At 45.2% G+C, this 56861-nt stretch carries 63 protein-coding genes (2 of these 63 cut by a window edge); 53 read left to right on the top strand and 10 right to left on the bottom strand.

The window, feature by feature from the left end; all coding sequences use genetic code 11:
- On the bottom strand, window positions 1-184 hold the beginning of the coding sequence (locus AXI57_RS10245; RefSeq protein WP_061670011.1) for a DUF1385 domain-containing protein. Its footprint begins 773 nt before the window's first position; 184 of the gene's 957 nt are visible here — the first part of the coding sequence; it begins with the start codon at window positions 182-184; the stop codon falls past the left edge of the window.
- Window positions 185-414: 230 nt separating this feature from the next.
- On the opposite strand from AXI57_RS10245, the gene AXI57_RS10250 reads away from it, so the two are divergent.
- From AXI57_RS10250 to spo0A, 27 genes are all read left to right on the top strand, one after another.
- Window positions 415-942, top strand: a complete 528-nt coding sequence (locus AXI57_RS10250) for a YqhR family membrane protein (RefSeq protein ID WP_061670012.1) — start codon at window positions 415-417, stop codon at window positions 940-942.
- An 87-nt stretch (window positions 943-1029) separates the two neighbouring features.
- Window positions 1030-1470: a type II 3-dehydroquinate dehydratase gene (aroQ, locus tag AXI57_RS10255; RefSeq protein WP_003325456.1), complete on the top strand. Its 441-nt coding sequence runs from the start codon at window positions 1030-1032 to the stop codon at window positions 1468-1470.
- Window positions 1471-1473: 3 nt separating this feature from the next.
- On the top strand, window positions 1474-2535 hold the full coding sequence (locus AXI57_RS10260) for a M24 family metallopeptidase (protein ID WP_061670013.1): 1062 nt from the start codon (window positions 1474-1476) through the stop codon (window positions 2533-2535).
- Between the two features lie 24 nt (window positions 2536-2559).
- The gene (efp, locus tag AXI57_RS10265; protein WP_003325458.1) at window positions 2560-3117 is read left to right on the top strand and encodes an elongation factor P; all 558 of its coding nucleotides are present in this window, start codon (window positions 2560-2562) and stop codon (window positions 3115-3117) included.
- 195 nt (window positions 3118-3312) lie between these two features.
- A complete protein-coding gene (locus AXI57_RS10270; RefSeq protein WP_003325459.1) occupies window positions 3313-3594 on the top strand; it encodes a YqhV family protein in 282 nt (93 codons plus the stop codon).
- A 78-nt stretch (window positions 3595-3672) separates the two neighbouring features.
- Window positions 3673-4596: a stage III sporulation protein AA gene (gene spoIIIAA / locus AXI57_RS10275; protein WP_003325460.1), complete on the top strand. Its 924-nt coding sequence runs from the start codon at window positions 3673-3675 to the stop codon at window positions 4594-4596.
- On the top strand, window positions 4590-5105 hold the full coding sequence (gene spoIIIAB, locus AXI57_RS10280; RefSeq protein ID WP_061670014.1) for a stage III sporulation protein SpoIIIAB: 516 nt from the start codon (window positions 4590-4592) through the stop codon (window positions 5103-5105). Before spoIIIAA ends, spoIIIAB begins: the two co-directional genes overlap by 7 nt.
- Window positions 5106-5127: 22 nt before the next feature.
- Window positions 5128-5334, top strand: coding sequence for a stage III sporulation protein AC (spoIIIAC, locus tag AXI57_RS10285; RefSeq protein ID WP_003153142.1), 207 nt, complete (start codon window positions 5128-5130; stop codon window positions 5332-5334).
- A gap of 12 nt (window positions 5335-5346) precedes the next feature.
- Window positions 5347-5742 carry a stage III sporulation protein AD gene (spoIIIAD, locus tag AXI57_RS10290; protein ID WP_080288967.1) on the top strand — a complete coding sequence of 132 codons (396 nt, stop codon included), beginning with the start codon at window positions 5347-5349 and terminating at the stop codon, window positions 5740-5742.
- Window positions 5743-5765: 23 nt separating this feature from the next.
- A complete protein-coding gene (spoIIIAE, locus tag AXI57_RS10295) occupies window positions 5766-6974 on the top strand; it encodes a stage III sporulation protein AE (protein ID WP_061670015.1) in 1209 nt (402 codons plus the stop codon).
- 14 nt (window positions 6975-6988) lie between these two features.
- Window positions 6989-7609 carry a stage III sporulation protein AF gene (gene spoIIIAF / locus AXI57_RS10300; RefSeq protein WP_013390598.1) on the top strand — a complete coding sequence of 207 codons (621 nt, stop codon included), beginning with the start codon at window positions 6989-6991 and terminating at the stop codon, window positions 7607-7609.
- A complete protein-coding gene (spoIIIAG, locus tag AXI57_RS10305) occupies window positions 7602-8297 on the top strand; it encodes a stage III sporulation protein AG (RefSeq protein WP_061670016.1) in 696 nt (231 codons plus the stop codon). The genes spoIIIAF and spoIIIAG overlap by 8 nt, the downstream gene beginning before the upstream one ends.
- 3 nt (window positions 8298-8300) lie before the next feature.
- Window positions 8301-8942, top strand: coding sequence for a SpoIIIAH-like family protein (locus tag AXI57_RS10310; RefSeq protein ID WP_003325467.1), 642 nt, complete (start codon window positions 8301-8303; stop codon window positions 8940-8942).
- Between the two features lie 154 nt (window positions 8943-9096).
- Window positions 9097-9570, top strand: coding sequence for an acetyl-CoA carboxylase biotin carboxyl carrier protein (gene accB / locus AXI57_RS10315; RefSeq protein WP_003325468.1), 474 nt, complete (start codon window positions 9097-9099; stop codon window positions 9568-9570).
- 13 nt (window positions 9571-9583) lie between these two features.
- On the top strand, window positions 9584-10936 hold the full coding sequence (gene accC / locus AXI57_RS10320; RefSeq protein WP_003325469.1) for an acetyl-CoA carboxylase biotin carboxylase subunit: 1353 nt from the start codon (window positions 9584-9586) through the stop codon (window positions 10934-10936).
- A 20-nt stretch (window positions 10937-10956) separates the two neighbouring features.
- Complete coding sequence (gene yqhY / locus AXI57_RS10325; protein WP_003325471.1) at window positions 10957-11364, top strand: fatty acid biosynthesis protein YqhY; 408 nt, start codon at window positions 10957-10959, stop codon at window positions 11362-11364.
- Between the two features lie 263 nt (window positions 11365-11627).
- The gene (gene nusB, locus AXI57_RS10330) at window positions 11628-12023 is read left to right on the top strand and encodes a transcription antitermination factor NusB (RefSeq protein WP_003325473.1); all 396 of its coding nucleotides are present in this window, start codon (window positions 11628-11630) and stop codon (window positions 12021-12023) included.
- Window positions 12024-12034: 11 nt separating this feature from the next.
- Window positions 12035-12886 (top strand): bifunctional methylenetetrahydrofolate dehydrogenase/methenyltetrahydrofolate cyclohydrolase FolD, encoded by an 852-nt coding sequence (gene folD / locus AXI57_RS10335; protein WP_010789179.1) that lies wholly within the window; start codon window positions 12035-12037, stop codon window positions 12884-12886.
- 154 nt (window positions 12887-13040) lie between these two features.
- Window positions 13041-14387: an exodeoxyribonuclease VII large subunit gene (gene xseA, locus AXI57_RS10340; RefSeq protein ID WP_003325475.1), complete on the top strand. Its 1347-nt coding sequence runs from the start codon at window positions 13041-13043 to the stop codon at window positions 14385-14387.
- Entirely contained in the window at window positions 14384-14638 is a 255-nt protein-coding gene (locus AXI57_RS10345; protein WP_061670017.1) for an exodeoxyribonuclease VII small subunit, read from the top strand. The genes xseA and AXI57_RS10345 overlap by 4 nt, the downstream gene beginning before the upstream one ends.
- Window positions 14586-15518, top strand: a complete 933-nt coding sequence (locus tag AXI57_RS10350; protein ID WP_253294984.1) for a polyprenyl synthetase family protein — start codon at window positions 14586-14588, stop codon at window positions 15516-15518. The genes AXI57_RS10345 and AXI57_RS10350 overlap by 53 nt, the downstream gene beginning before the upstream one ends.
- 207 nt (window positions 15519-15725) lie before the next feature.
- Window positions 15726-17627, top strand: coding sequence for a 1-deoxy-D-xylulose-5-phosphate synthase (gene dxs / locus AXI57_RS10355; protein WP_061670018.1), 1902 nt, complete (start codon window positions 15726-15728; stop codon window positions 17625-17627).
- Entirely contained in the window at window positions 17624-18469 is an 846-nt protein-coding gene (locus AXI57_RS10360; RefSeq protein ID WP_061670019.1) for a TlyA family RNA methyltransferase, read from the top strand. The genes dxs and AXI57_RS10360 overlap by 4 nt, the downstream gene beginning before the upstream one ends.
- A gap of 98 nt (window positions 18470-18567) precedes the next feature.
- Entirely contained in the window at window positions 18568-19017 is a 450-nt protein-coding gene (gene argR / locus AXI57_RS10365; protein ID WP_003325480.1) for an arginine repressor ArgR, read from the top strand.
- A gap of 34 nt (window positions 19018-19051) precedes the next feature.
- Window positions 19052-20782 (top strand): DNA repair protein RecN, encoded by a 1731-nt coding sequence (gene recN / locus AXI57_RS10370; RefSeq protein ID WP_010789175.1) that lies wholly within the window; start codon window positions 19052-19054, stop codon window positions 20780-20782.
- Between the two features lie 195 nt (window positions 20783-20977).
- On the top strand, window positions 20978-22258 hold the full coding sequence (gene spoIVB / locus AXI57_RS10375; protein WP_003325483.1) for a SpoIVB peptidase: 1281 nt from the start codon (window positions 20978-20980) through the stop codon (window positions 22256-22258).
- Between the two features lie 282 nt (window positions 22259-22540).
- Window positions 22541-23338 carry a sporulation transcription factor Spo0A gene (gene spo0A, locus AXI57_RS10380; RefSeq protein WP_010789174.1) on the top strand — a complete coding sequence of 266 codons (798 nt, stop codon included), beginning with the start codon at window positions 22541-22543 and terminating at the stop codon, window positions 23336-23338.
- A gap of 171 nt (window positions 23339-23509) precedes the next feature.
- Here the strand turns inward: spo0A and AXI57_RS10385 are convergent, their stop codons facing one another.
- Both AXI57_RS10385 and AXI57_RS10390 read right to left on the bottom strand, forming a co-directional pair.
- Window positions 23510-24367, bottom strand: a complete 858-nt coding sequence (locus tag AXI57_RS10385) for a manganese catalase family protein (protein ID WP_003325485.1) — start codon at window positions 24365-24367, stop codon at window positions 23510-23512.
- 165 nt (window positions 24368-24532) lie between these two features.
- Window positions 24533-25651, bottom strand: coding sequence for an NADH-dependent flavin oxidoreductase (locus AXI57_RS10390; RefSeq protein ID WP_106046734.1), 1119 nt, complete (start codon window positions 25649-25651; stop codon window positions 24533-24535).
- A 455-nt stretch (window positions 25652-26106) separates the two neighbouring features.
- On the opposite strand from AXI57_RS10390, the gene AXI57_RS10395 reads away from it, so the two are divergent.
- The 9 genes from AXI57_RS10395 to prpB all read left to right on the top strand — a co-directional run bounded on the left by AXI57_RS10395 (window position 26107) and on the right by prpB (window position 34996).
- On the top strand, window positions 26107-26409 hold the full coding sequence (locus AXI57_RS10395) for a hypothetical protein (RefSeq protein WP_061670021.1): 303 nt from the start codon (window positions 26107-26109) through the stop codon (window positions 26407-26409).
- Between the two features lie 22 nt (window positions 26410-26431).
- Window positions 26432-27055, top strand: a complete 624-nt coding sequence (locus tag AXI57_RS10400; protein ID WP_003325488.1) for an N-acetylmuramoyl-L-alanine amidase family protein — start codon at window positions 26432-26434, stop codon at window positions 27053-27055.
- Window positions 27056-27166: 111 nt separating this feature from the next.
- A complete protein-coding gene (locus AXI57_RS10405; protein WP_061670022.1) occupies window positions 27167-27910 on the top strand; it encodes a glycerophosphodiester phosphodiesterase in 744 nt (247 codons plus the stop codon).
- 244 nt (window positions 27911-28154) lie between these two features.
- Entirely contained in the window at window positions 28155-29336 is a 1182-nt protein-coding gene (locus tag AXI57_RS10410) for an acetyl-CoA C-acetyltransferase (protein WP_003325490.1), read from the top strand.
- A gap of 28 nt (window positions 29337-29364) precedes the next feature.
- On the top strand, window positions 29365-30216 hold the full coding sequence (locus AXI57_RS10415; protein ID WP_061670023.1) for a 3-hydroxybutyryl-CoA dehydrogenase: 852 nt from the start codon (window positions 29365-29367) through the stop codon (window positions 30214-30216).
- 37 nt (window positions 30217-30253) lie between these two features.
- Window positions 30254-31387 carry an acyl-CoA dehydrogenase gene (locus AXI57_RS10420; protein ID WP_061670024.1) on the top strand — a complete coding sequence of 378 codons (1134 nt, stop codon included), beginning with the start codon at window positions 30254-30256 and terminating at the stop codon, window positions 31385-31387.
- A gap of 88 nt (window positions 31388-31475) precedes the next feature.
- A complete protein-coding gene (mmgD, locus tag AXI57_RS10425; protein ID WP_061670025.1) occupies window positions 31476-32594 on the top strand; it encodes a citrate synthase in 1119 nt (372 codons plus the stop codon).
- A gap of 43 nt (window positions 32595-32637) precedes the next feature.
- Window positions 32638-34071: a bifunctional 2-methylcitrate dehydratase/aconitate hydratase gene (locus AXI57_RS10430; protein ID WP_061670026.1), complete on the top strand. Its 1434-nt coding sequence runs from the start codon at window positions 32638-32640 to the stop codon at window positions 34069-34071.
- A 19-nt stretch (window positions 34072-34090) separates the two neighbouring features.
- Window positions 34091-34996 (top strand): methylisocitrate lyase, encoded by a 906-nt coding sequence (gene prpB, locus AXI57_RS10435; RefSeq protein ID WP_061670027.1) that lies wholly within the window; start codon window positions 34091-34093, stop codon window positions 34994-34996.
- A gap of 72 nt (window positions 34997-35068) precedes the next feature.
- On the opposite strand, the gene AXI57_RS10440 is transcribed toward prpB, so the two are convergent.
- Complete coding sequence (locus AXI57_RS10440; protein ID WP_003325497.1) at window positions 35069-35311, bottom strand: DUF2627 domain-containing protein; 243 nt, start codon at window positions 35309-35311, stop codon at window positions 35069-35071.
- 151 nt (window positions 35312-35462) lie between these two features.
- Between AXI57_RS10440 and AXI57_RS10445 the strand changes: the two genes are divergently transcribed.
- From AXI57_RS10445 to AXI57_RS10480, 8 genes are all read left to right on the top strand, one after another.
- The gene (locus AXI57_RS10445) at window positions 35463-37541 is read left to right on the top strand and encodes a sigma-54-dependent Fis family transcriptional regulator (RefSeq protein ID WP_003325498.1); all 2079 of its coding nucleotides are present in this window, start codon (window positions 35463-35465) and stop codon (window positions 37539-37541) included.
- A 124-nt stretch (window positions 37542-37665) separates the two neighbouring features.
- Window positions 37666-38571 (top strand): phosphate butyryltransferase, encoded by a 906-nt coding sequence (gene yqiS, locus AXI57_RS10450; protein WP_061670028.1) that lies wholly within the window; start codon window positions 37666-37668, stop codon window positions 38569-38571.
- An 11-nt stretch (window positions 38572-38582) separates the two neighbouring features.
- Complete coding sequence (gene bcd / locus AXI57_RS10455) at window positions 38583-39677, top strand: branched-chain amino acid dehydrogenase (RefSeq protein ID WP_003325501.1); 1095 nt, start codon at window positions 38583-38585, stop codon at window positions 39675-39677.
- Window positions 39678-39695: 18 nt separating this feature from the next.
- Window positions 39696-40787, top strand: coding sequence for a butyrate kinase (gene buk / locus AXI57_RS10460; RefSeq protein WP_080288968.1), 1092 nt, complete (start codon window positions 39696-39698; stop codon window positions 40785-40787).
- A 25-nt stretch (window positions 40788-40812) separates the two neighbouring features.
- Window positions 40813-42234: a dihydrolipoyl dehydrogenase gene (gene lpdA, locus AXI57_RS10465; RefSeq protein ID WP_061670029.1), complete on the top strand. Its 1422-nt coding sequence runs from the start codon at window positions 40813-40815 to the stop codon at window positions 42232-42234.
- Window positions 42235-42248: 14 nt separating this feature from the next.
- Complete coding sequence (locus tag AXI57_RS10470) at window positions 42249-43241, top strand: thiamine pyrophosphate-dependent dehydrogenase E1 component subunit alpha (protein WP_003325504.1); 993 nt, start codon at window positions 42249-42251, stop codon at window positions 43239-43241.
- Window positions 43242-43253: 12 nt separating this feature from the next.
- Window positions 43254-44237 (top strand): 3-methyl-2-oxobutanoate dehydrogenase subunit beta, encoded by a 984-nt coding sequence (bfmBAB, locus tag AXI57_RS10475; RefSeq protein WP_061670030.1) that lies wholly within the window; start codon window positions 43254-43256, stop codon window positions 44235-44237.
- Between the two features lie 29 nt (window positions 44238-44266).
- Window positions 44267-45529 carry a dihydrolipoamide acetyltransferase family protein gene (locus AXI57_RS10480; RefSeq protein ID WP_061670031.1) on the top strand — a complete coding sequence of 421 codons (1263 nt, stop codon included), beginning with the start codon at window positions 44267-44269 and terminating at the stop codon, window positions 45527-45529.
- An 84-nt stretch (window positions 45530-45613) separates the two neighbouring features.
- Here the strand turns inward: AXI57_RS10480 and AXI57_RS10485 are convergent, their stop codons facing one another.
- Complete coding sequence (locus AXI57_RS10485) at window positions 45614-45991, bottom strand: hypothetical protein (RefSeq protein WP_003325507.1); 378 nt, start codon at window positions 45989-45991, stop codon at window positions 45614-45616.
- Between the two features lie 118 nt (window positions 45992-46109).
- Window positions 46110-47012: a YegS/Rv2252/BmrU family lipid kinase gene (locus AXI57_RS10490; RefSeq protein ID WP_003325508.1), complete on the bottom strand. Its 903-nt coding sequence runs from the start codon at window positions 47010-47012 to the stop codon at window positions 46110-46112.
- A gap of 164 nt (window positions 47013-47176) precedes the next feature.
- Here AXI57_RS10490 and brxB point away from each other — a divergent pair, with 164 nt between their 5' ends.
- The 6 genes from brxB (at window position 47177) to AXI57_RS10520 (ending at window position 51701) form a co-directional block, all read left to right on the top strand.
- A complete protein-coding gene (gene brxB / locus AXI57_RS10495) occupies window positions 47177-47614 on the top strand; it encodes a bacilliredoxin BrxB (protein WP_003325509.1) in 438 nt (145 codons plus the stop codon).
- Between the two features lie 257 nt (window positions 47615-47871).
- Window positions 47872-48639, top strand: a complete 768-nt coding sequence (locus AXI57_RS10500) for an arginine ABC transporter substrate-binding protein ArtP (protein WP_061670032.1) — start codon at window positions 47872-47874, stop codon at window positions 48637-48639.
- A gap of 63 nt (window positions 48640-48702) precedes the next feature.
- Window positions 48703-49362: an arginine ABC transporter permease ArtQ gene (gene artQ, locus AXI57_RS10505; RefSeq protein ID WP_003325511.1), complete on the top strand. Its 660-nt coding sequence runs from the start codon at window positions 48703-48705 to the stop codon at window positions 49360-49362.
- Complete coding sequence (gene artR, locus AXI57_RS10510) at window positions 49355-50077, top strand: arginine ABC transporter ATP-binding protein ArtM (RefSeq protein ID WP_061670033.1); 723 nt, start codon at window positions 49355-49357, stop codon at window positions 50075-50077. The genes artQ and artR overlap by 8 nt, the downstream gene beginning before the upstream one ends.
- Before the next feature lie 73 nt (window positions 50078-50150).
- Window positions 50151-51119, top strand: coding sequence for an aromatic acid exporter family protein (locus AXI57_RS10515; protein ID WP_061670034.1), 969 nt, complete (start codon window positions 50151-50153; stop codon window positions 51117-51119).
- A gap of 51 nt (window positions 51120-51170) precedes the next feature.
- Entirely contained in the window at window positions 51171-51701 is a 531-nt protein-coding gene (locus tag AXI57_RS10520) for a L,D-transpeptidase (protein WP_003325515.1), read from the top strand.
- Between the two features lie 21 nt (window positions 51702-51722).
- Here AXI57_RS10520 and prli42 read toward each other — a convergent pair whose 3' ends face one another.
- Complete coding sequence (gene prli42 / locus AXI57_RS21345; protein ID WP_149917137.1) at window positions 51723-51815, bottom strand: stressosome-associated protein Prli42; 93 nt, start codon at window positions 51813-51815, stop codon at window positions 51723-51725.
- Window positions 51816-51918: 103 nt separating this feature from the next.
- Here prli42 and mce point away from each other — a divergent pair, with 103 nt between their 5' ends.
- Genes mce through AXI57_RS10535 form a run of 3 tightly spaced genes read left to right on the top strand, consistent with a single transcriptional unit; the run spans window position 51919 to window position 54993 of the window.
- Window positions 51919-52347, top strand: a complete 429-nt coding sequence (gene mce, locus AXI57_RS10525; protein WP_061670035.1) for a methylmalonyl-CoA epimerase — start codon at window positions 51919-51921, stop codon at window positions 52345-52347.
- Entirely contained in the window at window positions 52334-53860 is a 1527-nt protein-coding gene (locus AXI57_RS10530) for an acyl-CoA carboxylase subunit beta (RefSeq protein WP_061670036.1), read from the top strand. The genes mce and AXI57_RS10530 overlap by 14 nt, the downstream gene beginning before the upstream one ends.
- A gap of 17 nt (window positions 53861-53877) precedes the next feature.
- Entirely contained in the window at window positions 53878-54993 is a 1116-nt protein-coding gene (locus tag AXI57_RS10535; RefSeq protein WP_061572882.1) for a M20/M25/M40 family metallo-hydrolase, read from the top strand.
- A gap of 54 nt (window positions 54994-55047) precedes the next feature.
- Here the strand turns inward: AXI57_RS10535 and AXI57_RS10540 are convergent, their stop codons facing one another.
- From AXI57_RS10540 to AXI57_RS10550, 3 genes are all read right to left on the bottom strand, one after another.
- On the bottom strand, window positions 55048-55779 hold the full coding sequence (locus tag AXI57_RS10540; RefSeq protein ID WP_061670037.1) for a YqjF family protein: 732 nt from the start codon (window positions 55777-55779) through the stop codon (window positions 55048-55050).
- 164 nt (window positions 55780-55943) lie between these two features.
- Window positions 55944-56777: a membrane protein insertase YidC gene (locus tag AXI57_RS10545; protein ID WP_013390595.1), complete on the bottom strand. Its 834-nt coding sequence runs from the start codon at window positions 56775-56777 to the stop codon at window positions 55944-55946.
- A gap of 29 nt (window positions 56778-56806) precedes the next feature.
- On the bottom strand, window positions 56807-56861 hold the 3' end of the coding sequence (locus tag AXI57_RS10550; RefSeq protein ID WP_003325522.1) for a hypothetical protein. Its footprint extends 227 nt past the window's final position; 55 of the gene's 282 nt are visible here — the last part of the coding sequence; its start codon lies off the right edge, out of view; the stop codon is at window positions 56807-56809.

Here is a 56861-nt window from a genome sequence, read left to right on the forward strand (position 1 = left end):
CTCTTAAAAAAGGAATCTTTTTAAACGCAGCGAGCTTTGTATCGGCTTTTCTGGGAAGCTTAAAAAAATCAATGCTTCCGTCATTTCTTCTGATGGCTGTTACGTAATTTCGTTTTCCGCCAAACATCACGCCTTCTACAACTGCCTGCCCTCCATATGCGGGGGGATTCTTTTGTTTTGACATATCATCAACCTGCCTATTTCTTTAGGATTACTAACCATTTCCTTTCACTCTATTGTACAGGAAACAGCTGTAAACCTCTAGATTGACAAGCTTAAAATTTGTCATAGTGAAAAGCTAATTCTACAGACAGTATACCCAAAATCAGACGATTTACTCTTTCATTTTAAAATATGTAAGCTTTTTTAATTGACATTTTATTTTTGGGGCACACTGTAAGTGGAGGTGCCGTTATGACGAAAACAGAACATCATGAAGAAGCAGAGCAAAATCAGCAGGACCTTCCTGTTTCCATCACCGGGCGGATTGTCGGAACAGGTTTTACAGGCGGAATTTTATGGAGTTTAGTCGGTTATCTTTTTTATCTGTTTCATTTTTCGGAAATCAGTCCAAATATGCTGCTGCAGCCGTTTGTGCTTGGAGAATGGAAAAAGCAGGCTTTAGGCACATGGATCAGCATTATTTTGATTGGCGTGATATCAATCGGCGCGGCGTTTCTTTATTTTGTTTGCTTTAAACGTTTTAAAACGATGTGGCCTGGTTTAATTTATGGGGCGCTTTTGTGGCTGCTTGTCTTTTTCGTTTTTAATCCGATTTTTCCCGATGTCCGCGGTGTAACCGAACTGAAGTCGGATACGGTGGTGACTACGTTTTGTCTGTATTTGCTTTACGGCATGTTTGTCGGATATTCTATTTCGTTTGAGTACAATGAACTGAATTCCGATAAGCTGGCGCGTGCGCTCGGCTCACCGAGAGAATAGTGTATAATCCCTTTCCGGTATGGTAAAATGTTCACGAGAAGTGAACATTTTCATCGCTTTTAGAACATAACGGAAGGAGAGGTACATGTGGCTCATTATTTAATATTGAACGGGCCGAATGTGAATCGGCTGGGAAAACGCGAGCCGGCTGTATTCGGAAATGACACATTAACGGATTTGGAGACGGGTCTGTTTCAATTTGCTGAAGCTGTACAGATTCAGCTTACGTTTTTTCAATCGAATCATGAAGGTGATTTGATTGATGCCATTCACGAAGCAGAAGGCCAATATGACGGTATAGTGCTGAATCCGGGTGCTCTCAGCCATTACAGCTACGCGATCAGAGATGCTGTTTCGAGCATCAGCCTTCCTGTTATTGAAGTGCACTTATCTAATTTATACGCCAGAGAGGAATTCAGACATCAATCAGTTATCGCTCCTGCAGTGAAAGGCCGGATTATCGGCCTTGGATTTGAAGGCTATAAGCTTGCCGTTCGTTATCTATTGAATCAGCAAGGGGGAGAATGAGATATGAAACTGGAGAAATTACGCAATCTTTTCAAACAGCTGGGGATTGACGGACTGCTTATAACCAGCGGAACGAATTTACAGTATATGACGGGCTTTACGGGATCAGCCGGGCTTGCCGTCATATCGGAAGAACGCGCGGCGTTTATTACCGATTTTCGGTATACGGAACAGGCTAAAGCCCAAGTAAAGGGATTTGAAATCATTGAACACGGCGGAAGTTTGATTCAGACTGCTGCTGATACGATTAACGATTTTGGCATTGCAAAGCTTGGTTTTGAACAAAACAGCATGACGTACGGGACATACGCGTCATACCATGCGGTTGTGAACGGCGCGGAATTAGTGCCGGTTGCGGAATCGGTGGAAAAGTTGCGCTTGATTAAGTCTGATGAAGAGATTAAGATATTAGAGGAAGCTGCGAAGATTGCAGATGATGCTTTTCATCATATCTTAACGTTTATCAAACCCGGCATATCCGAAATATCTGTTGCCAATGAGCTTGAATTCTTTATGAGAAGCCAGGGGGCTGACAGCTCTTCTTTTGATATGATTGTCGCGTCGGGCCTTCGGTCAAGCCTTCCTCACGGAGTGGCGAGTGAAAAATTGATCGAAAGCGGAGATTTTGTCACGCTTGATTTCGGCGCTTATTATAAAGGATACTGTTCTGATATTACACGCACCATTGCGGTAGGCGAGCCGAGCGATAAACTGAAAGACATCTACCAGATTGTATTCGACGCCCAGGCGCTTGGCGTTCAGCACATCAAGCCGGGCATGACGGGCAAAGAGGCAGATGCATTGACAAGGGATCATATTACTGCAAAAGGCTACGGCCAGTATTTTGGCCATTCGACAGGGCATGGGCTCGGCATGGAAGTTCACGAGTCACCGGGTTTATCTGCAAGGTCTTCGGCTGTTCTTGAGCCTGGCATGATTGTCACGGTTGAGCCGGGCATTTACATACCGGAAACGGGCGGCGTCAGAATCGAAGATGACATTGTCATTACAGAGAACGGATGCCGGACGATCACCCATTCCCCTAAAGAATTAATTATTTTGTGATTGGATATATAGGAGGACTTGAACATGATTTCAGTTAACGATTTTCGTACAGGATTAACAATCGAAGTGGACGGCGGCATTTGGCGCGTTGTTGATTTCCAGCACGTGAAACCGGGAAAAGGCGCGGCATTTGTCCGTTCTAAACTGCGCAACCTGCGTACCGGCGCTATTCAGGAAAAAACATTCCGCGCAGGTGAAAAAGTAGCCAAGGCGCAAATTGAAACGAAAACAATGCAATACTTATACGCAAATGGAGACCAGCACGTATTTATGGACACAAGTTCATACGAACAGCTTGAGCTGAGCGCTTCTCAAATTGAATATGAATTAAAATATTTACTCGAAAACATGTCTGTACATATCATGATGTATGAAACTGAAACACTCGGAATTGAGCTTCCGAACACGGTTGAGCTGAAAGTTGTGGAAACAGAACCCGGAATTAAGGGCGATACAGCTTCAGGCGGAACAAAGCCTGCCAAAACAGAGACAGGACTTGTTGTAAACGTACCGTTCTTTGTGAACGAAGGCGATACGCTTGTTGTCAACACAACAGACGGATCTTACGTGTCAAGAGCGTAGGACGAAAGCAGAAAGCCTGCTCCTGATTAAGGGGCAGGCTTTTTTGTCATAAAGAACTCTTTAAGACCGGCTCCCTTTAAGGAACCGGCTTTTTTTATGCGCAAAACCGAATCTTTCTTTTATACGAAGATACCAAGACTACTTCCTTCAGATAGAGCATATAGTATAAAAAAAGCGGGAGGTTAAGAGATTGCTATGAGATTCTTTCTTGGTCAAATCAATTCTACTGTTTTAACAATGGCTGGTTTAAGAGTTTTATCTTCATTAATTGAACTGACGGCGGCCATTGTGATGCTGGTGACAAACGATGTCAGAAAGGCGGTTGTGGTCAATAGTATCCTTGCGATTGTCGGGCCATTAATCTTTATCATTACAATGACCGTCGGAATCTACCAAATTGCGGGGCAGCTTTCGTATGCCAAGCTGATTTTCATCTTTATCGGCGTTGTGTTCATTTTGGCTGGTGTCCATAAATAGCATGAGGACTTGTCATAAAGTCTGCCTCTTGTCATACATTTTTAAAGAAGCCAATCGGTGAAAAAGGAGGAGGCTCTTTTGAATGAAATTGCAGAGGTTCTCCCTGAATCCATGAGAAATGCCCTTTCCGGCATTCCGGAACATGAACGGCTGCAAATAGAGGAAATCAGAATCCGGACAGAACGTCCAGTAGAACTGATCAGAAGCGGACAACCTCTCTTTCTGTCCTATATATGCACCGCAGAAGACGCGCATCTTATCTTAAGCCGGTTGAGCAATTACAGCATGTATACGCTGGAAGAAGAGCTTAAGAAAGGATATGTAACCATCAGAGGCGGCCACAGAGTCGGATTGGCAGGAAGAGTTATCGTAGAAAACGGCAGTGTAAAGGGGCTTCGTGACATCGCGTCCTTTAACATACGGATTGCCCGGCAAAAGCTTCATATCGCGAATGAATTAGTGCCGTTTCTTTTTAAAGAGAATTGGCTGAACACGCTGATCATCGGTCCCCCGCAAACAGGAAAAACGACGCTTCTGCGGGATCTTGCCAGACTTTCAAGCAGCGGCATAAATAAAATTCCGGCAAAAAAGACCGGCATTGTTGATGAACGTTCAGAAATTGCCGGCTGTCTGCGCGGCATACCCCAGCATCAATTCGGTCAGCGAATCGACGTATTGGACGCGTGTCCGAAAGCGGAAGGACTTATGATGATGATTCGTTCGATGAGTCCCGAGGTTATCATTGTTGATGAAATCGGCAGAATGGAAGATTCAGAGGCCATCTTGGAAGCGCTCCATGCCGGTGTTTCCGTTATCGTGTCCGCACATGGCTGGACGATATCAGACTTAATGAAAAGGCCGTCGCTAAAGCTGTTATGGGAGGAAAAGGCGTTCGACCGTTATGTTGAACTATCAAGACGCAAGGGGCCAGGCACGGTAAACCAGATGTACGACAGAGACGGAAAGGCGCTTTCGCCAAGCCGGGGTGTAAAGTCATGCTGAAGCTGTTAGGTGCTGTTTTGATACTGGCGGCGACGACATGGACAGGTTTTGAAGCAGCGAAGGTTTATACGGAAAGACCGCGGCAAATCCGCCAGCTCCGGGCAGCCCTGCAATCACTCGAGGCTGAAATCATGTACGGGCACACACCGCTTCATACAGCCTCCCAGCAAATCGCAAAGCAGCTTGCCAAGCCCGTTTCATGTTTATTCGACTCCTTCAGCAAACAGCTGGATAGAGGAAGTGATTCAGCAAAAACCGCTTGGGAGCAAAGTTTAAAGAAAGTCTGGAACACCATGTCTATGAAAAAAAGCGAATATGATGTCCTGAAGCAATTTGGGGAGACGCTCGGGCTGCACGACAGAGTCTCCCAGCAAAAGCATATCAAGCTGGCGCTCAACCACTTGGAAGCGGCAGAAACAGACGCCGAACGGGCGCAAGCGAAAAATGAAAAAATGCTGAAAAGCTTAGGATTTTTAGCGGGATTATTACTCATTCTTCTATTGATGTAAACATGAGGGGAGCAAAAATAAAATGGGAGTAGACGTAAATGTGATTTTCCAAATCGCCGGAGTCGGAATCGTGGTCGCTTTTTTACACACCATCCTGGACCAAATGGGAAAAAAAGAGTATGCCCAATGGGTAACGCTTCTTGGCTTTATCTACATTTTATTTATGGTGGCGACGATCGTTGATGACCTATTTAAAAAGATAAAAGCTGTGTTTTTATTTCAAGGATAGGGGGGCTTACAGATTGACATCGTTCAAATTGTAGGTTTAGGGCTGATCGCCACATTCCTCTCCTTAATCGTGAAAGAACAAAAGCCGACATTCGCTTTTCTGATTGTCGTGTTTGCGGGCTGTGTCATTTTTTTGTATCTGGTGGATCAAATCTATGACATCATCAGAATGATTGAAAAGATAGCAGTAAATGCCAATGTGAATATGGTCTATGTCGAAACCATTTTGAAAATTATCGGAATCGCCTATATCGCAGAATTCGGGGCCCAGCTCACAAAAGATGCCGGGCAGGGAGCCATCGCCTCAAAAATTGAGCTCGCGGGAAAGGTCCTGATCCTCGTGATGGCTGTTCCTATTTTAACAGTGATTATTGAAACGATTCTCGGACTTATCCCTTCAATGTCATGACAGGAAAGGAGGCGGGAAGCTGAATGAAGCGCTTTCGATGGATACTTGCTCTTGCGGCCGTTTTGATTTTTTGTCAAACGGAAAGTGTACAGGCTCTTCAGGATACGGAAGAAACCGCAGAAACCGCAGGAAGTGCTGATAAAGCGGATGAATTGGTGAAACAGCAGGCAGAGGCACTTGAAACCGACAGCATCGGTGAATTTTGGGATGACATCATATCCGAATATGGCGGGCTGCTCCCTGAAAGCCAAAAAGGAAGTTTACTTGAATTTATGAATGGTGAAAAATCGTTTTCTCCGCAAGAATGGCTGAAGGCACTTTTTTCTTATTTATTTCATGAAGTGCTCGCAAATGGAAAACTCCTCGGCACTTTGATTTTACTCACCATTTTCTGTGTCATTCTTCAGATGCTGCAAAATGCGTTTCAGCAAAGCACGGTCAGCAAGGTCGCCTACTCGATTGTATATATGGTCTTGATCATCCTTGCACTGAACAGTTTTCATGTAGCGATCACTTATGCCAGCGAGGCCATTCAAACGATGACCAGTTTTATACTCGCCCTCATTCCGATGCTTTTGGCGCTGATGGCTTCCTCTGGTGGAGCAGTATCGGCAGCCTTCTTTCATCCCGTTATTCTCTTTTTAATGAATACAAGCGGTTTGCTGATCCAAAATATTGTGATGCCGCTGATCTTCTTGTCTGCAATTTTAAGCATTGTCAGCACAATGACGGATCAATACAAGGTAACGCAGCTTGCCGGTCTTCTAAGAAAAATCGCAATCGGAGCCCTCGCCGTCTTTTTAACTATCTTTCTTGGCGTGATCTCCGTTCAAGGCACCTCAGCCGCCGTTACAGACGGCATTACGCTGCGAACGGCTAAATTTATAACCGGAAACTTTATCCCCGTGCTTGGAAGAATGTTTACAGATGCCACCGATACAGTGATCAGCGCCTCCCTCCTTTTGAAAAATACGGTAGGCATCATCGGTGTCGCCATATTAATTTGCATCGCAGCCTTTCCTGCGATAAAAGTGCTTTCACTGGCTTTCATTTATAAACTGGCAGCCGCAATTTTGCAGCCGCTCGGAGGCGGGCCGGTCATTACCTGCCTGGATGTTATCAGCAGAAGCGTTCTCTATATTTTTGCGGCCCTCGCCATTGTTTCTCTCATGTTTTTCTTGAGCATTACCGTAATCATAACAGCAGGAAACCTTACCATGATGATGAAGTAAAGGAGGCTTCAAGGATGAGCTTTTTGACCGAATGGCTGACGAGTATCGTCTTATTCATCTTATTTGCGATTGTGATTGATATGCTGTTGCCCAACTCAAGCATGCAAAAATACGCAAAAATGGTGGTCAGTCTGCTGTTAATCGTCGTGATGCTCAATCCGATTTTTAAGCTTTTTAAAACAGACCCCGAAGTGATCTTTGAGTATCTGACCGAAAACGGCCAATCCCAATCAGCTGACATAAAAAATCATATCAATTCTGAAAAAAAAGAAATACAAGCCACACAGCGTGCATATATTTTAGAAGAAATGGCTGTCCAATTAAAAAAGAAAGCGGAGGAGACGTTCAGTCATGATGCCTACAAGATAGAGAAACTCAATGTCTCGGCAGGAGCAAAGGTAGATTCAGAAGAGGATATAACAGAAATCAGCGTGCATATGGCCCCGGCTTCTGAAAAAACCGTTCAAACGATCGCACCGATTCACATCAACACGGACAAGACATATGAATCAGCAGACACCGCAGAAAAAAAAGAAGCAGAAAAAGTAAAAAAAGAGCTATCGGAAATATGGGAAATCGGCAGTGAGAAAATTACGGTTTATATGGAAGGCGGGGAGAGAAACGGCAATGAATAAAAACGGATTGTGGCATGTTCTGAAAAAACAGTTGCTTCCGGGGCAAGCGAAAGACGGCGAAAAGCCCAAGCTGACCAAATATCATTACTTTCTGTTTGTGTTTGTACTCGGTGTATCCTTTATGCTTGTCAGTCAGCTCTTTTCTTCACCTGAGAAAGCCGGAAAAGACACGGCTGAAACAGCTTCAGCCGCAACATCAGTGGATCCTGCGGGGAGCGACGCAAAAACAGCCGCTGTTTTCAAAACCTCTAAAGCTGATGAGCCTAAAAACTCCATTGACGATTACGAAAAAGAATACGAGAACCAGCTGAAAGAAATTCTTGAAACGATCATCGGCGTGGAAGATGTCTCAGTTGTCGTCAATGTGGATTCAACTTCCCTGAAAGTTTTTGAAAAAAATAAATCAAGCAAAAATACCACAACGGAAGAAACCGATAAAGAAGGCGGCAAAAGAAGCGTGACTGATCAAACATCTGAGGAAGAAATCGTGATGATACGCAATGGCGACCAAGAAACCCCGGTTGTCGTTCAGACGAAAAAACCTGACATACGCGGTGTACTCGTTGTCGCTCAAGGAGTGGACAACGTTCAAATAAAAAAAACCATCATTGAAGCAGTGACCAGAGTGCTGGATGTTCCAAGCCACCGGGTTGCAGTTGCCCCTAAAAAAATGAAGGAGGATTCATAAATTATGCTGAAAAAACAAACTGTTTGGCTATTAACAATGCTCAGTCTCGTAGTGGTACTAAGTGTCTACTACATTATGTCGCCGGAAAGCAAAAACGCTGTGAAAATGGAAAGCGCCTCTGGCAGCGGAGAAGTGGCTAAAGAGGAAAAACCAAAAGAGGAAGATAATCAAGATAAAACTGATACGAAAACAGAAGAAGAGAAGGGAACAAAGGATTCTAAATCAACCGAAGACAAAGAAACCTCTGCTGAAGCAAGCGGAAAGGACGGCACAGTTGTAACAGAGACAGCTGACGATGATCTCTTCACAACATACCGCCTTGATATGGAAGACGCCAGAAGCAAAGAGAGAGAAGAGCTGAATGCCATCGTTTCAAGTGACGATGCGACAGCGAAGGAAAAAAGCGAAGCATATGACAAAATGACAGCGCTCAGTGAAGCGGAAGGAACGGAAAAACAGCTTGAAACATTGATCAAAACAAAAGGTTACGAAGACGCGCTGGTTAACGCAGAAGGCGATAAAATTAACATTACAGTCAAATCGGATAAGCATTCATCATCAAAAGCGTCTGCGATCATCGACCTTGTCGCCAAAGAGATGAAAAGTATGAAAGACGTCGCCGTCACATTCGAGCCGTCAAAATAATGGAAGCTAAAACACGCCCGCATATACTGCGGGCTTTTTTTTGGCATTCATGAAACAGTTGAATTCAAAAGCCCGCTCCTGTAAGATAAACATAGTATGAACTTTTAGTAGTAACCTATAAAAATTGAAATTTAATACATAGGAGTGCGATTACATGTTAAATCTCAAAGAAATCCACGAACTTATAAAACGAATTGACGAATCATCCATTGATGAATTCACTTATGAAAACGAAGGCGTCACTTTAAAACTGAAAAAGCATGAGGCAGGAACCGTTCAAGTGATGCAGCAGGCGCCTGCAGCGCCTGTTCAGGCACCGGCTCCGCAGGTGGCAAGTCCGGAGGCGGGGGCAGCTCCTGCTCAGGAAGCTCCGAAACATGATGAAAACCTTCACCAAATCAAGTCGCCGATGGTAGGAACATTCTATTCTTCTTCTTCACCTGAAGCGGGGGCTTATGTGTCAGCAGGCTCAAAAGTAAGTGAAAACACTGTGGTCTGCATCGTCGAAGCAATGAAGCTCTTTAACGAAATAGAAGCGGAAGTTAAAGGGGAAATCGTTGAAGTATTAGCGGAAAACGGCCAGCTGGTTGAATACGGACAACCTCTATTTCTTGTAAGAGCAGAGTAAGGAGATATATATCATGATAAAAAAGCTATTGATCGCGAACAGAGGAGAAATTGCTGTCAGAATCATCAGAGCCTGCAAAGAGCTCGGTATTGAGACTGTGGCTGTTTATTCAGAAGCTGATAAAGAAGCCCTGCATGTGCAAATGGCTGATGAAGCTTTTTGCATCGGGCCAAAAGCTTCAAAAGACAGCTATTTAAATGTAACCAATATCGTCAGTGTCGCTAAGCTGACCGGTACGGACGCTATTCATCCGGGATATGGATTTTTAGCTGAAAACGCGGACTTCGCCGAACTGTGCGAAGAAGTAAATGTCACGTTTGTAGGACCTAGTGCGGACGCCATTTCAAAAATGGGGACAAAAGATGTGGCAAGGGAAACAATGAAGCTTGCTGGTGTTCCGATTGTTCCCGGTTCACAAGGTATTATAAATAATGCGGAAGAAGCGGTTTCGCTTGCGGGTGAAATTGGGTATCCTGTTATTATAAAAGCAACTGCAGGCGGGGGCGGCAAAGGAATCAGGGTCGCCCGCACTGAAGAAGAGCTGATTAACGGCATCAAGATTACCCAGCAGGAAGCCGCAACGGCATTCGGGAATCCAGGTGTTTACATCGAAAAATACATAGAAGATTTCCGGCATGTTGAAATTCAGGTACTGGCCGATAACTATGGAAATACGATTCATCTGGGCGAACGTGACTGCTCTATCCAAAGACGCCTTCAGAAGCTATTGGAAGAAACCCCGTCTCCGGCGCTCGACTCCGAGATCAGGGAGCAAATGGGAGATGCAGCTGTTAAAGCGGCAAAAGCGGTTGGATATACAGGCGCAGGCACAGTCGAATTTATCTATGATTACAGAGAACAGCGCTACTACTTCATGGAAATGAACACGAGAATTCAAGTAGAGCACCCGGTCACTGAAATGGTGACAGGGACCGATCTGATTAAGGAACAAATTAAGGTGGCATCAGGCATAGAGCTGAGCCTCAAACAAGAAGACGTCACGTTTGACGGTTGGGCCATCGAATGCCGTATTAACGCTGAAAATCCAAGTAAAAATTTCATGCCATCAGCTGGTAAAATTAAAATGTACCTGCCGCCGGGCGGACTCGGTGTCCGAGTGGATTCCGCGGCATACCCGGGCTACTCCATTCCTCCATACTACGACAGCATGATTGCGAAAGTCATCACATACGGCAAGTCGAGAGATGAAGCAATTGCCCGCATGAAGCGCGCATTGAGCGAATTTGTCATAGAAGGCGTGGAAACGACGATTCCGTTCCATTTAAAACTGCTTGAACACGAAACATTTGTAAGCGGAGAGTTTAATACAAAATTTTTAGAAACATATGATGTAATGGGCTCATAATTTTTGCGGAGGTGAAATGAATGAAAGACAACAGCTTGCTTAAAATGGATCACGACGATACACATTTGGGTAAGGTTGAGATTGCCCCGGAAGTCATTGAGGTTATTGCCGGAATCGCCGCGTCCGAGGTTGAGGGCGTCGCAGAAATGCGGGGAAACTTTGCGACCGGTGTCGTGGAACGCTTTGGTAAAATCAATCACGGCAAAGGTGTTAAAGTGGATCTGGCAGATGACGGAATCACGATTGATGTTTACTGTGTAGTCTCTTTCGGCATTTCCATCCCGAAAGTCGCTGCAGCGGTTCAGGAAAACATTCGACAAACCTTATTAAATATGACGTCTCTTACAATCAATGAAATTAATATTCACATCGTCGGCATTCAATTTGACACAAAAGCCCAAGAAGTCGAAATCGACGAAGAAATGTAAATGGCTTTACTGAAAACCAAGGGGATGGGCGGCCCTTTGGTTTTTTTACACGTTACCCAGTATTTCAAGCATGAAGAAAGCCGGCTCATGGCAGCCGAGTTTCTTCATGTTCGTGAAATCCGAATGATAATGTAAAGGTTGATGAGAATATTCGGTAATAGGGTGAAAAACCTTGATTTCAATATGCGGATGAGAAAAAAATATGTTATGATCTCTTTATGGCTTAACGACAAGCGGATAAAGAGGATCAAAGGAGAAAGAAAATGAAAAGAAGAACAGCAAGAGAAAAAGCTTTGCAGGCACTATTTCAAATTGATGTCAGCGACATTGCACCGAATGAAGCCATTGAGCATGCGCTTGATGACCAAAAAACCGATCCGTTCTTTGAAGAACTGGTGTACGGTGTGATTGACCACCAAGTTCAGCTTGATGAGATGATTTCCAAGCATCTGGTGAATTGGAAGCTTGATCGAATTGCCAATGTGGACCGTGCGGTTTTGCGATTGGCGGTTTATGAGATGGTGTATGTAGAAGACATTCCTGTCAATGTGTCTATGAACGAAGCAATCGAGCTGGCAAAGCGTTTTGGTGATGACAAAGCAACAAAATTCGTAAACGGGGTTCTTTCTAACATTAAATCTGATATTGAACAATCATAGGAGGAAAGAAAATGACTGCAACAATCATCGACGGAAAAGAAACGGCAAAAGAAAAACGCGAACAACTGGCAAAAGAGGTAGAAGAGCTTAAACAGCAAGGCGTCACACCGGGCCTGGCGGTTATTCTGATCGGAGATGATCCTGCTTCTCATTCTTACGTGCGGGGAAAGAAAAAAGCCGCTGAAACAATGGGAATGAACTTTAAGCTTGATCAATTTGACAGCAGTCTTACAGAAGCTGAACTGCTTTCTATTATTGACCGGTACAATCAAGATCCTGAATTCCACGGAATCCTTGTTCAGCTCCCGCTGCCAGATCATATTTCAGAAAAAGCGGTCATTGAGCGTATTTCTCCGGATAAGGATGTTGACGGCTTTCATCCGCTAAATGTAGGGAAGATGCTGCTTGGCGAGGATACATTTCTCCCTTGTACGCCCCATGGGATTGTTGAACTTTTGAAGAAAACCAATATAGATCTTTCCGGTAAAGAGGTTGTTGTAGTCGGCCGAAGCAATATTGTCGGCAAACCTGTCGGACAGCTTTTGCTGAATGAAAATGCGACCGTCACATATTGCCATTCAAGAACAAAAAATATGTCCGAGCATACAAAGAAAGCGGACATCTTGGTGGTAGCAGTCGGTAAAGCCAATTTCATCACGGCGGACCAGATTAAAGAAGGCGCCATTGTGATTGATGTCGGTGTCAACCGATTGGAAAGCGGCAAGCTTTGCGGAGATGTGGCGTTTGACGAGGCAAAGGAAAAAGCGTCCTTTATTACGCCTGTTCCCGGCGGAGTCGGTCCGATGACCATTACGATGCTTGCGCATAATACTGTAAAATCTGCGAAACGTACGTTATCATAGATAACTGGAGAGAGTCATTTGCCGGCGGGCTGTTTTTTGACAGCCTGCCGGGATGAACTTAGCACCTTACCCGCTTCTAAGGCTTGCTGCCCAAAAGCGGGTTTTCTTTAGTTGTGGTGAGTAAGATGTTACTGAAACGAGAGGAGTTCGAAACATGAGTGAAGCAGCGTATGTAACCGTCTCGGCGCTGACAAAGTATATAAAGCGAAAATTCGATGTCGATCCTCATCTTGAAGATATTTGGATTAAAGGGGAACTATCGAACGTTAAAATACATACAAGAGGCCATATTTATTTTACTTTAAAAGACGAAAACGCCCGGATGCAGTCCGTGATGTTTGCTCGGCAAAGCGCGCGCCTTCCCTTCAAGCCGGAAAGCGGAATGAAGGTATTGGTCAGAGGCGGCATTTCAGTTTACGAGCCGAGCGGAAATTATCAGCTATATGCAAAAGAAATGCAGCCGGACGGGGTTGGGGCGCTGTATTTGGCTTATGAAGAACTAAAGAAAAAGCTTGCCAATGAAGGCTTATTTGATGAACGGCACAAAAAAACAATCCCCGCTTTTCCAGCCACGATCGGGGTTGTGACATCTCCGACGGGTGCAGCCGTCAGAGACGTTATAACAACTCTTAAAAGAAGATATCCCCTTGTGAAAATCATTGTCCTTCCAGCGCTCGTTCAGGGCGAAAACGCGAGCCGATCAATAGTAAAGCGCATTGAAGAGGCGAATGAAAAACAGATGTGCGACGTGTTAATTGTCGGCAGAGGCGGCGGTTCGATCGAGGAACTGTGGGCCTTTAATGAAGAAATCGTAGCCCGCTCGATTTTTTCTTCAAGAATACCGATTATTTCGGCGGTCGGGCATGAAACCGATTTTACTATCAGCGATTTTGTGGCGGATATAAGAGCTGCCACACCGACCGGAGCGGCTGAAATCGCCGTACCGCATACAACGGACTTAATCGAACGCATCAAAACAGCGGAAGTCAGAATCACTCGAGCGATGCAGCAGCATATCAGCCAGAAAAAAGAACGCATTCAAACGCTTCAATCTTCATATGCGTTCCGATTCCCGAAACGTCTGTATGCTCAAAAAGAACAGCAGTTTGACCTTGCATACCAGCAATTTCAGACACAGCTGACCTCTCTTTTTGAGCGGAAAAACAGACAGCTGGAACGTGAAACTTACCGGCTGGCGGCTCTGCATCCTCATGAACAGCTTAAACAAGCCAGAAAAAGACATGAGGACCGGACCAATCAACTGACAAGAAGCATGAATATCCAAATAAAGCAGCTTCATTCGCAGTTTCAAACGGTTCTTGGTAAACTGAATGCATTAAGCCCGCTTCAGGTAATGGAAAGAGGATACAGCCTTGCTTATAAAGAAGATGAGCTCATAAAAAGCATCAGCCAGGTTGAAGAAAATGATCAGCTTGAAGTGAAACTGAAGGACGGCGTGTTGACATGTGAAGTACTGGAAAGGAGAGGCGAAGCAAAATGACAGAAAAGAAAAAAGATGAAAATATCACATTTGAAGAGGCAATGAAAGGGCTGGAGGGCATTGTCGCAAAGCTTGAAGAAGGAGATGTGCCCTTAGAGCAGGCGATCACTTATTTTCAAGAAGGCATGGCTCTTTCAAAAACGTGCCATGAAAAGCTGCAAAAAGTAGAAAAACAAATGGATTTTATTTTAAAAGAAGATGGAGAATTGGCACCTTTCAGCGTTCAGGAGGAAGACGAAGGTGGCAAATAAATTTGAACAATTTTTAGCGGAACGCAAAAATGTCATCGAACAGCAACTTTCCGTGTACACTGAACGTCTAAATATGCCGGACTCGCTAAAAAAATCAATGCTTTATTCCCTCGAAGCAGGAGGAAAGCGGCTCCGTCCGGTGGTTGTATTAGCCGTATTGCATGCATACGGAAAAAGTGAAAAGGATGGCATTCCGGTCGGCTGCGCCGTCGAAATGATTCATACATATTCCTTAATCCATGATGATCTTCCATGTATGGATGACGATGATTTGCGCAGAGGAAAACCGACAAATCATAAAGTGTTCGGAGAAGCAACGGCTGTATTGGCGGGAGACGGGCTGCTTACAGAAAGCTTTAAGCTGATTACCTCACACGTATCAGAAGACGTCTCTGCCGATAAACGGCTCCGTCTTGTGAATGAATTGATTTCCGCAGCCGGCACTGAAGGAATGGTTGGCGGACAAATCGCCGATATGGAAGCTGAAAGCAAGTCAGTTTCACTTGAAGAACTGGAATCCATTCATGAACGAAAAACGGCTAAACTGCTTGCATTTTCTGTCATGGCAGGTGCGATTTTGGCCGATGCGCCGGAGAATGAAATTGAAACCCTGCGCGCCTTCAGCAGCCATATCGGCATCGGCTTTCAAATACGGGATGACATCTTGGATCTGGAAGGCAATGAAGAAAAAATCGGAAAACGCGTCGGTTCAGATACGACGAACGACAAATCGACCTATCCGTCATTGCTTTCATTAGATGGCGCCAAAAACAAGCTTGCCGATCACATGAAAGCGGCTAAGGATCTTATTAGCGGACTCTCTCTGCAAAAAGAGCTTTTGTATGATCTCTGTGATTTAATTGCCGCAAGAGACCATTAAAACCATCCGTATTTGAAGGGATTATGGCTGATATGGTAAAATGTAAGCAGTTTCGATCACATCCAGAATTGGCCTGCGGGCGAAGTTAAAAAAAGAAGAGCAGCTTTTTTGTCTTTTTTTATGCCGCTAAAAGTTTGCGTTCAGGCATTTAAGGCAAAAGACATGATATATTTGCAGAAATTCATGCTGAAAGTGAGTTGATCCGTTTTGGATCTTTTATCAATACAGGACCCATCATTTTTAAAAAACATGACCAATGTTGAATTAGAGAAATTAAGTGATGACATCCGCCGCTTTTTAATTACGTCATTATCGGCTTCAGGCGGACACATCGGGCCGAATTTAGGAGTTGTCGAACTTACAATCGCTTTGCACAAGGAATTCGACAGCCCGAAAGATAAATTTTTATGGGATGTCGGACACCAGTCTTATGTCCATAAACTGTTAACCGGGCGGGGAAAAGAATTTGAAACGCTGCGCCAGTACAAAGGGCTTTGCGGCTTCCCGAAACGAAGTGAAAGCGAGCATGACGTTTGGGAAACCGGACACAGCTCAACTTCTTTATCCGGCGCAATGGGAATGGCAGCCGCACGTGATATTAAGGGATCAGATGAATACATCATCCCGATTATCGGAGACGGGGCGCTGACCGGGGGGATGGCTCTTGAAGCGTTGAACCATATCGGACATGAGAAAAAAGATATGATTGTGATATTAAACGATAACGAAATGAGCATCGCTCCGAATGTCGGCGCCATTCATTCCATGCTTGGACGCCTTCGTACAGCAGGCAAATACCAATGGGTTAAGGATGAGCTTGAATATATGTTTAAGCGGATTCCTGCAGTTGGCGGTAAGCTTGCCGCTACAGCGGAACGGATTAAAGACAGTCTGAAGTATATGCTCGTCTCCGGCATGTTTTTTGAGGAGCTGGGATTTACGTACTTAGGACCGGTTGACGGACATTCCTATACTGAGCTATTTGAGAACCTTCAATACGCCAAGAAAACAAAAGGGCCCGTTCTTTTGCATGTGATCACCAAAAAAGGAAAAGGATACAAGCCTGCTGAAACGGACACTGTCGGTACGTGGCATGGCACAGGCCCTTATAAAATCAATACAGGGGACTTTCTCAAACCGAAAGCGGCTGCACCTTCTTGGAGCGGGCTTGTCAGCGGCACGGTTCAGGAGCTTGCTCGAAACGATGAAAGAATCGTTGCCATTACGCCGGCCATGCCGGTCGGTTCGAAGCTGGAAGGCTTTGCGAAAGAATTCCCTGAACGTATGTTTGACGTAGGGATCGCCGAACAGCACGCCGCAACTATGGCAGCTGCTATGGCTTTACAAGGAATGAAACCGTTCCTTGCCATTTATTCGACATTCCTGCAGCGTGCGTATGACCAGGTCGTTCATGACATTTGCCGCCAGAACGCAAATGTCTTTATCGGAATAGACCGAGCCGGATTAGTCGGGGCAGACGGAGAAACGCACCAAGGTGTATTTGATATCGCCTTTATGCGCCACATCCCGAATATAGTCTTGATGATGCCGAAAGATGAAAACGAAGGACGGCATATGGTTCAGACAGCGATCAGCTACGATGACGGTCCGATTGCCATGCGGTTCCCGCGCGGAAACGGGCTTGGCGTGAAGATGGATGAAAAACTTCAGACCATTCCGATCGGCTCATGGGAAGTGTTGCGTCCGGGAACTGACGCGGTCATCCTGACGTTTGGAACAACCATTGAAATGGCTCTTGAAGCAGCGGAAGAACTGCAAAAAGAAGGCCGTTCGGTACGTGTTGTCAACGCTCGTTTTATTAAGCCGATTGATAAAAAAATGATGAAGGATATTATCGGGGAAGGCCTTCCGATTTTAACCATTGAAGAAGCGGTCTTAGAAGGCGGATTCGGCAGCTCTATTTTGGAATTCGCTCAGGAACAGGGGATGTACCATACCCCGATCGACCGTATGGGTATACCGGATCAATTTATTGAACACGGCAGCGTCACAGCGCTTCTTGAAGAAATCGGCCTGACAAAACAGCAGGCGGCAAACCGTCTCAGATTATTGACACCGAGAAAGACGCATAAAGGAATTGGATCATGACAGCAAAGAAAGAACGATTAGATGTGTTATTAGTTGAAAGAGGGTTAATGGAAACGCGTGAAAAAGCAAAACGGGCCATTATGGCCGGCATCGTGTATTCCAATGAAAATCGACTGGACAAACCCGGTGAAAAAATTGAACGCGACCTTCCGTTAACCGTAAAAGGCAATCCGCTGAAATATGTGAGCAGAGGCGGCTTAAAACTCGAAAAAGCGTTGCAGGAATTTCCTGTTTCCGTTGAAGGCAAGATAATGATTGATGTCGGCTCCTCAACCGGAGGCTTTACAGACTGCGCTCTTCAAAACGGAGCCAAACAATCGTATGCGGTTGATGTAGGCTACAATCAGCTTGCATGGAAACTTCGGCAGGATGAACGGGTCGTTGTTATGGAACGCACCAATTTCCGATACGCAACCGCCGCTGACTTTACAAAAGGACTGCCGGAATTCGCCACAATTGATGTTTCTTTTATCTCATTGCGGCTGATTCTCCCTGTGTTAAAAACCTTGCTTGTATCAGGAAGCGATTGTATCGCGCTTGTTAAGCCGCAGTTTGAAGCGGGACGGGAATCTGTAGGAAAAAAAGGCATCGTCCGAGACCCAAAGGTGCATATGGAAGTGCTTCAGCGCATGGTCCGGTTTGCAGCGGCTGAGGGCTATGTGTGCAAAGGCCTGTCATTTTCACCAATTACCGGAGGAGACGGGAACATTGAATTCCTTCTTCACCTGTATTGGGACGGAGATGGACAAGACGGGATTGAGCTGTCAGAGGAAGCGATCGGCCTGACTGTGAGTGAGGCACATAAAACGTTAAAAGAAAAAAAAGCAGAAGTTCCGGAATAATAGTGCGCTATTATTCCTTTTTTCTGCATTCGTGTACTTTTTTTAAGGAATCATATAACATAGAATGAACAGAAAAGCTGTAAAACTGAGGTGCTTACATGAATAAAGGCCAGAGGCATATTAAGATCAGAGAGATCATTACCAGCAATGAAATTGAAACACAGGATGAACTAGTCGACATCCTTAAGCAAGACGGGTACAAGGTAACGCAGGCGACCGTTTCCCGCGATATAAAAGAACTTCATCTTGTAAAGGTGCCGACGAATAACGGTTCCTATAAATACAGTCTTCCGGCTGACCAGCGTTTCAATCCGCTTTCCAAGCTGAAACGGTCGCTGATGGACGCCTTCGTTAAAATTGATTCTGCGAGCCATATGATTGTGCTCAAAACAATGCCGGGCAATGCGCAGGCAATCGGCGCGCTGATGGACAACTTGGATTGGGATGAAATCATGGGCACCATTTGCGGAGACGACACCATATTAATCATTTGCCGGACGCCTGATGATACCGACGGCGTAAAAAGCCGCCTGTTGGAGCTTCTGTAGCGTAAATTTATAATGATAAGAGGTGTAATGCTGTTTGTTAGCTGAACTATCAATAAAAAACTTTGCCATTATAGAAGAATTGACGGTTTCTTTTGAACGGGGGCTGACTGTATTAACGGGAGAAACCGGTGCCGGTAAATCCATTATTATTGATGCCATTTCTCTTCTTGTCGGAGGCCGTGGATCGTCTGAATTTGTCAGGTACGGCGAAACGAAAGCTGAACTTGAAGGGCTGTTTCTTTTAGAAAGCGGACATCCTGTTTTTGAGGTGTGCCATGAACAGGGGATTGATGTATCAGATGATATGATTGTGTTGAGGCGTGATATAAATTCCAGCGGAAAAAGCGTGTGCCGCGTCAATGGTAAGCTTGTTACAATTGCAGCGCTAAGGGAAATCGGCAGGCTCTTATTAGATATCCACGGGCAGCACGATAATCAGCTGCTGATGGAAGACGATAAGCATCTTCAGCTGTTGGACAAGTTTGCCGGAGAAGAGGCTGACAGCGCGCTCCATGCTTATCGGGAAGGTTATCAGCGTTACATGAAGGTACTGAAAAAACTTAGGCAGCTGTCTGAAAGCGAGCAGGAAATGGCCCATCGGCTGGATTTAATTCAATTCCAGCTGGATGAAATTGAATCAGCGGGTCTGGAACTGAATGAAGACGATATTCTGCAAGAGGAACGCCTGCAAATTTCAAACTTCGAAAAGATTTATGAGGCGCTGCAAAATGCTTATAACGCGCTTCGAAATGAGCAGGGCGGATTGGACTGGGTCGGCATGGCGTCAAGCCAGCTTGACGATATATCTGACATCAATGAACCGCTGCAAAAACTTTCAGAAAGTGTTTCTAACTCCTATTATCTGCTTGAAGATTCTACATTTCAAATGAGAAACATGCTGGATGAGCTTGAGTACGATCCGGAGCGTTTGAATTTTATTGAAACCCGCTTAAATGAGATCAAGCAGTTGAAACGTAAATACGGCGCTACTGTAGAAGACATTTTGGAATACGCTTCAAAAATTGAAGAAGAGATTGACCAAATCCAAAACAGAGACAGCCACCTTCAAACGCTTAAGCAGGAGCTGGATTCTGTCGGTAAAGATGTGGCGGTAGAAGCGGCAAACGTCTCAAAAATCAGAAAAGCGTGGGCGAAAAAGCTGGCTGTTCAAATTCAGCAGGAGCTGAAAAGCCTTTATATGGAGAAGTCGACATTTGATACAGAATTTCTTATCAGGACGGCATCGCGCAATGAAGAAGCTCCGATTGTAAACGGACAGCCGGTCCAACTGACTGATCAAGGAATAGATATGGTGAAGTTTCTGATCTCGACCAATACGGGCGAACCGCTAAAACCGCTTTCTAAAGTTGCATCTGGCGGAGAGTTGTCGAGGGTGATGCTTGCGTTGAAAAGCATCTTTTCCTCACAGCAGGATGTAACGTCAATCATCTTTGACGAAGTCGATACAGGAGTGAGCGGAAGAGTCGCTCAGGCGATCGCTGAAAAGATTCATAAGGTATCAATGGGATCACAAGTGCTTTGCATCACCCATCTGCCTCAGGTCGCCGCTATGGCGGATACCCATCTTTTAATTGCCAAAGAATCAAAAGACGGAAGAACAACGACTCATGTCACTCCGCTGTCAAAGCAGGAAAAGGTGGCGGAAATCGGCAGGATGATTGCCGGAGTCGAGGTGACCGATCTGACGAAACGGCATGCGAAAGAACTTTTAAAACAAGCCAATCAGGTGAAAACGACAGGATAAGCTGCTCTTTTACGGGCAGCTTATTTTTTTATGGCATTTTTAGCGCAGGACATCCATTCCTTTATCAGTTTATCCAATGTTTTTCTTTATATGCCAGTTATAAATCAAGGCTGAGAAGGCAAAAGTAATGATGTAGCAGCAATTCAATAAAGAAAGAATGGTGTGGGATAGGAGCGAGGAGAGTGAAGTAAATAAATGCCCGATAACATTAGAAAAGCAGTAGGTGTAATTCTCCTTGTTTCTTTATTAAGTGTAGGTTTTTTTAAACCATTTAAAGAATATTTACTGATTCCAACGCAAATGAGAGTATTCGAAACGCAAACACAAGCCGTTGAAACAAACTTATCAGTAAGCGGTCAAGAGGAAGAATTATCAGAAGCATTCACATTGCAAAAGGATCAGCACGAAACAAAAATAACAGGCCAAAAAGCAGGGAAATCAGAATTAGTATATGATCTTGCCGGATTTCCAATCAAAAAAACAAAAGTGCAAGTCCTTCCTGATTTAAAAGTCATTCCCGGCGGACAATCCATCGGTGTGAAACTGCATTCTGTCGGTGTGCTCGTTGTCGGGTTCCATCAAGTGAATACAGAGGAAGGCAAAAAATCTCCGGGGGAATCAGCCGGAATTACAGCAGGCGACATCATTATTGAAATGAATGGACAAAAAATTGAAAAGATGAGCGATATTGCTCCTTTTATCCAGAAAGCGGGCAAAACGGGAGAATCGTTAGATCTTCTGATTAAGCGGGACAAACAAAAAATCAAAACAAAACTTGTGCCTGAAAAAGACGAAGCGGAAGGGATGTATCGGATCGGTCTATATATCCGCGATTCTGCCGCCGGAATCGGCACAATGACTTTCTATGAGCCTAAATCAAAAAAATACGGTGCGCTTGGCCACGTGATTTCTGATATGGATACGAAAAAACCGATCGTTGTGGAAGATGGCGAAATCGTTCGGTCAACCGTCACTTCGATTGAAAAAGGGACAGGCGGAAATCCCGGAGAAAAACTTGCAAGATTTTCTTCTGATCGAAACATTATCGGCGATATTAACAGAAACAGCCCGTTCGGCATCTTTGGGACATTAAACCAGACGATTGAGAACAACATTTCAGACAAAGCGCTTCCTGTTGCTTTATCAAATGAAGTGAAAGAAGGACCGGCCGAAATATTAACCGTCATTGAAAACGACAAAGTGGAGAAATTCAATATTGAAATTGTCAGCACCACACCGCAAAAATTTCCAGCCACAAAAGGAATGGTCTTAAAAATAACAGATCCGAAATTATTGAAAAAGACCGGCGGAATTGTACAGGGGATGAGCGGAAGTCCCATTATCCAAAACGGAAAAGTTGTCGGAGCTGTCACCCACGTGTTTGTAAATGATCCGACAAGCGGCTACGGCGTCCACATTGAATGGATGCTTTCAGAAGCGGGAATTGATATTTACGGAAAAGAAAAAGCAAGCTGACTGCCGGAAATCCGGCAGTTTTTTTTGCTGTAATATCACTTCACTTCTCATGGGCATTACGGTAAAATGAAAATGAAGATTTTTCGACAAATTCACGTTTCCTTGTTTGTCAAATTTAATTTTTAGTCGAAAAACGGAGAATAACATAGAAAAACAAAGATATACCACTATTATTGGTGAATATGATTTTTTTAAAGGGGATATAGTGGTTTTGTCGAATTTATCATGTAGCAGTCATTTAATAGGAATTGTCCTGTTAACTACATTGGGGGAGGAAGAAACGTGGAGAAAATTAAAGTTTGTGTTGCTGATGATAATCGAGAGCTCGTAAGCCTGTTGAGTGAATATATAGAGGGTCAGGAAGATATGGAAGTCATCGGCGTGGCTTATAATGGCCAGGAATGTCTGTCTTTGTTTAAAGAAAAAGATCCTGATGTTCTTGTCTTAGATATTATAATGCCGCATTTAGACGGACTTGCGGTATTGGAACGGCTCAGGGAGTCAGATCTTTCAAAGCAGCCGAATGTGATCATGCTGACAGCGTTCGGACAGGAAGATGTTACGAAAAAAGCCGTCGATTTAGGCGCGTCTTATTTTATCCTAAAGCCGTTTGATATGGAAAACCTTGTCGGGCATATCCGCCAAGTCAGCGGAAATTCGAGCAGTGTGACACATCGCGCGCCTTCATCACATGGCAGCATCATTAGAAATCATGAGCCGAAACGGAAAAATCTCGACGCCAGTATAACAAGCATCATTCACGAAATCGGCGTCCCGGCACATATCAAAGGGTATCTCTACCTGCGCGAAGCCATCTCAATGGTCTACAACGATATCGAATTGCTCGGCAGCATCACGAAAGTACTCTATCCCGATATCGCCAAAAAATTCAACACCACTGCAAGCCGTGTAGAAAGAGCGATCCGCCATGCGATTGAAGTGGCATGGAGCAGAGGGAATATCGATTCGATTTCTTCCTTGTTTGGGTACACAGTGAGCATGACGAAGGCAAAACCTACAAATTCAGAGTTCATTGCGATGGTGGCTGATAAGCTGAGACTTGAGCATAAAGCAAGCTAAACCGCGTAACACCTTGTTCTGCTGAAAATTCCAATGCCATTGCAGTCCAAACCAAATAACCTGTTTCCTAAAGACCAATGATCCAGTTCGTTGGTCTTTATTTCGTCTGTAAATAAACAATAAAAATACCCCGGGTACATCCCGGAGCCTGTGAGCGATGCTGTTTTCAATTTAAAAATTCAAATCTCTTGTCCCCGGGCTGTGCTCATTAGGCATTTCAGGCAGCGTCGGAACAGGGAATCCTTTCGGAGGATCTGTTACAGCAAGGGTTTCATTATTTCGGCTAGGCGTTTGGCCTTGGAAAATTTCTTGTATTCTTGTTGGATCGAGTCTAAAGTTAAATTGGGCATTGTGATATCCCATCTCTACATATTTTCTGCATTCCGGATATTTATTAATATCATAATTCGGGACTGGAAAAAGTTTACCCCATTCTACACCGAGCGTTTCAAGCGCCTTGGCAAAAGCGTTTTGGTGCGCGTTGTCCCTTACAATCAGAAACGCCAGCGTTTCACGGAAGGTTTTGTTTGAACTCATCTCATAAATACGGGTTTTCTGAAGGACGCCCGTTGATTCAAGCACCAGGTTATCAAGAAGATCACCAATCAGGTTGCCGTGGCTGTAAACCCAAGAACCGTTCCAAGGATTTCCGGCGGCATCAACCGGAAGGGAAGCTTGAGCGCCAATAATATAATGATGCGGATTTGCATGTCTGACGGCATCGTCAAGAGGCGCCTGATCGGCTCCTGCATTTCCCGGACGGGAGGATTCGCCTGAATCATTTAATAGTTGGTTGATTGTGTTTTGAACAAGCTCTACATGGGCAATTTCTTCTAAAAATACACCGCGAAGCAAATCGCGGTATTGGGTATCTTTTCCTCTGAAATTTGAACTTTGGAAGAAATACTGCATCATTGTCCGCATCTCGCCAAAGTGCCCGCCTAATATTTCCTGTAATACTTTTGCGGCTTCGGGATCAGGCTGATCAGGTGTAATCACATTGATTAATTCCTCTTTATAGTAGTACATCAAAAAACCTCATTTCTCACATAAGTTTTATTCAGCTATTATTGTTCAGCTTAATGGTGTTTTTATTCACGTATTTGTCTTTAGCAGATAAATAGATGCAACTAAACAGAGGAATTACATTAAAAAAGACTGCCGAATGAATTTCGACAGTCTAAAATACAAGCTTTAATCTTCGAACGGCACCCAGCCAGGTGTGTTTATAATCATTTGCCACAAAGGTTCAGGCAGATGATATTTCGGTTTATCTCCCAATTTAATAATGGTTTCGATTTCTTCTTCACGGCCTTCTTTCACTTTCGCAGGCCATTGGGGATCAACTAAAATTTCTCGCCCCATAGCAGCTAACGGGATGCCGCTTTGGATAACTTGCAATGCTTCGTCAGCAGTATGAATTGAGCCTACTGCAATTAGCGGTACTTTGTTTCCGACACGCTCGTTCAGCAAGTCCATACGGGTGCGTGTTTCATCTGCTCCGCGGCGGGCTTTAGAATTGACGTCCATAAGCGATATGTGCAGGTAGTCCAGTTCTTTTTCTGCAAGAGCGTCAACAAGTGTAAAGGTTTCGGCCATTGTAAGCCCTGGCGTTTCCGGTTCTTCCGGAGACAGACGGTAGCCGAGTGCAAAGGGCTCTTTAGCATGGGAGGCAATGGCTTTTTTTACTTCATCTACTATAGCGAGAGGAAATGCTAAACGTTTCTCAGCGCTTCCTCCCCAGCGGTCTGTGCGCTGGTTTGTTTTTGGAGAATAGAACTGCTGAATTAAGTAACCGTTCGCTCCATGGATTTCCACGCCGTCAAAGCCTGCTTCAATCGCGCGTCTTGTTGCCTCTCCAAACGCTTTTACGATATTTTCGACCTCATGATCCTCAAGGGCGCGGACGATTTGTTTGCCATTATCAAATATATCACTTGCTCCGACAACTTCTTGATTCGGCACAAGTTCAGGAGGGCATTCAATGCCTCCGTGGTGAATTTGGACAATCGCTTTTGATCCTTGCGCTTGGATGGCTTGAGCTAACTTTTTCAAGCCGGATATTTGTGAATCTTGGTTGATTGCCGGCTGGCCCGGAAATGCTTTTCCGTCAGCCGTTACGTTGGCGCAAGCTGTGATAACCATGCCCATTTCTTTTGAACGGGGAATAATATAGTCAAGTTCTTGGTCAGAGATGGTTCCATCCTCGTTTGAAGAATAATGGGTCATCGGGGCAACCGCGATACGATTATCTATTGTTACACCGCTTGGAAATGTGAATGGCTCAAACAGAGGTTCATACTTTTTCTTCAATATCATCATCTTCTTTCTGTCAGTTAACTCGAGAGTATTCTAGCCCACATCTTAAATTTAATGCAAATATTCTGCTTAAGCCTTTCAGAATCAATTGAAAAATGGCTGATGGTTAGATGAAAATTAGCTGACTCCTCACCGCCGTTCATCACGCTTCCAATCTGATCCAAAATACGTAAGAGAAGCTCAGGCTGCGGGCCTCTTTTTTAGTTAGGCGCAAATTTTTGAAAAATGATGAAAAAGTCGTTCATTTCCGTTAATTTTTGCAAATGACATTCAAATATAGAGACATATTCATGGACGATTCAGCTTGCTTTCTTTCTAACAATAGGAAATCAGCAGGTAGGATAGCCCTTTATAAATTTATGGAAATGAAGCCGGGCTAACCGGCGTCCTTTACAAATCTATTATTCTGGTAAAAGATAGAGCCGAACAAGAAATTAAGAGGTGATCACGTGAGACAAACAGTTCTTCTTTTGTTCGGTGTCCTGATGCTGGCTGGGTGCGGAGCGGCGGCAAGCGCAAATCAGGCTGATTCTTCCCCGAAATTTACACAGGAAGGGAAGTATATTGGGGCGGCAGACCGCCATACCATAGCGGTGAATATTGACGGCGAAGAAAAAATGATTGAGGTGCCCAAGAATAAGCGGGCTGAATGTGAATCACTCCCCGATTATACGAAAGTACAGGTGAAATATACAAAAGACGATAACGGAACGTTGAAGCTTGAAGATATTAAAGAGAACCAGAACTCATAGAGAGACGTGGAGGGAGAGTAACGTGAAAGTTTTATATAAAAGCTTAGCGATATTCGGGCTGGCGGCTCTGGTGCTGGCCCCGGAAGCCAAAGCGGCCGAACCGCTTGAAGGAAAAACTATTTATATTGATGCGGGACACGGCGGCTCTGACAGCGGAGCCGTCGGCAATGGATTATTCGAAAAAAATATTAACCTGGCTGTCTCTAATGATGTAATGGACAAGCTCAAAAATGAGGGTGCAACGGCTGTTGCTTCAAGAACAGACGATACCTTTTTAAGCTTGGAGGAGAGAGTCGCAAAAGCAAGCATGAACGGATCTGACCTGTTTGTCAGCATTCATGCAAATTCAGGCGTTTCTGCGGCTTCAGGGACTGAAACGTATTTTAATTCTGATTACGAAGCGGAAAATAGTGAACGCTTAGCGGCTGACATTCAGAATGAGCTGGTGCCGGCATTAGATACGGCAGACAGAGGCGTCAAGGAAGCGGAATTTTATGTTATTACATATTCACAGATGCCAAGTGTATTAGCTGAGCTTGGTTTTATCACAAACAGCTCTGATGCGGAAAAGCTGAATAGCGGCCAATATCAAGAGAAGGCTGCTGACGCGATTGTCGGAGGAATTGAAACGTATTACGCGAAGTAGCGTTCAGCCGCCATTATTAAGAAAGTGTAAAAAAAGCATTGGTTTCTAGATCATCCGGGCCAAAACATTTATAATAAAGAAAAATGCTGAGAATGGCTTTGAGGTGAAACAATGACGAAGATTTTTGCCCATCGGGGAGCCTCCGGGCATTTCCCTGAAAATACGATGCTCGCGTTTGAAAAAGCGATTGAAGCTGGCGCTGACGGCATTGAGCTGGATGTGCAGCTGACAAAAGACGGCCGAATTGTCGTCATTCATGATGAGAAGCTCAACAGAACGACGACTGCTGCAGGTTTTGTGAAGGATACGGCGTATGATGTGATCCGATCAGCCACTGCCTCCGCCAATCAGAAAGAGGAGTACGGGGATGTCAAGGTGCCGCTGCTTTCTGACGTCCTGTCATGGGCGGAAAAAGCTGATTTTCTTATTAACATAGAATTGAAAAACAGTGTATTCCGATATGAAGGGATGGAAGAAAAAGTATTAGAGCAGATTAAGCGCTTCGGCATTGAGGAACGGATTATTTTGTCCTCGTTTAATCATGAGAGCCTTGCGTTGTGCAGCAGGCTTGCGCCCGAAATAGAACGGGCGGTTTTAACATTAGATGTGCTTTACAAGCCTGAGCAATATGTGAACGCCATTCCGGCATCCGGTTATCACCCGAAACTCCACACTCCGGCAGTAACCGATGAGATCATAGAAAATCTAAAAGCCGGACATATTGCCTTCAGGCCTTTTACGGTCAATCATGCAGATGACATGAAATGGATGATTGAGGCTGGAGCAGAAGGGATTTTTACAGATTTTCCCGAAAAAGCCGTTTCTATTGCCCATAATGAAGATACTTTATGCTAAAATGAAATCAGGCTGCCGTGTTTTCTCGGCAGTCTGCAATTTACATAACAATGATAACGCTTACATGTGTGGACAAGTCTTTATATTGGCTAACAATTCATAACGGATTTGCCGATGCATAACATTCAAATAGGATGATGTATGGGTAAAAGTAATTGGTAAGATACACTTCATTTGTAAGCGTTATCTTGTTTCTGCCATACGCAACGATGTGGAGATTAAAGAAGTAAGGAGAGGTGAAATCATGACGAAAACAGTCATCGTGAGTGCCGCAAGAACACCTTTCGGCAAATTTGGCGGAGCTTTAAAGGAGCTGAAGGCTGCTGAACTCGGGGGGATTGCCATTAAGGAAGCTTTGAACCGGGCGGGAATCAATGGGAGCCAAGCAGACGAAGTCATTATGGGCATGGTCGTTCAAGCAGGCGCAGGCCAAATCCCGTCTCGCCAGGCTGCCCGTTTGGCGGAGGTGCCGTGGGAGGTGCCGACTGAAACGATTAATAAAGTATGCGCATCAGGTCTTCGGGCGGTCACCTTGGGGGATCAAATCATCAGGGCTCAAGATGGGGATATCCTTGTAGCTGGAGGAATGGAAAGCATGAGTAATATTCCTTATGCCGTTCCGGCGGGACGCTGGGGCGCCCGTATGGGGGATGCTGCAATGCAGGATCTGATGGTTTATGACGGATTAACCTGTGCTTTTGATCAGGTTCACATGGCTGTTCATGGGAATACTGCGGCTGAAGAATATGGAATTACCCGTAAGGAGCAGGATGAGTGGGCTCTGCGCAGCCAGAAAAGGGCTGCTCATGCGATTGATGAAGGGAAGTTTAAAGAGGAAATTGTGCCGGTTGCTTGGGTTGACCGAAAAGGGAAGACGAAAACAGCGGATACCGATGAAGGTCTGCGCCGGGAGACCAGTTTAGAGCAGCTTGCAAAACTGCCGCCGATTTATTCGAAGGAGGGATCGGTCACTGCCGGCAATGCACCGGGAGTAAATGACGGAGCGGGGGCTTTTGTGCTCATGTCAGAAGAAAAAGCTGCCGAGCTCGGAAAGAAACCGCTGGCGACGATACTCGGATTCGCAGCAGTCGGCCAGGAAGCATCATGTCTTGCTGCGGCCCCGGGGCTTGCCATCAATAAACTGCTGAAAAAAACCGGTTTTTCGGTTCAGGATATCGACTTGTTTGAAGTTAATGAAGCATTTGCTTCTGTTGCGTTGACATGCGAAAAAATCGTCGGATGGGACCGTGAAAAGGTAAACGTGAATGGCGGGGCCATTGCTCTTGGACACCCGATTGGAGCAAGCGGCGCAAGAATACTTATGACTTTGATATACGAATTGAAGCGAAGGGGAGGCGGTTTAGGCATCGCTGCCATCTGCAGCGGGGCCGCCCAAGGTGACGCCATATTAATCCGGGTCCATTGAAACCTATCTTGCGCAAAGGGAGATAAATATGGAAATAAAAAAAATCATGGTAGTAGGTGCGGGACAAATGGGAGCGGGAATCGCTCAAACAGCCGCTGAGGCAGGCTTCAATGTGATGATGAACGATCTGAAGCCGGACTTTGTTGAAAAGGGATTTGGCATCATAAAGAAACAGTTGGCAAGAGATGCGGAAAAAGGCCGGAAAACAGAGGAAGAAACAGAAGCCATCATAAACAGAATTTCCTGTACCGCCAATCTGGAAAACGCGAATGATGCTGATTTTGTGATTGAAGCGATCATAGAGAGCATGGAAGAGAAAACAGCACTATTCAAAAAACTGGATCATATCTGTCCGTCGCATGCCATTTTAGCCAGCAATACGTCTTCCTTACCCATTACGGAGATTGCGGCAGTCACAAAGCGGCCGGAAAGCATCATCGGCATGCACTTTATGAATCCTGTGCCGGTTATGAAGCTGGTAGAAGTGATTCGCGGCTTGGCCACCTCTGATGAGACATTTTCAACAGTTAAAAATCTATCTGAAAAGATGGGAAAAACGCCTGTTGAGGTAAATGACTTTCCCGGGTTTGTGTCTAACCGGGTGCTTCTCCCTATGATCAATGAAGCGGTCTATTGCATCTATGAAGGAGTAGCAGCCCCGGAGGCAATAGATGAAGTAATGAAACTTGGAATGAACCACCCTATGGGTCCGCTTCAACTGGCAGATTTTATCGGGCTGGATACGTGTCTTTACATTATGGAAGTCTTGCATTCAGGGCTCGGTGATCCCAAGTATCGCCCATGTCCGCTGCTGCGCAAATATGTAAAAGCAGGATGGCTTGGCAAAAAAAGCGGACGCGGGTTTTATGCCTATGAGTAATAAGCTTCCTAAGTAAATCCATCCGGGGGTGGCCGACGTGTATTTTAATGAAGAGCAAGTGATGATGCGGAAAATGGTGAGTGATTTTGCCAGAAAAGAAATAGCTCCCATTGTCGAAACGATGGAAATGACAGATGAATTTCCTTTGCAGCTGATACGGAAAATGGGTGAGTACGGTCTGATGGGCATTCCTGTTCCGGAAACATTTGGAGGAGCGGGAGCTGATATTACATCCTATATCTTAACCATTCATGAGATTTCGAAAGTCAGCGCTGCGATCGGAGTCATTTTATCTGTCCATACATCCGTCGGAACGAATCCGATCCTGTATTTCGGAACAGAAGAGCAAAAAAGAAAATATATACCCAAACTTGCATCAGGTGAATACCTCGGCGCGTTTGCCCTGACTGAGCCATACTCGGGATCAGATGCTGGCAGCATTCGTACAACGGCAGTAAAAAAGAATGGAAAATATGTATTAAACGGATCAAAAATGTTTATCACCAATGGCGGCGCGGCAGATACATATGTCACGTTTGCCCTCACAGAACCGGGAAAAGGCACAAGGGGCATTTCTGCCTTTATTGTAGAAAAAGACACGCAGGGTTTTATAATCGGGAAAAAAGAAAGAAAAATGGGTTTGCACGGTTCCAACACAACAGAATTAATCTTTGATAATGCCGAAATTCCCGCGGAAAACCTGTTAGGGCAAGAAGGTGAAGGGTTTAAAATCGCGCTTGCAAATCTTGATGTCGGACGTATCGGCATCGCGGCGCAAGGACTCGGAATCGCTGAAGCCGCTCTCGACTATTCCGTCCAATACTCAAAGCAGCGTGTGCAGTTTGGCAGACCCATCGCGTCCAATCAAGCCATTTCTTTTAAACTTGCAGATATGGCAACAAGAGCGGAGGCATCAAAACATCTTGTCTACCATGCGGCCGACCTTCATAACCGCGGTTTGAAATGCGGAAAGGAAGCATCCATGGCTAAGCAATTTGCCACGGACACGGCGATGAAAGCGGCGATAGACGCTGTTCAAATTTATGGGGGATACGGCTATACCAAGGATTATCCGGTGGAACGATTATTTCGTGACGCGAAAGTAACACAAATTTATGAAGGTACAAATGAAATTCAAAGACAAATCATCTCCAAATATATACTCCAATAATCGACCTCTAATATACTGCCAAACCTTCATGATCAACGTCAGAACAGACCATTTTGGGCTAAAAATCTGTGAAGCGAGGATGATGAAAATGGAAAACGATAAAAAATATTCACCTGGGCTTGATGGCGTCATTGCGGCTGAAACAAAAATTTCTTACCTTGATACCGAGGCGGGCCAGATATTAATTCAAGGCTATGATCTGATTGAACTCTCTAAAACAAAGAGCTACATGGAAATGGTTCATTTGCTTCTAGAGGGCTCGCTGCCGGATGAGCATGAAAAAAAATCACTTGAAACGAATGTGGAAAGCGAATGTGAGCTGCCGTCTGACATCCTCAGTATGTTTAAGCTGCTCCCTGAAAACACACACCCGATGGATGGCTTGCGAACTGGGATATCGGCCCTTGCCGGCTATGATCCCCAGATTGACGACCGCTCGCCGGAGGTAAACAAACACCGTGCTTATCAGCTTTTGGGGAAAATGCCAAACCTTGTGGCCAATAGTTATCGGATTATCCATCAAGAAGAATCTATGCAGCCTTTAAAACACTTATCCTACAGTGCGAATTTCTTATACATGATCACAGGCCGAGAGCCGAGTGAATTGGAAGAACAGATATTTGACCGCTCTCTTGTGCTGTACAGCGAGCACGAGATGCCTAACTCAACCTTCACCGCCAGAGTCATCGCTTCCACGCAGTCAGATTTATACGGCGCGTTAACGGGAGCCGTCGCTTCCTTAAAAGGAAACCTGCATGGAGGGGCGAACGAGGCTGTCATGCATATGCTTTTGCAAGCTGGAACAAAGCCGGGTTTTGAAAGACTGCTAGAACAAAAGCTGCAAAACAAAGAAAAAATAATGGGATTCGGCCATAGAGTGTATATGAAGAAAATGGACCCGAGGGCGCTCATGATGAAAGAGGCGTTACAGCAGCTATGCGACAAGGCTGGGGACGACCATCTGCACGTCATGTGTGAAGCCGGTGAAAAACTGATGCTCAGAGAAAAAGGGTTGTATCCAAATTTAGATTATTACGCGGCGCCGGTGTATTGGATGCTCGGGATTCCGATCCCTCTGTATACGCCTATCTTTTTCAGCGCCAGAACGGTCGGCTTATGCGCCCACGTCATGGAGCAGCACGCTCATAATCGCCTATTCCGCCCGCGCGTCCATTACACGGGAGCGAGGCATATAAACAGTAAGTGAACTAAAAGCAGAGATTCTGAACGTACGAAAGGAAGATGGGAGAATGTTAAAAACGAACGAAATTCATCAAATGGATAAAGTAATAGAAGAAATGACAGACTACGTTTTACATCAAGAGATTACAAGTTCAGAAGCATTTACGACAGCGGGTCATGTTCTGATTGATACGCTTGGCTGCGGTATTTTGGCATTGAATTATCCCGAATGCACAAAACTGCTCGGACCGATTGTTCCTGAAACAGTCGTTCCGAACGGAAGCAGAGTTCCCGGAACACCGTTTGTGCTTGATCCTGTCCGTGCTGCCTTTAATATCGGATGTATGATCCGCTGGCTCGATTATAACGATACGTGGCTCGCAGCAGAATGGGGGCATCCATCGGATAATTTAGGCGGAATCTTGGCGGCGGCTGATTATGTATCAAGAGTGCGGATGAGTGAAGGGAAAGAACCTTTAACCGTACGAGATGTATTAGAAATGATGATTAAAGCCCATGAAATCCAAGGCGTGCTCGCGTTAGAAAACAGCTTAAACCGTGTCGGGCTTGACCATGTCTTATTTGTAAAGGTGGCGACGGCTGCAGTCGTAACAAAGCTTTTAGGCGGGGGCCGAGAAGAAATCAATAGTGCTTTATCGCATGCGTGGATTGATAATTCCAGTTTACGCACGTATCGGCATTCACCCAACACCGGATCGCGAAAATCATGGGCGGCTGGTGACGCGACAAGCAGAGGTGTTCACTTAGCCATTATGGCGATAAAAGGGGAAATGGGTTACCCGACAGCTTTGACTGCTCCGGGCTGGGGCTTTCAGGACGTTTTATTTAATAAGAAAGAGATTAAACTCGCCCGTCCGCTTCATTCTTATGTCATGGAAAACGTGTTATTTAAAGTTTCCTATCCTGCGGAATTCCATGCGCAAACCGCGGCGGAGTGCGCTGTCATTCTCCATCCGCATGTGAAGGGCCGCCTTGATGAAATAGACCGGGTTCTCATCAATACGCACGAATCGGCAATCAGAATTATTGACAAAAAAGGCCCGCTTCACAACCCGGCAGACCGTGACCATTGTCTGCAATACATTACCGCCATTGGGTTAATCTACGGTGACATTACGGCAGATCATTATGAAGATGAAACGGCGCGTGATCCAAGAATAGACAGACTAAGAGAAAAAATGGAAGTCACCGAAAATAAGGCGTACACGGCAGACTACCTTAAACCGGATAAGCGCTCGATTTCTAACGCTGTTCAAGTTATTTTTAAAGACGGAACGAGCACTGACATGGTTGAATGTGAATATCCATTGGGCCATCGTTTCCGGAGAGAAGAAGCGGTTCCTAAACTATTAGAGAAATTTTCAGCCAATATTGAAACACATTTCTCTCAAAAACAGCAGCGAAACATTTATGAGAACTGCACGAACCACGAAAAACTGGCTGCTATGAGCGTAAACGAACTTATTGATTTATTTTTATAGGCAAAAGGAGGATTCAAACATGTCGTGGATTGTCAATCAGCAGTCAACTCAAGAGGAGCTTGCGCAGCGATTCCGTTCGCTTATGTCAGCGCCGGGCATATTGCAAATTCCCGGTGCACACGATGCGATGGCCGCTCTTATCGCAAAACAAACCGGCTTTTCCGCTATATATTTATCAGGGGCTGCCTATACGGCCAGCAGGGGGCTCCCTGATTTAGGAATTGTCACATCGTCTGAAATGGCAGAAAGGGCGAAAGATCTTGTGCGGGCCGCCGATTTGCCTCTTCTTGTGGATATTGATACAGGCTTCGGCGGTGTATTGAATGCCGCCCGCACCGCTCGTGAAATGCTGGAAGCGCGCGTGGCTGCCGTTCAAATTGAAGATCAGCAGCTCCCTAAAAAATGCGGTCATTTAAACGGCAAACAGCTTGTTTCAGCAGAAGAAATGGCGCAAAAAATAAAAGCGATCAAACAAGTCGCGCCATCACTCGTTATCGTGGCTCGTACAGATGCGCGGGCCCAAGAGGGGCTTGACGCCGCCATCAAACGATCAGCCGCATATATCGAAGCGGGCGCCGACGCGATTTTCCCGGAGGCGCTTCAATCAGAAAGTGAGTTCCGTCAATTCGGCAAGAGTATCACCGCTCCTTTGCTTGCGAATATGACTGAATTTGGAAAAACACCTTATTATCATGCGGAAGAATTTGAAGATATGGGATTTCAAATGGTGATCTATCCGGTAACATCACTTCGAACTGCCGCAAAGGCATTTGAGCGAATGTTTCGGCTGATCAAGGAACAGGGATCACAAAAAGAAGGGCTTCTGGAGATGCAAACAAGAAAAGAATTATATGATACGATTTTTTATGATGATTACGAGGACTTAGATAAATCAATCGCAAAGACGATATTAACTGAGGAATGACAGGGATAGAAAAAAGCAGAGGCCATGGAGGTCTCTGCTGAATGAGGTTCTTTCAAGCCGAAAGAACCTTTTTTACAGTTTTCTTTTTCTGAATCGCGGGCTGACCTGATTGCGTTTTCTGTCTCTGAAAAGAATAAAGCCGGCTAAAATATAAAGGCCGAACAGAAAAAAGATAAACCCTGATAAGCCTTGAAGCCAGAGGGAAGGAAACGGACGCAATAGATTGCCGAACAGCATATCCCTCATGAGCTTTATGCCGAGAGCGGAAACAGCCCCGGGGATCACTAAAATCAAAAGCGCAATGAGTCGACCCATTCAGAAAAACCCCTTTATCTTATCATTTCCTTTATTGTCCAGCGGAAAAAATATTTTGTCAAGTGAAGAAAACGTGGTAACATAGGGTTGTGCAAATTATTGCAACGGAAAAAATAGGTATGCAAATTTTTTCATACAAAGGGGTATCGGGATGCAGAAGGTGCTGATTATAGGTGCCGGCAAAGGGGGAACAGCGCTTTTACATATATTGATGAAAACAAATCTTATTCATGTAATCGCGGTTGTTGACCAAAACCCGGAGGCGGCTGGTTTAAAAGAAGCTGAGAAATACGGAATCGCCACTTCATCAGATTGGAAACCCTACATAAAAAGTGAACTTGATATCGTGATCAACACCACAGGCGATAAAGCTGTGCTGGAAGAGCTGCTCCGGGAAAAACATAAGCAGACCATTGTGATTCCGGGAAAGATGGCATATATGATGTTTCAGCTCATGGAAGAAAAGCAGCAGCTCATTCAGATGCTGAAGGATCAAACATATAAGCACGATCGGATTTTCAATTCCACCCATGACGGAATGATTTTTATTGATATCAACGAAGAAATCATTTTGTTTAACCATATGGCTGGAAAAATACTTGGAAAAAAACGTGAAGAAGTGATCGGAAGGCTTATCAAAGATGTAATTCCGAACACGAAACTGCACCGGATCTTAAAAACAAGAGAACCTGAATACAACCAAAAACAGCTTTTAGGCGATCACCTTCAAATTGTCACGACTAGACTGCCTATTATTGATGAAGGCGGCACGCTGCTCGGAGCGCTGTGTGTATTTAAAGATATAACCGACGCAGTGGAGCTTGCGGAGGAAGTGACAAATTTAAAAGAAGTCCGCACGATGCTGGAGGCAATCTTTCAATCCTCGGACGAAGCCATTTCCGTCGTCGATGAGAATGGGACAGGTCTCTTAATTAATAAAGCCTACACAAAAATGACCGGTCTTTCTGAAAAGGAAGTGATCGGAAAACCCGCGAATACGGACATTTCCGAAGGGGAGAGCATGCATTTGAAGGTGCTTGAAACAAGAAGGCCGGTGCGGGGCGTCAGAATGAAAGTCGGCCCCAACGAAAAGGATGTCATCGTCAATGTAGCGCCGGTTATTGTGGACGGAATTTTAAAAGGCAGTGTCGGTGTCATTCATGATGTATCGGAAATCAAAATGCTGACGGCTGAACTCAACCGGGCAAGACAAATTATCCGCACGCTGGAAGCGAAATACTCGTTTGACGATATCATCGGAAAAAGTGAACAAATGCTGGTCGCGCTCGAACAAGCCAAGCTTGGGGCGAAAACGCCGGCAACGATTTTACTGCGGGGGGAATCAGGCACGGGAAAAGAGTTGTTTGCCCACGCCATTCATAATGACAGCGATCGGAAATACAACAAATTTATTCGGGTGAACTGCGCGGCGCTTTCAGAAACCCTGCTTGAATCTGAATTGTTCGGGTATGAAGACGGTGCTTTTTCGGGAGCGAAGCGAGGCGGGAAAAAAGGGCTGTTTGAAGAAGCGAATAACGGCAGTATTTTTCTGGATGAAATAGGAGAGCTGACGCAAAACACGCAGGCCAAATTGCTCCGCGTCTTGCAAGAAAAAGAAATCGTCAGAGTCGGCGGGACAAAGGCGATTCCCGTCAATGTCAGGATTATCGCGGCGACGAATGTAAATATTGAGAAAGCGATGGCTGACGGCAAATTTCGTGAAGACCTTTATTACCGAATCAATCGCTATCCCATCTCTATTCCGCCGCTTAGGCAAAGAATGGAGGATATAGAGGAATTAAGCGTACGCCTTATTTCAAAAATCAATCAAGATTACGGCCGCAATGTAAAGGGGCTGACTGCAAATGCCTTGCGCGCTCTTTCTTCCTATCATTGGCCGGGAAATGTGCGTGAGCTTGAAAATGTTCTCGGCAGAGCGATGATATTTTTGAATCCTCATATGGAATACATTGAAAAAGATCATTTGCGTGTGTTCGAAACGGAGAAAAAAGCAAGCGGAACCGATCAGGCAGCAGGCGTTCCATTCCCTGACATTGAGGGGGAAAAACTTTCCTCAGCAGTTGAAAAGTTTGAAGCGCACGTGATTCAGCAAACGCTGGAAAAACATCGCTATAACCGGACGAAAACAGCAAAAGCCCTTGGCGTCAGTATTCGGAATTTATATTACAAAATGGACAAATACGGTCTTGCAAATGATGGCATGCAATAACATGCAGACAAAACGCAATCAGCTGCACGATGTGCTTTTCAGCTTAGAAAGACACCGGCTTTTCAAAGATGGCACAAAACTTGCATGATATAAACCTGACACGGAGCAGGAAAGGTGGTAACTGATGAAGCTGAAAGATTTGGTTGAAAAAGCATCGCTGCACAAAAACAAAACAATTGCAGTAGCTCATGCAGAGGATCCAGAAGTGATGCAAGCTGTGAAACTTGCGGCAGAGCACCTGTCATCCAGATTTTTACTTGTGGGTGACGGTGAAAAACTGAAAGATCTCATTACATCTCATAATATATCAAGTCACCATATTGATATTATCCATGCTGATACTCCCGAAGAATCAGCGAGAATCGCGGTGAAGTCTGTGAGCAGCCGGCACGCAGACGTGTTAATGAAAGGGAATTTGCCGACATCGGTACTGCTGAAGGCAGTGCTGAATAGACAGGACGGACTCAGGTCTTCGCATGTTCTTTCCCATGTGGCGGCTTTTGAAATTCCGGGCTTTGACAGACTGATTTATGTGACAGATTCAGCTATGAATATTGCGCCGTCTTTGGAGGAGCTTCGGCAGATTCTGCTCAATGCCGTTCATGTCGCACGTGCGGTAGGGAACAATAATCCGAAAGCGGCAGCTCTTGCCGCTGTTGAAACCGTCAACCCGAAAATGGAGGCGACGCTTCATGCGGCCAGTTTGGCTCAAATGTGCAAACGCGGACAAATCAAAGGCTGTGTTGTAGATGGTCCGTTTGCTTTGGATAACGCTGTCTCTGAACTTGCGGCGGCTCATAAAAACATTACTGGAGATGTGGCGGGCCGCTCGGATATTCTCCTGGTTCCCTCGATTGAAGCGGGCAACATTTTATATAAGTCGCTGATTTATTTTGCAAAAGCAAAGGTAGGCGCCGCCATTATCGGTGCGAAGGCGCCAATTGCTTTAACCAGCAGAGCAGATTCTGCGGAAAATAAACTGTATTCCCTTGCGCTCGCGTTATGCGCATCACAGGAACACAAACTTTAGGAGGAAATGATATGGAACTTTTCAAATATATGGAGCAATACGATTATGAACAATTGGTGTTTTGCCAAGATGAGCAGTCCGGATTAAAAGCAATCATCGCTATCCATGATACAACACTGGGCCCTGCGCTCGGGGGAACAAGAATGTGGACGTATGAGAATGAAGAAGCGGCTATAGAAGATGCGCTCAGACTGGCCAGAGGCATGACATATAAAAATGCGGCAGCCGGCTTAAATCTCGGAGGCGGTAAAACAGTCATTATCGGGGACCCGCGCAAAGACAAAAATGAAGAAATGTTCCGTGCGTTCGGCCGCTATATACAAGGGCTGAACGGCAGATATATCACGGCTGAGGATGTCGGCACAACGGTTGAAGATATGGATATCATCCATGATGAAACAGACTTTGTCACAGGGATTTCCCCAGCATTCGGTTCATCAGGCAACCCGTCCCCGGTGACTGCTTACGGCGTGTATAAGGGGATGAAAGCCGCTGCAAAAGCAGCGTTCGGCACTGACTCGCTTGAAGGCAAAACTATCGCAGTTCAAGGGGTCGGAAATGTCGCGTATAATCTTTGCCGCCATCTTCATGAAGAAGGGGCAAATTTAATTGTGACGGATATTAATAAACAATCGGTAGAACGTGCTGTTGCTGATTTTGGCGCACGCGCTGTTGATCCCGACGATATCTATTCCCAAGACTGTGATATTTATGCACCGTGTGCCCTTGGAGCGACAATCAATGACAGCACGATTAAACAGCTGAAAGCAAAAGTCATTGCAGGCGCAGCGAATAATCAGCTGAAGGAAGCGCGCCACGGCGACCAAATTCACGAAATGGGCATCGTTTACGCGCCGGATTACGTAATTAACGCTGGCGGCGTCATCAACGTAGCTGATGAGCTTTACGGATATAATGCGGACCGTGCGATGAAGAAGGTAGAAGGAATTTACGGAAACATCGAACGTGTTCTGGATATTTCAACACGTGACGGCATTCCTTCTTATTTGGCGGCAGACCGTTTGGCTGAAGAGAGAATTGCACGGATGCGCCGGTCCAGAAGCCAGTTTCTTCAAAACGGACATCATATATTAAGCAGACGCTAAGATATTCATCTGGAGGTTTTGAAGGTGCTAAATAATGAAAAACGCATTCTCATTTTAAATCCAGGCTCAACATCCACGAAAATCGGTGTTTTTCATAATGAACGATGTATTTTTGAAGTGACACTGAGGCACAACGCAGAAGAGCTTCAACGCTTTCACAGCATCATTGATCAATATGGATTTCGGAAGCGCCATATATTGGAGTCTCTTCATGAACAGGGCATCAATATCTCAAAGTTTGATGCCGTTTGTGCAAGGGGCGGCCTCCTTCGGCCGATAGAAGGCGGTACATATGAAGTGAATGATGTGATGATTGAAGATTTGAAAAGCGGATATGCCGGCCAGCATGCGTCAAATCTTGGCGGGATCATTGCCAGAGAAATTGCAGATGGGTTAAATATCCCATCCTATATTGTAGATCCCGTTGTGGTGGATGAAATGTCAGCACTCGCCAAAATTTCAGGTATGCCTGAAATCGAACGCAAAAGCATTTTTCATGCCTTGAACCAAAAAGCGGTCGCCCGGCAAGCGGCGGCATCTCTCGGAAAACGTTATGAAAACATGAAAATGATCGTTACGCATATGGGCGGCGGCATAACAGTCGGCGTCCATGACCGGGGGAAGGTGGCCGATGTCAATAACGGACTCCACGGAGAAGGCCCCTTCAGTCCTGAACGTGCCGGTACAGTGCCGGCGGGGGACCTTGTAGATCTTTGTTTCTCGGGGAAGTATACGAGAGAGGATATTATGAAGAAACTGGTAGGTACCGGCGGGCTTTTAGGATATCTTGATACAACTGATGCAGTCAGAGTTGAAAACATGATTCAGAGCGGCGACGAAAAAGCGCGCTTAATTTATAACGCGATGGCGTATCAGGTGGCAAAAGAGATCGGAGCCGCAAGCGCCGTGTTAAAAGGTGAAGTTGAAGTGATCGTACTGACGGGAGGCTTGGCTTACGGAAAAAGCTTTGTTTCCAGTATCAGGTCATACATAGATTGGATATCTGACGTATTGGTGTATCCGGGAGAAAACGAGCTCCAGTCATTGGCGCAAGGAGCGCTTAGGGTTTTGCTTGGTGAAGAACAATCGAAACGATATCCGAATGAATAAGTTTTAAAAAAAAGGAGTGTGTCACATGGCGACAGAGTATGATGTAGTCATTCTCGGAGGCGGAACAGGCGGTTATGTTGCCGCGATCAGAGCGGCGCAGCTTGGCTTGAAAACAGCCGTGGTGGAAAAGGAAAAACTCGGCGGAACATGCCTTCATAAAGGCTGCATACCGAGTAAAGCCCTGTTAAGAAGCGCAGAGGTTTACAAAACGTCCCGCGAAGCGGCTCAATTTGGGGTTGAAACATCGGATGTTTCTCTTAATTTTGAAAAGGTGCAGCACCGCAAGCAAGAGATTGTAGATAAGCTGGCAAGCGGCGTCCAACATCTCATGAAAAAAGGGAAAATAGATGTATACGAAGGGTACGGGCGTATTCTGGGCCCTTCCATCTTCTCGCCGATGCCGGGAACGATTTCTGTGGAGCGGAACAACGGTGAAGACAATGATATGCTCATCCCGAAACATGTCATTATCGCAACGGGCTCAAGGCCGAGGATGCTTCCTGGGCTGGAAGCGGACGGAAAGTATATTCTGACCTCTGACGAAGCGCTTCAATTGAAAGAGCTTCCGGAATCTATCATTATTGTCGGCGGCGGCGTCATCGGCATCGAATGGGCATCAATGCTTCACGATTTTGGAGTGAAGGTGACTGTTATCGAATATGCTGATCGAATATTGCCGACAGAGGACAAAGATATTTCCAAAGAAATGCAAAACCTGCTTGCGAAAAAAGGAATTGAGATTGTAACAGGTTCGAAAGTGCTGACTGATTCCTTTACAAAAACAGACGGAGTCAGTATCCAAGCGGAAAAAGACGGCGAAACCGTAACATACAGCGCTGAAAAAATGCTTATATCCGTCGGCAGACAGGCGAACGTCGAGGGAATCGGCCTTGAAAATACCGACATCGTGACAGAAAACGGAGTCATTTCCGTCAACGATACGTATCAAACAAAAGAATCACATATCTATGCGATCGGTGATGTAATCGGAGGGCTTCAGCTTGCCCATGTCGCATCCCGTGAAGGTATCATCGCCGCCGAGCATATCGCTGGATTAGAGCCGCTTCCGCTTAATCCTGCATTTGTGCCAAAGTGCATCTATTCAAACCCGGAAGCTGCAAGTGTAGGACTGACAGAGGAAGAAGCAAAACAGAACGGTTATCAGACCAAAATAGGGAAGTTTCCGTTTATGGCGATAGGCAAGGCCCTGGTTCACGGAGAAACTGACGGGTTCGTCAAAATCGTCGCCGACGCTGATACCGATGATATTCTCGGGGTACATATGATCGGTCCGCATGTGACTGATATGATTTCTGAAGCTGGGCTCGCCAAGGTGCTTGACGCCTCTCCGTGGGAAATCGGCCATACGATTCACCCGCATCCATCGCTTTCGGAAGCGATCGGAGAAGCTGCTCTCGCTGCAGACGGCAAAGCCATTCATTTTTAAAGGAGGCAACTTGAATGAGTAAAAATCGGCACACAGCATTAGGACTTTCAGATAATGAAGCCATTGATATATATAGAACCATGCTGTTAGCAAGAAAGATTGACGAAAGAATGTGGCTGTTAAACCGCTCGGGGAAAATTCCGTTTGTCATTTCATGCCAAGGACAGGAAGCGGCTCAGGTCGGAGCGGCATTTGCGCTTGATAGAGACAACGATTATATTTTACCGTATTACAGAGATTTGGGAGTCGTCTTAACATTTGGTATGACAGCCACGGATTTAATGATGTCCGGATTTGCCAAAGAGGCTGATCCGAATTCCGCCGGGCGGCAAATGCCGGGTCACTTCGGACAGAAGAAAAATCGGATTGTAACCGGTTCTTCACCGGTTACAACGCAGGTCCCGCATGCGGTCGGTATCGCTCTTGCAGGACGCATGGAGAAAAAAGACATCACCGCTTTCGTCACATTTGGAGAAGGATCTTCCAACCAAGGCGATTTTCATGAAGGGGCCAACTTCGCAGCGGTCCATAAGCTGCCGGTGATCTTTATGTGTGAAAACAATAAATATGCCATTTCTGTTCCGTATAATAAACAGGTTGCGTGCGAGAAGATTTCAGATCGCGCCATCGGATACGGCATGCCGGGAGTCACGGTAGACGGCAATGATCCGCTGACTGTGTATCAAGCTGTAAAAGAAGCAAGAGAGCGGGCTCGCAGAGGGGAAGGACCGACGCTGATCGAAACCGTCTCTGACCGCCTCACACCCCATTCCAGCGACGACGATGACATGAGCTACAGAACCAAGGAAGAAGTCACAGAAGCACGAAAAAATGATCCGCTTCTCAATTACCAAGCCTATTTACAAGAAACTGGGCTGCTCACAGAAGAAATGGAGACAAAAATGCTTGAAGAAATCATGACGATCGTTAATCAAGCGACAGACGAAGCGGAGAAAGCGCCTTACGCAGCTCCAGAGTCCACGCTCGATAACGTTTATGCGGAGTAAGGGGGAATTAAAATGCCTGTAATGTCTTATATAGATGCCGTCAATTTGGCAATGAAAGAAGAAATGGAAAGAGATTCAAAGGTCTTCGTGCTCGGTGAAGACGTAGGAAAAAAAGGCGGCGTGTTCAAAGCTACGGCCGGCCTGTACGACCAATTTGGCAGTGAGCGTGTGATGGATACGCCGCTTGCTGAGTCAGCCATCGCCGGCGTAGGGATCGGAGCTGCCATGTATGGCATGCGCCCGATCGCAGAAATGCAGTTTGCCGATTTTATCATGCCGGCGGTCAACCAAATTATTTCTGAAGCGGCTAAAATCCGTTATCGCACAAACAACGATTGGAATTGTCCCATCGTCATCAGAGCCCCTTACGGAGGCGGTGTGCATGGCGCGCTTTATCACTCTCAGTCGGTAGAAGCCGTTTTTGCGAACCAGCCTGGGCTTAAAATCGTTATGCCTTCCACTCCGTATGATGTGAAGGGCCTTTTAAAAGCTGCCATTCGTGATGAAGATCCCGTGCTGTTTTTCGAACATAAGCGGGCGTACCGTCTTATAAAGGGAGAGGTTCCTGCGGAGGATTATACATTGCCGATTGGCAAGGCCGATGTAAAACGCGAAGGTGACGATATCACGGTTATCACCTACGGTTTGTGCGTGCATTTTGCTTTACAGGCTGCAGAGCGTCTCGAGAAGGATGGCATATCCGCACATGTCGTGGACTTGCGAACCGTTTACCCATTGGATAAACAAGCGATTATTGAAGCCGCGTCAAAAACGGGGAAGGTCCTTTTGGTTACGGAAGATAACAAAGAGGGCAGCATCATGAGCGAAGTGGCAGCGATTATTTCCGAGAACTGCCTGTTTGACTTGGATGCGCCGATCAAACGGCTTGCGGGCCCGGACGTTCCGGCCATGCCGTATGCCCCGACAATGGAAAAATACTTTATGATGAACCCGGATAAAGTAGAAGCGGCAATGCGTGAATTGGCGGAGTTTTAAACAGACGTAAGGATAAGGAGGTCATGATCATGGCGATACAACAAATGACAATGCCGCAGCTCGGTGAAAGCGTGACGGAGGGAACAATCAGCAAGTGGCTTGTTTCTTCCGGAGATAAAGTGAATAAATACGACCCGATTGCGGAAGTCATGACAGATAAAGTAAATGCAGAGGTCCCATCCTCTTTTACCGGCACAATCACAGAGCTGGTGGGGGAAGAAGGGCAGACGCTGCAAATCGGTGAAGTGATCTGCAAGATAGAAACAGAAGAAACGCTAAATGCAGAAGAAACACCTGAAAAGCAGGAAGACTCAGCACCTAAAGAAACCGAAGCGGCTGACAGCCCTGCGGCTAATAACCAATCAAGTAAAAAACGTTACTCACCTGCCGTTCTTCGCCTTGCCGGAGAGCACGGCATCAATTTGGAACAAGTCACTGGAACAGGCGCGGGCGGCAGAATCACGAGAAAAGATATTCAGCGTATCGTGGACTCCGGCGTGCAGCAGCAAACAAACACGCCAGAGCCTCAAACAGCTGAAGCGGCACCGCAGCAGGCAGAAAAAAAGCAGCCGTCGCAGCCGGCGTCTGCAGCAGGAGATATAGAAATCCCGGTTACAGGTGTCAGAAAAGCGATTGCTTCTAATATGCAAAGAAGCAAAACTGAAATTCCGCATGCTTGGACAATGATGGAAGTGGATGTCACAAGTATGGTGTCATACCGAAACAGCATCAAGGACGCATTTAAGCAAAAAGAAGGCTTCAATCTGACCTTTTTCGCCTTTTTCGTAAAAGCGGTCGCTCAAGCGTTAAAAGAATTCCCGCAGATGAACAGCATGTGGGCGGGTGACAAGATCATTCAGAAAAAAGATATCAATATCTCAATAGCAGTCGCTACAGAGGATTCGTTATTTGTCCCTGTCATTAAGCATGCCGACGAGAAGACAATCAAAGGAATTGCGAGAGAGATATCTGACCTTGCGAAAAAAGTGAAAGTCGGCAAACTCACAGCAGACGACATGCAGGGAGGAACATTTACCGTCAACAATACGGGGTCATTCGGTTCTGTCCAATCCATGGGCATTATCAACCACCCGCAGGCTGCGATTCTTCAAGTAGAATCCATCGTCAAACGCCCGGTTGTCATGGAGCATGGTATGATTGCGGTCAGAGATATGGTCAATCTGTGTCTGTCTCTGGACCATAGAGTGCTTGATGGACTCGTTTGCGGCCGATTCCTCGGACGAGTGAAGCAAATACTAGAAACCATTGACGAAAAGACATCGGTTTATTAAGAAAGTTGGTCTCCTTTTGCCAAGGCAAAAGGAGATTTTTTAATGGATAAAAAAATGCACTCAGCCAGTGAGTGCATTTCGTCTTTAGTGGCAGCTGAAAGAAGAGACTTCATCAAGGTCTATTCCAAAGTATTGCCATCTATATTGGCGCGGTCTCCAGCGGTAGCCCGCGATGGAGCGGCGGCCGACAAACACCGGATAAAACCAAAATCTTCTGCCGTTTTCTAAGCGGATGTAAGTGAAACGGTATAAGCAGCCTCTGATTCCGCCGGGGTCTATTGCATATGTTGATTGCTGCGGAACATAACTGGGAGGAGGCCCAGATGGCGGCTGTCCGAACTGTCCTTGCTGGCCCTGCCCCTGTCCGCCAAATCCGGGAGGTGCTGGTAAAGTCGGCTGCCGATACGGATCGTACCCATAAGAATCATACGCATAAGGATCATAGTAATAATAAGGAAACATGAAAAAACTCCTTTCATGATACGTTCTGCTTTATATTATGAAAGGAGCAGGGAATTGGGAACTTGCCTATATCGATCCAAACAAAAAACCCAAGCCCGCAAAGCTCAGGTGAAATAGCTTACGCTTCAGTTTCTTCTTGCGGAATCAGCATTTCAATATGCTGCTTGAGCACTTCAATGACGCCGGGTGTATGGGTATACACCTCACCATCTGTATCAACCTTCATCTCACTTTCGGTTTCAATCTTTACCTTCGATGCCTGAATGTAAGACAGCTCTCCGGCAAAATTCTCAAAAGTGCCCTGTTCCATATTCATCAGTTCGCGTAAAGCGGTAAGGTTTGTGCTGCGGCAAATGAGGATATCGGCTAAACCGTCAGTGATGCTGGCGTCTGGAAGCGGAATACGGTTTGTGCCGATATATTGTCCGTTCATCACCAGCAGCATAACAGCTTCATCCTCCCGCTCTTCTCCGTCAATGTTCAGTTTTACAGGGAAGGGCTGTGCTGATGACACCGTCCGCAATGCGCTTGTAAAATAGCTGATCTTCCCAAAAAGCGCTTTTTCTGTTTCATTTATATTATTTGATGTTTCTGTAATAAGACCGATTCCCCAAAAATTCAAAAAGAAGCGGTCATTCATTTTACACACATCAACGCTGATTTTTTTCCCTGACACAAGCGCTTCTGCTGCCTTTTGAAGGTTTTGGGGGATGCCGAGTTCTCTCGAAAAATCATTGCACGTGCCTCCGGGCAAAATCCCTACTGCAGGTTTTTTATCGAGCGCCGCAATTCCGTTTATACATTCATGGACAGTGCCGTCTCCGCCGAGAACAAATAATATGTCGATCGTATCATCTAACGTTTTGCAAAATTGGTAGGCATCATCTTTTCTCCTCGTCGGCTTGATGATTAATTCATCTATAGATTGAGATAAAATAGGGACGACGGAGCCAAGCGTTTTTTCTGTATTTTTTTTGCCTGCATTCCCGTTATAGATTAATAAAGCTTTTTGATAACTCATACAAATGCTCCTTCCTTATCATATTTTTCCCGTTTTTATCTAAGGATAAACTAATGATACCAGGCTTCCGCTTAAAAAAGTATTCGAAATAAGCAATGTTATTTGCCGATATGGTGATTTCCTTGCTATCATAAGAACAGATGATGAAAAAGGAGAGGTCTTCATTGAATATGGATTTTAATTTGTTTATGAACGATGTAGTGCGTCAGGCCAGACAGGAAATCACTGCGGCCGGATATACAGAACTGAAAACGGCTGAAGAAGTAGACGAAGCGCTTGCCAAAAAAGGAACGACGCTTGTGATGGTAAACTCCGTATGCGGATGTGCCGGCGGAATCGCAAGACCGGCCGCTTATCATTCCGTCCATTATGATAAGAGACCTGACCAACTTGTCACTGTTTTTGCCGGACAAGATAAAGAGGCTACAGCAAAAGCAAGAGAATATTTTGAAGGCTATCCGCCATCTTCACCTTCTTTTGCGATTTTAAAAGACGGCAAAATTCAAAAAATGGTAGAACGTCATGAAATTGAAGGCCATGAACCAATGGCTGTTGTCAACAAACTCCAAGAAGCCTTTGAAGAATATTGCGAGGAAGTATAAGAAAAGAAACCCGTCAGCGCTGTCAGCTGCGGGTTTTTTTGTGCATAATTTTGGCATCTATAATGAATAAATATTAATACTTGATCAGTCTTCGGCGCTCTGTTTATCAGTAGAAACGAATAGATAAACTATGATAGAAAAGGCATATAAGATAATTTTTAAAAATAGTATTGCATAAAAATAAGAAAGTGTTTAAAATACATATTAACGAATAAATATTCAAATGTGAAAGAAGTAATGATATGGGGGAAACAATCATGAAAAAATGGCTCTTATTGCTTGTTGCTGCTTGTATTACATTTGCACTGTCAGCTTGCGGATCAAGCAGTTCTGGTTCAGCAGACGGCAAGAAAAAAATAATTATGGGTACATCGGCGGATTATAAACCGTTTGAATATAAAGATGGTGATAATATCGTCGGCTTTGATGTTGATTTGGCAAAGGCGCTTGCTAAGAAAGCAGGCTACGAAATTGAAGTGCAGGATATGGATTTTAATAGTTTAATAACAGCGCTTAAATCAAAGCAGATTGATATGGTGCTTTCAGGAATGACACCGACACCTGAACGAAAAAAACAAGTCGACTTTTCTGATATTTATTACACGGCGCATCACATGATCGTCAGCAAAAAAGACAGCGGCATCGACTCGCTTAGCGACCTGAAATGGAAAACAGTCGGAGTTCAGCTGGGCTCAATTCAGGAAGAGAAGGGTAAGAAGCTTTCTCCGGATTATGATTTTAAAACAGAAGACCGCAACAGAATCTCTGATTTGGTCCAAGAGATCAAATCCGGCCGTTTTGACGCAGCCATTATTGAAGACATGGTGGCAGAGGGCTACTTCAATTCAAACGAAGACTTACAAGGCTTTACGATTCCGGATGCAAAAGCAGAGGAAGCCGGTTCAGCCATTGCGTTCAGAAAAGACAGCGACCTCACTGACAAGTTCAACAAAGCGCTTAAAGAAATGAAAGATAATGGCGAGCTCGATAAATTGAAGAAAAAGTGGTTCAGCAACGAGAAATAAAAAGGCGGCTCAACTTTTCGTTGAGCCTTTTTAGCGAATAGGAACTTAAAGGAGACAAAAACTATGAATTTGGATTTCTCGGCAACAATCCCCCAAATTCCTTTTATATTAGAAGGTTTAGGAATTACTCTCAAAATTGTAGTGGTTTCAGCGGTCATCGGACTTATTTTAGGAATTGTGCTAAGCTTATGTAAAATCAGCACGTTTCGTCCGCTGATTTGGATCGCTGATTTTTATACTTCCGTATTTCGCGGGACACCGCTCGTCCTGCAGCTGATGATTGTGTATTTTGGACTTCCTCAGCTTCTCGGATTTCAAATTGACCAATTTTGGGCGGCAGTTGCAGCATTGTCTCTGAACTCCGCTGCGTATGTATCGGAAATCATCAGAGCGGGCATCAACGCGATAGATAAAGGGCAAAAGGAAGCGGCAGTCGCCCTCGGAGTGCCTTACAGCAAAATGATGAAGGACTTGCTTTTGCCTCAGGCGTTCAAAAACATTTCTCCCGCGATCGTCAACGAATTAATTACGCTGACAAAAGAATCAGCGATTGTCACGGTGATCGGCCTCGGCGATATCATGAGACGGGCGTATCAGGCAGGAGCGGCCACTTACAATTATCTTGAGCCGCTGATCATCGCAGGATTGATTTATTATGTGCTTGTCCTTATTTTAACATTTGTTGGTAAGGCTATAGAAAGGAAGCTGAAAGCCAATGATTAAGATTGAAAAGCTGTCAAAATCATTCGGGAAAAACGAAGTGCTAAAGAATATTTCAACAACAATAGGCGAAGGTGAAGTCGTCGCGGTCATCGGGCCTTCAGGATCAGGCAAATCAACTTTCCTCCGCTGTTTAAATCTTTTGGAAAAACCAAATGGCGGCACAATTATGATCAAAGACAACGAAATCACCAAACCGAAAACAAATACACTGAAGGTGCGGGAAAATATCGGGATGGTTTTTCAGCATTTTCATCTGTTTCCTCATAAAACAGTGCTCGAAAATATTATGTATGCACCTGTGAATGTGAAAAAAGAGTCCAAACAGGCGGCTCAGGAGAAAGCCGAAGAACTTCTGCGTAAAGTCGGCTTGTTTGATAAAAGAAACGACTATCCGAACCGCTTGTCAGGCGGGCAAAAACAGCGTGTCGCCATCGCACGTGCCTTGGCGATGAACCCGGACATCATGCTGTTTGACGAGCCGACCTCAGCGCTTGATCCTGAGATGGTGAAAGAGGTGCTGCAAGTGATGAAAGAGCTGGTCGAAACAGGAATGACAATGGTCATCGTCACACATGAAATGGGCTTTGCGAAAGAAGTTGCAGACCGCGTGTTATTTATGGATGAAGGAATGATTGTGGAGGACGGAAATCCGAAAGAATTTTTTCTTTCCCCAAAATCCAGAAGAGCGCAGGACTTTTTGGAGAAAATATTATAAAATAAAGTGAAAAAGAAGAAGGCATGATCTTCTTCTTTTTTGATTTCAAAGTAACGAAAGAATGGAGTTCGCAATGTTTAAAATTGGTTATCGCACCCTAAAGACGGCACTTGGAACTGCTTTGGCCATCTATTTGGCTCAGCTTTTACATTTGCAAAACTTCGCATCAGCAGGAATCATCACCATATTGTGCATACAAATCACGCAAAAACGGTCACTGCAGGCGTCTTGGGCCCGTTTTGCGGCCTGCTGTTTGGCTATTCTCTTTTCATGTCTTTTTTTCGAGCTGATCGGCTATCATCCGTTTGTCATCGGAGCGCTTCTGCTGCTCTTTATTCCGACGACTGTTGTGCTGAAAATCAATGAAGGCATCGTCACAAGTTCAGTTATCATTCTGCACTTATACATGTCAGGAGGCATAACGTTTGGTTTTGTCTGGAATGAAGTTCAGTTAATTACGATCGGTATCGGTGTGGCTCTTTTAATGAACCTGTATATGCCGAGTCTTGAAAGGAAGCTTTTGGCCTACCAAAAGAAAATTGAGGACAACTTTGCCGTTATCTTTGCTGAAATAGAACGTTACTTGTTAACCGGTGAGCAAGACTGGACGGGAAAAGAAATACCTGAAACCCACCAGTTGATACATGAGGCGAAAAACCTCGCATATCGTGATGTGCAAAACTATATCTTACGCCATGAAAATCTTTATTATCATTACTTTAAAATGCGGGAAAAGCAATTTGAAATTATAGAACGCCTGCTGCCGAAAATCACTTCTATATCCATAACGGTGGAGCAGGGGAAAATCATCGCTGCGTTTATTCAGGATTTACGAGAAGCCATCCATCCCGGAAATACGGCTCATAAGTTTTTAAAGAGACTTTGTGAAATGAGAAAAGAATTCGAGGAAATGCCGCTGCCGGTTTCAAGAGAAGAATTTGAAGCAAGGGCCGCATTATTTCATTTGCTTGGCGAAATGGAGCAATATTTGGTCATTAAAAGCTACTTTAAAGGAATAAAACCTCAAAAATCACTCGGATAATTCGCATGAGCTCCTCCTTCATTGGTCAACCTAATGAAAAAGGAGGAGCTTATGCGCTTTTTTTTATGTTCGATCCTGCTGATGCTGTCCCCGCTTTGGCCGCTGGGTGAAAATCCGCTTCCTGGAGATCCTTATGTCATTATTAATAAAGCGTCAAATCAGCTTGCTTATATTGTGGATAACCAAGTTGAAGGCATCTATCAAGTAGCAACCGGGAAAACAGATGATCTCACGCCTGAAGGAGAATTCTCCATTACGGTGAAGGCGGCAAATCCTTATTACCGAAAGAAAAATATTGAAGGCGGAGCTCCTGAAAATCCGCTTGGCGCAAGGTGGATCGGTTTTGACGCGGAAGGAACTGACGGAAGAATATATGGGATACATGGAACAAACCGTGACGAATTGATCGGTGAATTTGTCTCAAACGGCTGTATAAGAATGCATAATCAAGAGGTCATTCATTTATTCGATAGCATTCCCTTAGGTACGAAAGTGTTGATTACGAAGGACAGCCGTTCTTTTGAGGATATAGCCATAGAGCACAAAGCCCTGACAAAAAAGCAGGATGTTCCCGTTCAATAAGGCCGCCTGCTTTTTTAATCACTATAAAAACATCATGACTCCTGAGAGCACTGTAGACAGGATAAAAACTCCCAAAATCACGATTAAGACACTTTTCATTAGTTTTTGGGACATAATTTCACTCCTTAGTTATGCTGTCTATTATTTTAACGTGTTTTGAACTGGCGGACAAGCCATATCATCACCTGCCTGAAGTATATTGAAAGTGGGGATTTTTGTGAAAAAGCTTGATCATATCGCGATTGCCGTATGTTCCATAGAAAAGGAAAGAGCGTTTTATGAGCGTGTGTTGGGACTCACCTTAATCGGTCAAGAGGTGATAGAAGACCAGCAGGTGAAAACGGCATTTTTTCAGGCTGGAGAAACAAAGCTGGAACTGATCGAACCGTTAACGCCGGACAGCCCCGTCGGTTCATTTTTGGAGAAAAAAGGTCAGGGACTGCACCACCTGGCCTTTTTGTGCGGCGATTTATCTGAAAAGCTTACGGCATTGGCGAATCAGCAGATTGAATTAATAGACCGCGAGCCAAGAAAAGGGGCGGGCGGCAAACAGATCGCGTTTATCTCTCCGAAGGAAACAAATGGTGTGCTCATCGAACTGTGTGAGTATGGCAAGAAAGGGGATTCGGACTATGGACATGAATGACCATATCAACGATTTGCACAAAAGGCGGCTGCTTGCGGCAGAGGGCGGTGGAATGGAAAAGCAGAATCAGCAGCGAAAAAAAGGAAAGCTGACAGCGAGAGAGCGAATTTCATGTTTGCTTGATAAGGATAGCTTTATAGAGCTGAATCCCTTTATGGAAAGCCGCTACCCTGCCCATAAGCGTGTTTTTCCCGGAGACGGCGTGGTCACCGGTTATGGAACGATTGAAGGCCGCCCTGTTTATTTATTTGCAAATGACTTCACTGTTTTCGGCGGGGCGCTTGGAGAAACGCACGCCAAAAAGATTACCGCTGTGATGGATCTGGCAGCGAAAAACAAAGCGCCGTTTATCGGATTGAACGACTCAGGTGGTGCGAGAATTCAAGAGGGTGTGGTATCATTAGATGGATACGGTCACATATTTTACCGCAACGTCCTTTATTCCGGAGTGATCCCGCAAATCTCAGTTATTTTAGGTCCGTGCGCTGGGGGCGCCGTCTATTCTCCGGCTCTCACTGATTTTGTTTTTATGGCCGAAAACACGGGCCAGATGTTTATCACAGGACCGAAAGTGATTGAAAAAGTAACCGGGGAACACATTGATGCGGAGAGTTTGGGCGGAGCAGGTATACATAACGCGGTAAGCGGAAATGCACACTTTTCAGGAAAAACGGAAGAAGAGGTGCTGGCAGAGGTTAGAAAGCTGCTTTCCTATTTTCCGCACAGCCGCCAATCATCGCCGCCCGCTCAAAAAGAAACGGCCAGACCGTTATTAAATAAACTTGTGCCCGCTGACGGCTCAAAGCCGTATGACATTCGGCATGTGATTGAGGAGCTGGCCGATCGGGACACATTTTTTGAGGTGCAGCCGTATTTTGCGAAAAACATTGTCATTGGATTTGCAAGGCTTGGCCAAAAGGCGATCGGAATCGTCGCCAGCCAGCCAAAACATTTGGCAGGCAGCCTGACCATTGATGCTGCTGATAAAGCGTCACGGTTCATCCGCTTTTGCGACGCTTTTCACATCCCGCTTTTAACGGTGGAAGATGTCCCCGGTTTTCTCCCCGGAATACAGCAGGAGCATGGCGGAATTATCAGACACGGCGCGAAATTGCTGTTTGCTTATGCGGAAGCAACTGTTCCGAAAGTGACACTCATTGTCAGAAAAGCTTATGGCGGCGCCTATGTCGCAATGAACAGCAAGGCGATCGGAGCAGACCTTGTTTTCGCCTGGCCGAGCGCTGAAATTGCGGTCATGGGGTCAGAAGGCGCGGCATCCATACTGTACGAAAAGGAAATTAAAGCCTCGGCTGATCCGGAAAAAGCAAAGCGTAAAAAAACAGCAGAATACAAAAAACAAAATGCCGGCCCTTACAAAGCAGCGGCCTATGGAATGGTGGACGACATCATTCTGCCGGAAGAATCAAGGAAAAGGCTGATTCAAGCTTTTGACATGCTGACACATAAGACAGAAGAGAGACCGAAAAAAAAGCACGGTAATATACCGCTTTAAAATGGAGGGACTTACAAATGGTGAATGAAAAACGGCTGCTCGAAGAATTTTTAGAACTTGTCCAAATTGACTCAGAAACAAAACATGAGGCTGAAATCTGCAAAGTATTAAAACAAAAATTTTCTGATTTAGGCGTAACCGTGACAGAGGACGATACAACGGCTGTCACCGGACATGGAGCAGGAAACCTGATTTGTACATTAAAAGGAACCAAGCAAGCGGATACCATTTATTTTACTTCGCACATGGATACCGTCGTTCCGGGAAACGGCGTTAAACCGACTGTGGAAAACGGTTATGTCAAAACAGATGGCACAACGATTTTAGGCGCTGACGATAAAGCCGGACTTGCCGCGATGCTTGAAGCGATCAAAGTGCTGAAGGAAGAAAATATTGAGCACGGCACGATTGAATTTATCATTACAGTCGGAGAAGAGTCGGGTTTGATAGGAGCAAAAGCGCTCGATCGTTCGCTCATTACCGCGAAATACGGGTTTGCGCTTGACTCAGACGGAAAAGTGGGGAATATCATTGTAGCCGCACCGACTCAGGCGAAGGTGAAAGCCTCTATTTACGGAAAAACAGCGCACGCCGGGGTTGAACCGGAAAAAGGCATCTCTGCCATTACGATCGCCTCTAAAGCAATCTCCAAAATGCCGTTAGGCCGGATTGATAAAGAGACGACAGCCAATATCGGACGATTTGAGGGCGGCACGCAAACCAATATTGTCTGCGACCAAGTTGATATATTAGCTGAAGCGCGGTCTTTAGTTCCTGAAAAAATGGAGGCGCAAGTTCAAAAAATGAAAGCGGCTTTTGAAGAGGCTGCGGCTGATATGGGCGGACGCGCGGAAGTAACGATTGAAGTCATGTATCCCGGCTTTAAATATCAAGACGGAGACCAGGTTGTTGAAGTCGCGAAAAAAGCGGCGGCAAAAATCGGCCGTCCGAGCGAGCTGCAAACGAGCGGAGGCGGAAGCGACGCTAACGTTATCGCAGGCCACGGCATCCCTACCGTCAACCTTGCAGTAGGCTACGAAGAGATTCATACGAAAAATGAAAAAATGCCTGTCGAAGAACTTGTCAAAACAGCAGAAATCGTTGTTGCGATTATTGAAGAGGCGGCAAAATAAAAAGTTAACCCGAATGCAGGACATAATTTGCATTCGGGTTTTTTCATAAGCATTTCACCGCCACCGTCTAAGGGGCCAAAATAAGACGTCTTGTTTTTCAGCGTAATGAAGCAAAGGTTCTGAGTGCGGCAATTGTATACCGTGAGCTTCGGCTGTCGTATTGATGGTAAAGTGAGCCTCTGCCCTTTTCAGCATCCATGGATGGTGGTGAATGTCTTCAAAATAAAGCTTGTTGTTATGAGAGGTATATAGTCTGTATCGTTCTGTGAGCCAGTAATCAAGCGATTCCTTTTCGGCTGTAAAAGGGGCAGATATCGGCCGATAACTGGCGCTGAATTCCTTCGCGCTTCTGGCATCTTTTCTTTTACTGGCATATTGAATGATATCACCGCTTTTTTCAGCATTCATATCAGCATAGAAATAAGGAAGATGAAAAAAGGTGCGGGCGCCTTGAACCGCCAGCCTGTGATCGGCGTCTAAGCTGAAAAAATAAATGCCGGGTTTGCCTTTATAGGTTACATAGGTACGGAAGTTAAGTTCAGGAAAGGAATGAGCTCCGGGAATCGGAGGAAGAAAACGAGCCCGAAGATCCGTTAACATAAAGGGCAGCACGCTGATCCAAGCCATCCCGTTATAGGTATCTAATTCCAAAACAGAGGGGACTTTGTCACGAAGGATTGAGGGATCGACCGGCCAATGGGCAAATAAGACATCATTCCATGTTTGTCTCATTATCCATACACCCTTAGGTACAGAAATATTTTTTTGATTAAAACGGTCAGTCATCATTTTCTGCTCCTTTTTTAATTGCATGTGTGTAAAGCTATTCCCGGTTACTCTGTTTTTAAACGAAATATCAGCACACGGCACGGTGCATCGCCATTTATCTGCTAGCGTCCGTTATGAATCCAAAAGAATAACCCCGGCTTTTAGCCGGGGTTATTTACTATTTAATTTGCAGGCTCGGTTTGAGCTGCGATCTCTTTGTTTTTATTTTTGTGATAGGTCTGCTGCAAAATGACGTTTTGCACGGTTAGGAACAGCCCGCTTGTAAACCAGTAAAGGGGCAGAGCGGCCGGAACATTAAGCGAGAAAATCGTCATCATCACAGGGAAGAAAAACACCATGATCTTCGCAGATTGCTGTGCTGCAGGGTTTTGCGGAACAGCGGAATATTTGGCGCTCAATTTTTGAGCGACATATGCCTGAATAAAGTACATGGCTCCGGCGCAAAGGGAAACAAGAATATCGGATTGGCCTAAGCTGAACCATAAGAAAGAGTGTGACGCAATTTCAGGCGTCGAACGAATGGCATAATAAAATCCGATCAGAATCGGAAACTGCACAAGCATGGGAAGACAGCCCATTGCAAGCGGATTGAGATTGTTTTCCTGATACAGCTTCATCATTTCCATTTGCAGTTCTTTCTGCTTTTCCGGGTCTTTGTTTTTTTTAATTTTTGCCTGAATGCTGTCAATCTGCGGCTTGATTACCGCCATCTTTTCCTGGAACACACGCTGCTTTTTAAATTGATGAACAAACAAAGGCAGCACGATCACCCGGACAATAATAGTCACAAGCATAATGGAAAGCCCGTATTCTCCGTTAAACAGCCCGGCAACCCCTTTCAGCAATGCTGAAAACGGCTCGATTAAATAGTCGTGGAAAAATCCGATATTACCAAGGCCGCCCGTCTGCGGGGTTGCGGCAAAAGCCGCATTTCCTGTGAATAGTACGATAAAAAAGAATCCGAAAGCAATCAATTTTTTATAAGTTTTGAACAATATGTTCTCCTCCTTTTTATAAATGCTGTTTATAAAAGAAGGGAACCGAATTCTTCATCATCATTCGCCGGAGAATTCATGCGA

The sequence above is a fragment of the Bacillus atrophaeus genome, assembly GCF_001584335.1.
In the GTDB taxonomy this organism is placed as follows: domain Bacteria; phylum Bacillota; class Bacilli; order Bacillales; family Bacillaceae; genus Bacillus; species Bacillus atrophaeus.

What these genes read in the sequence shown, in the direction of transcription:
- folD (WP_010789179.1), top strand. Translation starts at nt 12,035, where the DNA reads ATGACTGCAACAATCATCGACGGAAAAGAAACGGCAAAAGAAAAACGC.
- AXI57_RS10430 (WP_061670026.1), top strand. Translation starts at nt 32,638, where the DNA reads ATGTTAAAAACGAACGAAATTCATCAAATGGATAAAGTAATAGAAGAA.
- prli42 (WP_149917137.1), bottom strand. Translation starts at nt 51,815, where the DNA reads ATGTCCCAAAAACTAATGAAAAGTGTCTTAATCGTGATTTTGGGAGTT.
- AXI57_RS10250 (WP_061670012.1), top strand. Translation starts at nt 415, where the DNA reads ATGACGAAAACAGAACATCATGAAGAAGCAGAGCAAAATCAGCAGGAC.
- AXI57_RS10415 (WP_061670023.1), top strand. Translation starts at nt 29,365, where the DNA reads ATGGAAATAAAAAAAATCATGGTAGTAGGTGCGGGACAAATGGGAGCG.
- AXI57_RS10310 (WP_003325467.1), top strand. Translation starts at nt 8,301, where the DNA reads ATGCTGAAAAAACAAACTGTTTGGCTATTAACAATGCTCAGTCTCGTA.
- spoIIIAC (WP_003153142.1), top strand. Translation starts at nt 5,128, where the DNA reads ATGGGAGTAGACGTAAATGTGATTTTCCAAATCGCCGGAGTCGGAATC.
- accB (WP_003325468.1), top strand. Translation starts at nt 9,097, where the DNA reads ATGTTAAATCTCAAAGAAATCCACGAACTTATAAAACGAATTGACGAA.
- AXI57_RS10445 (WP_003325498.1), top strand. Translation starts at nt 35,463, where the DNA reads ATGCAGAAGGTGCTGATTATAGGTGCCGGCAAAGGGGGAACAGCGCTT.
- argR (WP_003325480.1), top strand. Translation starts at nt 18,568, where the DNA reads ATGAATAAAGGCCAGAGGCATATTAAGATCAGAGAGATCATTACCAGC.
- AXI57_RS10385 (WP_003325485.1), bottom strand. Translation starts at nt 24,367, where the DNA reads ATGTACTACTATAAAGAGGAATTAATCAATGTGATTACACCTGATCAG.
- AXI57_RS10530 (WP_061670036.1), top strand. Translation starts at nt 52,334, where the DNA reads ATGGACATGAATGACCATATCAACGATTTGCACAAAAGGCGGCTGCTT.
- AXI57_RS10540 (WP_061670037.1), bottom strand. Translation starts at nt 55,779, where the DNA reads ATGACTGACCGTTTTAATCAAAAAAATATTTCTGTACCTAAGGGTGTA.
- efp (WP_003325458.1), top strand. Translation starts at nt 2,560, where the DNA reads ATGATTTCAGTTAACGATTTTCGTACAGGATTAACAATCGAAGTGGAC.
- AXI57_RS10260 (WP_061670013.1), top strand. Translation starts at nt 1,474, where the DNA reads ATGAAACTGGAGAAATTACGCAATCTTTTCAAACAGCTGGGGATTGAC.
- prpB (WP_061670027.1), top strand. Translation starts at nt 34,091, where the DNA reads ATGTCGTGGATTGTCAATCAGCAGTCAACTCAAGAGGAGCTTGCGCAG.
- yqiS (WP_061670028.1), top strand. Translation starts at nt 37,666, where the DNA reads ATGAAGCTGAAAGATTTGGTTGAAAAAGCATCGCTGCACAAAAACAAA.
- artR (WP_061670033.1), top strand. Translation starts at nt 49,355, where the DNA reads ATGATTAAGATTGAAAAGCTGTCAAAATCATTCGGGAAAAACGAAGTG.
- spoIIIAE (WP_061670015.1), top strand. Translation starts at nt 5,766, where the DNA reads ATGAAGCGCTTTCGATGGATACTTGCTCTTGCGGCCGTTTTGATTTTT.
- spoIIIAB (WP_061670014.1), top strand. Translation starts at nt 4,590, where the DNA reads ATGCTGAAGCTGTTAGGTGCTGTTTTGATACTGGCGGCGACGACATGG.
- AXI57_RS10345 (WP_061670017.1), top strand. Translation starts at nt 14,384, where the DNA reads ATGACAGAAAAGAAAAAAGATGAAAATATCACATTTGAAGAGGCAATG.
- AXI57_RS10490 (WP_003325508.1), bottom strand. Translation starts at nt 47,012, where the DNA reads ATGAGTTATCAAAAAGCTTTATTAATCTATAACGGGAATGCAGGCAAA.
- AXI57_RS10520 (WP_003325515.1), top strand. Translation starts at nt 51,171, where the DNA reads ATGCGCTTTTTTTTATGTTCGATCCTGCTGATGCTGTCCCCGCTTTGG.
- bcd (WP_003325501.1), top strand. Translation starts at nt 38,583, where the DNA reads ATGGAACTTTTCAAATATATGGAGCAATACGATTATGAACAATTGGTG.
- AXI57_RS10535 (WP_061572882.1), top strand. Translation starts at nt 53,878, where the DNA reads ATGGTGAATGAAAAACGGCTGCTCGAAGAATTTTTAGAACTTGTCCAA.
- AXI57_RS10480 (WP_061670031.1), top strand. Translation starts at nt 44,267, where the DNA reads ATGGCGATACAACAAATGACAATGCCGCAGCTCGGTGAAAGCGTGACG.
- spoIIIAF (WP_013390598.1), top strand. Translation starts at nt 6,989, where the DNA reads ATGAGCTTTTTGACCGAATGGCTGACGAGTATCGTCTTATTCATCTTA.
- AXI57_RS10350 (WP_253294984.1), top strand. Translation starts at nt 14,586, where the DNA reads ATGGAGAATTGGCACCTTTCAGCGTTCAGGAGGAAGACGAAGGTGGCA.
- spoIVB (WP_003325483.1), top strand. Translation starts at nt 20,978, where the DNA reads ATGCCCGATAACATTAGAAAAGCAGTAGGTGTAATTCTCCTTGTTTCT.
- AXI57_RS10485 (WP_003325507.1), bottom strand. Translation starts at nt 45,991, where the DNA reads ATGTTTCCTTATTATTACTATGATCCTTATGCGTATGATTCTTATGGG.
- spoIIIAG (WP_061670016.1), top strand. Translation starts at nt 7,602, where the DNA reads ATGAATAAAAACGGATTGTGGCATGTTCTGAAAAAACAGTTGCTTCCG.
- bfmBAB (WP_061670030.1), top strand. Translation starts at nt 43,254, where the DNA reads ATGCCTGTAATGTCTTATATAGATGCCGTCAATTTGGCAATGAAAGAA.
- AXI57_RS10270 (WP_003325459.1), top strand. Translation starts at nt 3,313, where the DNA reads ATGAGATTCTTTCTTGGTCAAATCAATTCTACTGTTTTAACAATGGCT.
- AXI57_RS10500 (WP_061670032.1), top strand. Translation starts at nt 47,872, where the DNA reads ATGAAAAAATGGCTCTTATTGCTTGTTGCTGCTTGTATTACATTTGCA.
- AXI57_RS10515 (WP_061670034.1), top strand. Translation starts at nt 50,151, where the DNA reads ATGTTTAAAATTGGTTATCGCACCCTAAAGACGGCACTTGGAACTGCT.
- nusB (WP_003325473.1), top strand. Translation starts at nt 11,628, where the DNA reads ATGAAAAGAAGAACAGCAAGAGAAAAAGCTTTGCAGGCACTATTTCAA.
- AXI57_RS10405 (WP_061670022.1), top strand. Translation starts at nt 27,167, where the DNA reads ATGACGAAGATTTTTGCCCATCGGGGAGCCTCCGGGCATTTCCCTGAA.
- xseA (WP_003325475.1), top strand. Translation starts at nt 13,041, where the DNA reads ATGAGTGAAGCAGCGTATGTAACCGTCTCGGCGCTGACAAAGTATATA.
- AXI57_RS10470 (WP_003325504.1), top strand. Translation starts at nt 42,249, where the DNA reads ATGAGTAAAAATCGGCACACAGCATTAGGACTTTCAGATAATGAAGCC.
- AXI57_RS10440 (WP_003325497.1), bottom strand. Translation starts at nt 35,311, where the DNA reads ATGGGTCGACTCATTGCGCTTTTGATTTTAGTGATCCCCGGGGCTGTT.
- accC (WP_003325469.1), top strand. Translation starts at nt 9,584, where the DNA reads ATGATAAAAAAGCTATTGATCGCGAACAGAGGAGAAATTGCTGTCAGA.
- AXI57_RS10360 (WP_061670019.1), top strand. Translation starts at nt 17,624, where the DNA reads ATGACAGCAAAGAAAGAACGATTAGATGTGTTATTAGTTGAAAGAGGG.
- yqhY (WP_003325471.1), top strand. Translation starts at nt 10,957, where the DNA reads ATGAAAGACAACAGCTTGCTTAAAATGGATCACGACGATACACATTTG.
- lpdA (WP_061670029.1), top strand. Translation starts at nt 40,813, where the DNA reads ATGGCGACAGAGTATGATGTAGTCATTCTCGGAGGCGGAACAGGCGGT.
- artQ (WP_003325511.1), top strand. Translation starts at nt 48,703, where the DNA reads ATGAATTTGGATTTCTCGGCAACAATCCCCCAAATTCCTTTTATATTA.
- AXI57_RS10410 (WP_003325490.1), top strand. Translation starts at nt 28,155, where the DNA reads ATGACGAAAACAGTCATCGTGAGTGCCGCAAGAACACCTTTCGGCAAA.
- mmgD (WP_061670025.1), top strand. Translation starts at nt 31,476, where the DNA reads ATGGAAAACGATAAAAAATATTCACCTGGGCTTGATGGCGTCATTGCG.